The sequence below is a fragment of the Komagataeibacter sp. FNDCR2 genome, assembly GCF_021295395.1.
GTDB lineage: Bacteria > Pseudomonadota > Alphaproteobacteria > Acetobacterales > Acetobacteraceae > Komagataeibacter.
The window spans coordinates 2487844-2545514 of record NZ_JAIWOU010000001.1; the positions used below are offsets into that span (position 1 = coordinate 2487844).

A 57671-nucleotide genomic window follows, 5' to 3' on the forward strand; every position below is an offset into this window, starting at 1 on the left:
CTTGAAAGGCTTGATGATGGCTGTGACAAGCTTCATCTCACCATGTCTCCATATTTCTGTCCGGTCCGGGCTGACCGTGGGTGAAGGATAATGTAACCGCTCCGTCTATACGCCGATTGGGTGATGCATGTCATCCGCCTTCGTATGCGCGGTATGGTAAGCGCGCTTGTGCGCTCCCCGCCGGGGGGAGTAAATCCCATGGGCTTGCCGCCCCGCCGGCGGGGCCAGAACAGGAAACGAAATGACCGCGAACACGACCCCCAGCACCGCGCCCGAGGCCCTAGAGGCGGATGTCTGCATTGTCGGCGCCGGGCCGGTCGGGGTGACGCTTGCCTGCCGCCTGGCCCAGCATGGCATGAAAATCGCCATTATCGACCGCGCGGACCTGCCGCCCCTGGAACGCCCCGGCTTTGATGGGCGGGCCTATGCCATAAGTGCTGGTTCGCGCCACCTGCTGGAGGATGCGGGCATCTGGGCCCATCTGCCCATGCAAGCGTGCGATATCCGCGAAATCCGCGTGACCGATGGCCGCCCCGGCCGCCCGCCCTCGCGCCTGTTCCTGGAATTCGGACCGGAGGACGCGGATGAGCCTTTCGGCGCGATGATCGAGGCGCGCGCCCTGCGTGTCGCCCTGAACGCGGCGCTGTACGCCACGCCGGGCGTGCGGGTTTTCGCCCCCGATGAGGCCCGCGTGACCCGCCATGCCGATGGCGCGGTGATCCACACCGCCAGCGGGCGGGTGATCAACGCCCGGCTCGTCATCGCGGCGGAGGGGCGGCGCAGCCCGCTGCGCGAGCAGGCCCGCATTCCCGTAACCCGCCTGCCCTACAACCAGTGCGGGATCATATGCGCCGTGGCCCATGAACGCCCGCATGAAGGGCGGGCGCTGGAACATTTCCTGCCCGCCGGTCCGTTCGCGCAGCTTCCCATGGCCCCCACCCCGGATTATCCCAACCTGTCCGCCGTGGTCTGGACCGAGAGCGAGAAGGTGGCCTACCGGCAGGCCGAGCTGCCGCACGAAGCCTTCGCCCATGAAATCCGCCGCCGCATGGGGGATGACTGGCTGGGTGCGCTCACGCCCGTGGGGCGGCGGTGGGTCTATCCGCTTTCAGCGCAGTATGCGCAGCGTTATGTTGATACGCGGCTGGCGCTGGTGGGGGATTCGGCCCACGGGATGCATCCCATCGCGGGGCAGGGGCTTAACCTGGGTTTTCGGGATATCATGGCGCTGGTCGATATCCTGGGTGACGTGCATGCCCGTGGCGGGGATGTGGGCGCGCCCGACGTGCTGCGGGCCTATCAGGCGCGCTGCCGGCCCGCCAACCTGCTGATGCTGGCGGCGACCGACATGCTCGAACGCGTGTTCGGCAACGACAACCCCGTGCTGCGGGTGGCACGCGATGTGGGGCTGGCGGCGATAAATCGCATAACGCCGCTGCGTCGCGGCTTTGCCCGGCAGGCCATGGGGTTGTAACCTGCGCGCGGATACACACGCTAACAAGGCCGCATGGCCGGAACGGAACCGTCATGTCTCACAAGCAGTCTGCTGCCATTCCCGCGAACCGGCGCGTAAAGGCCGCCCGCCCGTCAACCCTGGGTCCGGTTGACCCGGTCAGGCTGTGGGAAGAAATCGTGGATGGCGCATGCGGCTGCTGCGACCCGCTGGTCAAGGGACTGCTGGCCACGGGCATCCGCAACCATTCGTCCTTTCGCGGCGCGCTCGCCGCCCTGATCGGGCGCAAGCTGGGCGACCGTTCGGTGGCGGATGACGCGCTGGCCGAACTGGTGATGGAAGTGTTCGAGGCCGACCCCGACATCGTGCGCGCGGCGGCGGCCGATCTGGTCGCCATACGCGAACGCGACCCGGCCACGGCGGATTACGTGACGCCCTTCCTGTTCTTCAAGGGCTACCACGCCGTGCAGGGGCACCGCGTGGCCCACTGGCTGTGGCATAACCGGCGCGGCTATCTCGCGCTGCACCTGCAAAGCCGCTGCTCCGAACTGTTCGCGGTCGATATCCATCCCGCCGCCCGGCTGGGGCGGCGCATCCTGCTCGATCATGGCACCGGCATCGTCATTGGCGAGACTTCGGTGCTCGAGGATGACGTCTCGCTGCTACAGGGCGTGACCCTTGGCGGCACGGGCAAGAACATCGGCAACCGCCACCCCAAGGTGCGCCGTGGCGTGCTGATCGGGGCGGGGGCCAAGATTCTGGGTAATATCGAGATCGGGGAAGGGGCCAAGGTCGGCGCCGGATCCATTGTTCTGGAATCCGTGCCCCCCTATACCACCGTTGTCGGCAACCCGGCGCGCGTGGTGGGCACGCGACATTCCAGCCTGCCCGCCTTCACCATGGACCAGACCCTGCCCCCGATTGATTACATCATCTGATGATCGAATTCGTTTCCAGACCACATGTTGCCGTTATTGGTGGCGGCCCCGCGGGGCTGGCGGCGGCCGAGATCCTGTCCGCGCGGGGCTGTGCCGTCAGCGTGGCCGAACAGATGCCCACCATGGGCCGCAAGCTGCTCATGGCCGGGCGCGGCGGCCTCAACCTGACCCATTCCGAAACGGCCGATCTGTTCGCCGCGCGCTACGGCGCGGCGCGCCCGATGATGGAAACCGCGCTGTCCGCCTTTTCCCCGCGCGACATGGTGGAATGGGCGCAGGGGCTGGGGCAGGCCTGCTTTACCGGCAGCAGTGGCCGCGTCTTTCCCCGTGCGATGAAGGCGTCCCCCCTGCTGCGCGCGTGGCTTGCCCGGCTTGCGGGGCGCGGCGTGCGGCTGCTGACCCGTCACCGCTGGGACGGATGGGAAGAAGACGGCAGGCTGCGCGTGTCCGGCCCCGGTGGCAGCGTGTGCTGGCGGGTTGACGCCACCGTGCTGGCGCTGGGGGGCGCAAGCTGGGCGCGGCTGGGGTCCAATGGCGTATGGCGTGAACGGCTGCTGGCCTCGGGCATTGACGTCACACCCTTCGCCCCCGCCAATTGCGGGTTCGTGGCGGGATGGGGCGAAGGCTTTCGCGCGCGTTTCGCGGGCACGCCCCTGCGTGGCATCGCGGTTACGCTGGAAGATGGGGAATCGGTGCGCGGCGAGGCGATGGTGACGGATGCGGGAATCGAGGGTGGGGCGATCTACGCCCTGTCCGCCGCCATCCGCGAACGGATTGCCCGCACGGGGCGCGCGCGGATCCTGCTCGACCTGCGTCCATCACTTGGTGAAGCGGAAATCACGACCCGTATCGCCCGCGTCCGCTCGCGGGAGAGCCTGTCGAACACATTGCGCAAGGGGCTGCGACTTGCCCCCGTCGCCGCCGCCCTGCTGCGTGAAGGGGCGGGAGGGTCCCCGCCACGCGATCCGGCGGCCCTGGCCCGGCTGGTCAAGGCGGTGCCGGTGGAACTGCATGCGCCCGCCGCGCTGGATCGCGCCATTTCGGTGGCGGGGGGAATCGCGTGGTCGGCGCTGGACCGCAATTTCATGCTGCGTGCGCTGCCCGGCGTTTTCGCGGCGGGTGAGATGCTGGACTGGGAGGCCCCGACAGGCGGTTTCCTGCTGCAGGGCTGCATGGCGACGGGCCGCATGGCGGGCGAAGGCGCGTGGGAGTGGTTGCGGGACTCGCGGCATGGACTGTATCCCTCAGCGCCATGAGTGTTGCGATCACGATCGGGGAACGGCGCGGGGCCATTGCTGGGGATGCCCCGGTAACGATGGATCTGGCTGAACTGCTGTCCACCCGCCTGCTGGTGCAGGGGAATTCCGGCTCGGGCAAGTCCCACCTGCTGCGCCGCCTGCTGGAGCAGTCGGCCCGGACGGTGCAGCAGGCGATCATCGACCCGGAGGGCGATTTCGTCAGCCTGGCCGAGCGGTACGGCCATCTGGTCATTGACGCCGCCGAGCATACCGAAGCCGCGTTGCAGGCGGCGGGGGAGCGCATGCGCGTGCATCGCGCCTCGGTCGTACTGAATCTGGAGGGCGTGGACGCGGATGTGCAGATGCGCCGTGCCGCGGCCTTTCTGGGTGGTATGTTCGAAGTGCAGCGGGATTACTGGTACCCCGTGCTGGTGGTGGTGGATGAGGCCCAGCTTTTCGCCCCCGCCGCCGCGGGCGAGGTGACGGATGAAGCGCGCCGGGCCTCGCTGGGCGCCATGACCAATCTCATGTGCCGGGGGCGCAAGCGTGGCCTGGCGGGTGTGATCGCCACCCAGCGCCTGGCCAAGCTGGCCAAGAATGTCGCCGCCGAGGCCTCGAACTTCCTCATGGGGCGTACCTTTCTCGATATCGACATGCTGCGCGCGGCGGACCTGCTGGGCATGGAACGGCGGCAGGCGGAAAGTTTCCGGGATCTGGAGCGCGGCTATTTCGTGGCCCTTGGCCCGGCGGTATGCCGCAGGCCGCTCACGGTGAAGATCGGCCCGGTCGAGACCGAGAGCCGTTCGGCCGGTCCCAGCCTCATGCCGTTCGAGCCGCTGCCCGCGGGCGACGAGATGCGCGAACTCATCCTGACCCCGGTGCCCGAGCGTGAGATCCCGGCGCGGCCCGTGCGGAATTTCAGCCCGCCGCCCGATATCCTCGCTCAGCTTGCCGCCCATGCCGAAACCACGATGGCGGACCCCGTGGCCGAGGACCCGGAACCGGCCCCCGTGGACGCCGCCGCGCAGAAGCTGCGTTTTGTCGAGATCCTGACCGACATCCTGCGCGATGAAGATGCGGGCTTCCGCCCTGCCCATGTGCTGTATCAGGATTTTCTTGTCCGCTGCCGGATCGAGGGCATGGGCCGGGACGCGCTGGACATGCCGCGTTTCCGCCGCCTGCTTGCCGTGGCCAAGGCGGGGGTGGACACCCAGACGGCACAGAGTGAGCAGTGGCGGCAGGCCGAACAGATGGCCGGGGCGCTGCCCGATGACATGCAGGGTATTTTCCTGCTCATTGCGCATGCGGCGATCCAGGCCCAGCCCTGCCCGCCCGACAGCGTGATCGCCCGGACCTATGGCACCCATTCACTGGGTCGCGCCCGGCGGCAACTGGCCTATCTGGAGGAGCAGAACATGATCGTGCTGCGCCATGACGGGCTGGGGCGACGGAGTGCCGCGATCATCGGCCCCGGCTGGGAAACGGCCCCCGCCATGCCCGATGGCCCCGGAGCCTGACGGTTTTCGCTGTGCAGAAAATCCTAAGCAAATCATAAAGAAGTTTTTGGTGAAGCTTTTTTCAAAAAGCTTCAGGGAACGCCGCCCTTTTGAAAGAAGGCGGCCTCCGTTCCATCCCCTGCCGGCCGGGCTGTAAAAGACCCTCGACCGCATGGTGGCCAATAAAAAACCTGCCTTCTTGCGAAGGCAGGTTTTTTTATTTCAGCCTGTGGGGCGCGTTATCAGCGCTTCCACCAGCCGGTGCGCCGTGGTGTCGCCGGTGCGGCGTCTCCGTCACCTGACTGGGCGGGGGCTTCCGCCGTGCCTTCAGGGGCCGCCGTATCCGCCGCAGGGCTCTCGTCGTCGGCCTTGCGGCGGCGGCGGGTGCGCGTGACAGGCGTGCCGGTTGCGGCGGCGGTGGACGCCTTGCGGGTTGTGGCCCGTTTTCTGGGCGCGGGTTTTTTGGCGGCCACTTCCGGTGTTGCTTCCGGTGCGGCCTCCGCTGTTGCTTCCACAGGCGCGGTTTCGGCCGGTTCAGCCTTCTTGCGGCGCGTGGTGCGGCGCGGCTTGGGGGCTTCCTCCGTAGCAGTTGCTTCCGGTTCGGCGGCCGGAGTCGCCGTTACGGCTTCCTCCGTCGCGGCCGCCTTGCGGGTGGTGCGACGGCGGGGGGTGGCCGTCGTACCCGTTGCACGGCTTGTGGCACGCTTGCGGGCGGGCTTGGCCGGTGCCGCTTCCTCGGGGGGGGCTTCTTCCGCCACGGGGGCCTCGGCTTCAGGGGCCGGAGCTTCTTCCTGCGCGGTTTCGGCTACCTTGCGGCGCGTGGTCGTGCCACGGGTGGCGCGACGGCGGCGCGGCTTGGGCGGCGCCTCCTCGGTGGCTTCTACCACAACCGGTTCGACTTCCGGTTCCGGTGCGGGTTCGGCCACGGGGGCAGGGGCGGCTTCGGCTTCCATGACTTCAGGGGTTTCGGCCACGCTGCCTTCCACCGGCGTACGGGTGCGACGGGTGCGGCGGCGCGGACGGCGCGGTTTCGCCGCCTCTTCCTCCGTAACCTCGACCACGACGGGTTCGGGCTGCGGCACGTCCACCACTTCATCCACCACGACTTCCGCCGGGGCGGTGGTCTGCTCGATCACGTCGAAAATATCGATGATCGCATCGCCATACGGGTCAGCCGGGGTGGGGCCGCGATAGGTCTCGCGCGCGGTGACGGCAGCCGCCGGAACGGCGACTTCCGCCGAGGCCTGTTCCTGCGTCTCGGCTTCGGGCTGCGCGGGCGTGGCCTGAGCCCCGTTTGTCCCGTTGCCACCACGGCGGCGACGGCGGCGGCGACGGCGGCGATGGTCGGTGCCCGATGCGATGTCCTCGTCCTCTTCCGGTGCGCTGGCGGCTTCCGGCGTTACGCCGGCATCGGCCGCGGGCGGTTCGGTCTGGATCTGGATTTCGCGTACATGGCCGTTATCGGCAGGGGCGTGTTCGATGGCCGGGGCCTCGAAACGCGCGGTCTGCGGGCGGACGCGCTCAATGCTGCATTCCTGCGGCTGCAGGGTGGCATCGGGGGCGAAGGCGACCTGCATCCTGTGCCGCGTCTCGATTTCCGACAGCCAGGTCCGCTTGTTGTTGAGGATGTAGAACGCGACTTCCGGCGCGACCTGAACCGAAATCTCGGCGGCCTTGCGCTGCATGCCTTCTTCCTCGATCGCGCGCAGCACGTGCAGCGCCGCGCTTTCGATCCCGCGGATGATGCCGGTGCCCTGACAGTGCGGGCAGGGCATGAAGGAGGATTCGGCAATGGAGGGGCGCAGGCGCTGGCGCGACATTTCCAGCAGGCCGAAATGCGAAATCTGGCCAACCTGGATACGGGCGCGGTCGCTGCGCAGGGCGTCCTTCAGCTTGCGCTCGACCATGGCGTTGTGCTTGCGGCTTTCCATGTCGATGAAGTCGATGACGATCAGCCCGGCCAGATCGCGCAGGCGGAGCTGGCGGGCCACTTCCTCGGCGGCTTCGAGGTTGGTGCGCAGCGCCGTTTCCTCGATATTGCGCTCACGCGTGGCGCGGCCGGAGTTGACGTCGATCGCGACCAGCGCCTCGGTCTGGTTGATGACCAGATAACCACCGGACTTGAGCTGTACGGACGGCGACAGCATGGAATCCAGCAGTCCCTCCACCTGGTAGTGGGAGAACAGCGTCTGTTCGTGATCCTGCCACAGGCGCACCTTCTGCGCGTTCTGCGGCATGAGCATGCGCATGAATTCGCGCGCGGATTTCCAGCCCGGTTCGCCGTCAATCAGGATTTCACCGACCTCACGCGTGTAGATGTCGCGGATCGCGCGCTTGATCAGGCTCGCTTCCTCATAGATCAGCGCGGGGGCGACCGATTCAAGCGTATGCTGGCGGATGTCGTCCCACAGGCGCAGCAGGTATTCGCAATCCCGCATGACCTCGGCGCGGGGGCGCTGGGCGCCCGCGGTGCGCACGATCATGGCCATGCCGCGCGGGATCTGGAGTTCGGTAATGATGTCGCGCAGGCGGCGACGATCCGCGACCGAGGTGATCTTGCGCGAGACCCCGCCGCCACGCAGCGAATTGGGCATGAGCACGCAGTAGCGGCCCGCCAGCGAGATATAGGTGGTCAGCGCCGCGCCCTTGTTGCCGCGCTCTTCCTTGACCACCTGCACCAGCAGGACCTGGCGGCGGCGGATGACCTCCTGAATCTTGTAGTTGCGCAGGAAGCGCGCGATGCGGCGCTGGGCCTGGGCCTCGTCGCCGGTATCGTTCTCGCCGCCCACGGTTTCGGGTTCGTCGCCTTCCTCGTCGGTGGGGGCGTCGCCTTCCTCGGCGCGGGGGGCGGGGGCTTCGTCTTCCTCGTCATCGCGGGCGCGGCGTTCTTCTTCCGCGCGGCGTTCCTCCTCCTGTAGCGCGAGCAGCTTTTCGCGGTCGGCTACGGGGATCTGGTAATAGTCGGGATGGATTTCACTGAAGGCGAGGAAGCCGTGGCGGTTGCCGCCATAATCCACGAACGCGGCCTGAAGGCTGGGTTCAACACGGATAACCTTGGCAAGATAGATATTGCCCTTCAGCTGCTTTTTGGATGCAGCCTCGACATCGTAATCTTCAAGGTGGTTACCATCCATCACGACCACGCGGGTTTCTTCCGCGTGGGTCGTGTCGATCAGCATGCGTTTGCTCATTAATAGGCGCGCTCCGGTATGTCGCGTTCCCGCATCCGGGCTGCGCGCGCGATCCGTGGCGGCAGGAGGGAGCGGAGGAACGGACAGAAACATGATGGAAAAAAGTGCGACCGGACCCGGATGGAACACCCCCGCGCGGCGCGCGGACGGACGGCGCATGCCCACCGGCCCGATGCGGCATGGCGCCGCCCGTGGCCGGGCATGGTGTCATCGCATGTGCGCAAGAAGCCCGCGTGGTGTCCAATCCATCCTCGGTCATGACTGGGGGAGGGCGCGGCCCGGCCTGATTGCCGGGGCGGGGCCTCCGTATCGACTGGTCTGTCATCCGGTTTCCCGTCGATAGGGAACACCGGCGCGGCTGCCACAGGTCGTGCGCCGCAAGAGCCCCCACGCCGTGGCGTGGCCGGAAATGTCCGGTAAGCATCTGCCGCGCATGCATGGTGCATGCCGGATGGAGTAAATCATGCCCGCGGGCATCCCGCCGTTTCGGACATGCCCAAAAGGGGCAGCCGGATGCAGCATGGTCCATCACGGCTGGGCAGCATGACGCAATGCACGCATTCCCGCAAGGGGTCTGTGCGTTTATCCCGCTGACGCGGGTTGCGTACGGTGGTAATGACAGGAAGTTTTTCCCGCAACCGTTCAGCACGGAACCACATGCATGACCCAAGGTCGGCCGGATGGACGTAACCCATGCCCCAGCGCGCCGGTTCTCGCGCGCCGCGCGGTGGTGACGGCGCTTGGGGTCCTGGCCCCTTCCGTGGCGCTGGCCCGGGTGGTGGCGCACGGATCCGCCCCGGCCCACGCGGTGGCGCATCATGCGGCCCCCCACGGCGCGCGCGCGCCGCTGCATGCGCCCGGCATTATCGGGCAGGCCAGGCCGCCCAGGCCGCTGGTCATGCTCGACCCCGGCCATGGCGGCAAGGACCCCGGCGCGATCGGCGTTTCCGGCACGTATGAAAAACATGTGGCGGAGGCGGCGGCTTCCGAACTCCAGCGCCAGCTTGTGGCCAGTGGCCGTTACCGCGTGGCCATGACCCGCGCCGATGACCGCTTCATTCCGCTGGAGGGGCGGGTGGACATCGCCCACAGCCACAAGGCGTCGCTGTTCATATCCATGCATGCCGACGCCCTGCTTGACCGCGCGGTGCGCGGGGCCAGTGTCTATACCCTGGCCGCCAGGGCGTCGGACCGGCAGACGGCCATGCTGGCCCAGACGGAAAACAGCGCCGACCGCTATGGCGGCCCGCAGGTGCACGCGACCTCGCCCGAGGTACAGGAAATCCTCGCCAGCCTCGTAACGGAGGAAACGCGCCACGGCGCGGCCCACATGGCCAGCACCATCGTCAGCGCATTCCGCCCGCGCGTGGGGCTGTTGCAGCATCCCTCCCGCCATGCCTCGTTCGTGGTGCTGAAATCGGCCGATATCCCCTCCGTGCTGGTGGAGATGGGGTTCATGTCCAACCATATGGATGAAGCCGCCCTGCGGCAGGCCGCCCATCGCGCCGTGGTGGCGGGCGCGATGGTGCAGGCGATCGACCATTATTTCGCCACCGACAGCATGGTCACGCATGCGACTGGCTGAAGGCGGGCGGACGCGCGGCATTCATGCGCCCGCGCGTTTTACGGTTGCAATCACTCACCCCCGCTGTATTGTGCGCGCCATGGTAACGACAACGCACATCGCGGGAACCGGGTCGGGCGCATGCGCGCGCCTGTCCGCGCGCGCCTGTGCCGGTGCCGGGCTTCTTCGTCTTCGACTTATCCGCCCCTGAGCGACCACGGCCGGCCTGCGCCGGTGCGCCCAGGGGACTGATCGGACCGGCTGGCCGGTTCACGAACACGAATTGAACAAGATGGGGCACGCCGCCGTGTCACCCGCCCGTTCCACATCCGGATATGTCCGAGGTAGTACCATGAGCATCAATCACCCCTCCTTTGGCCGCATGGACGCGAACCGCGTCATCATTTTCGACACCACCCTGCGTGATGGCGAACAGTCTCCCGGCTTTTCCATGAACCTGGCCGAAAAGCTGCGCATGGCCGAGGCGCTGGAGGAACTGGGCGTCGATGTGATGGAGGCGGGCTTTCCCGTCGCGTCGAAGGGGGATTTCGACAGCGTCCACCAGATCGCGCAGAAGATGAAGGATACGGTGGTGTGCGCGCTGGCGCGCAGCGGTGGCAAAAACGATATCGCCAGCGCGGGCGAGGCGATCCGCCCGGCGAAGCGCGGGCGGATCCACAACTTCATCTCCACCTCGCCGCTGCACATGAAGTACAAGCTGCGCATGGAGCCCGAAACGGTGCTGGAGGTGATCGAGGCGGGCAACCGCGCCGCGCGCCAGTTTACCGATGACGTGGAATGGTCGGCCGAGGACGGCTCCCGCACCGAACCCGATTTCCTGTGCCGCTGTGTCGAGACCGCGATTCGCGCCGGGGCCACGACCATCAACATTCCCGATACCGTCGGCTATTCCACGCCCGAGGACATGGCCCGCATTTTCGCGGATCTGCGCGCCCGCGTGCCCGGCGCGGACGGGGTGATCTTTTCCACGCACAACCATAACGACCTGGGGCTGGGCGTGGCCAACACCATCGCGGCGCTGAAGGCGGGCGCGCGGCAGGTGGAATGCACCATCAACGGCATTGGCGAGCGCGCGGGCAACGCGGCGCTGGAGGAAATCATCATGGTGCTGCGCACGCGCCATGACGTGCTGCCCTATACCACCGGCATCCATACCGAGCGCCTGCTGCGCACCTCGCGCATGCTGGCCACCATCACCGGCTTCGACGTGCAGCCGAACAAGGCCATCGTGGGCCGCAACGCGTTTGCGCATGAAAGCGGCATCCATCAGGACGGAATCCTGAAAAACGCGGCCACCTACGAAATCATGACGCCCGAAAGCGTGGGCTGGACCCGTTCGTCACTGGTGCTGGGCAAGCATTCCGGTCGCGCCGCCTTCCGCGACAAGCTCCAGGCCATGGGGTATGACGGGCTGGAGGAAGCGCAGTTCAACGAGGCGTTCACCCGCTTCAAGGATCTGGCCGACCGCAAGAAGGTCATCTACGACGAGGATCTGGCCGCCCTGGTCGATGACGAGGTGCGCGACCATGCCCGCATCCGCTTCGTCGCGCTGGATGTGACCGCCGGTTCCCGCCGCCCCGCCACCGCCGATCTGGTGCTGGAAGTGGATGGCGAGAAGCGCGAGGCGCAGGCGCAGGGGCAGGGGCCGGTCGATGCCGCCTTCAACGCCATCCGCGCCATCGTGGCCCATGACGCGAGCCTGCAGCTCTATTCCGTCGGCGCGGTGACGGAGGGCAGCGACGCGCAGGCCCGCACCACCGTCCGGCTGGAGGAAGGCGGCAAGCTGGTGGACGGGCAGGGCGCGGATGCCGATACGCTGGTCTCCGCCGTGCGGGCCTATGTCCATGCGCTGAACAAGCTGCTGGTCAAGCGCGATCGCGCCGAACCCGCTGCACTGGATGCCTGAACCAACCCGCCACCCCGCCGCGACGTACTGCGGCGAGGTGGCCCCGTGACCGGGCGCGCCCGGGCGTCAGTAACCGTATCTCAGTAACCGTCTCCCTCACCCTGCGGGTAGTTCTGCTGCCCGTAACCGTAGGGCTGTGAATAGCCACCCTGCTGCGGCTGCGGCTGGCCATAGTAACCGCCCTGTCCGTACCCCTGCTGCGGGTAGCTGGGCTGGGCGTAGCCCTGCTGGGGCATGGGCTGGCCGGCGCCGGGCGCGTTCGGCGGTGGCGCGCCGGGGGGTGGCGGGCAGCTTTGCGGCGGGTAGCCCGGCGGCAGCACGCGCCCGTCAGGGCACATGACGGAGGGCGGTTGCGCCACCGGGTGGCGGCGTGGCGTCGTGGCCGCCCCGATGGCGGCCCCCCCGCCAGCCCCGGCCAGCGCCCCGATGGCCGCCCCGGTCCCCCCCCCGCCAGCCCGCCGATCAGCGCCCCGCCGCCCGCGCCGATCAGCCCGCCGCCAATGGCGCGTTCACCCGGGTCGCGGGTGTTCTCGCATGCGCCAAGCCCCAGACACAGCCCGGCGGCCAGCAGCACGGCGGGGCGGAAGGTCACGGGGCGAGAAGAAATGTTCATATATGTTTTCCCGGTATCGCGCGTCGGGTGGCACGATGACACCCGGACCGCGGTAAGATGTAAATGGTATGCCAGTAATGGTCTGACCATGTCCAAAGCAGGGCGTTTTGTAACAATCAGCGGCGGAGGGGCGGAATTTAACAAATTAAAATCATCTGGCCCCTTGCCCGCGCCTGCCTGCCCCGGTAATCCCTCGTACCGATCCAGACGGTTTTCGACGGAAAGCGCAGGCATGTCGCGATGGCATGGATTGCCAGTCCGGGCGTGGGACGGTCCTGTCTGGTGTGGATGTCGGGAGTTCTGGATGTTTGCTCGTGTACTGGGTCTGCTTTCCGCTGACATGGCGATCGACCTCGGCACGGCGAATACGCTGGTTTACGTCAAGGGGCGGGGTGTCGTCCTGAACGAACCTTCGGTCGTCGCGCTGGCAGAGGTACGGGGCAAGAAACAGGTTCTTGCCGTGGGCGAGGAAGCCAAGCAGATGGTTGGCCGCACGCCCGGCAACATTACCGCCATCCGCCCGCTGCGTGACGGTGTGATCGCGGATTTCGAGGTGGCGGAGGAAATGATCAAGCATTTCATCCGCAAGGTGCATAACCGGCGCATGTTCGCCAGCCCGCTCATTATCGTATGCGTGCCCTCCGGCTCGACCGCCGTCGAGCGCCGCGCGATTCAGGAAAGCGCGGAAAGTGCCGGCGCGCGCAAGGTTTTCCTGATCGAGGAACCGATGGCCGCCGCCATCGGCGCGGGCCTGCCGGTGACCGAGCCTTCGGGCAGCATGATCGTCGATATCGGCGGCGGCACGACCGAAGTGGCCGTGATCTCGCTTGGCGGCATCGTCTATGCCCGTTCCGTGCGGGTGGGCGGCGACAAGATGGATGAGGCGATCATTTCCTACATCCGCCGCAACCATAACCTGCTGATTGGTGAAAGCTCGGCCGAGCAGATCAAGATCCACCTCGGCTCCGCCATGCCGCCCGATGACCCGGATGATCCGGGGCCGTGGCGTGAGGTCAAGGGACGTGACCTGATCAATGGCGTCCCGCGTGAGGTCGTGGTGTCGCAGGCGCAGATTGCCGAGAGCCTGGCCGAGCCTGTCAGCCAGATCGTGGACGCGGTGACCACGGCGCTGGAAAACACGCCGCCCGAACTTGCCGCCGATATCGTGGACAAGGGCATTGTCCTGACCGGCGGCGGCGCGCTGCTCTACCGTCTGGATGAAGTGTTGCGACGCGCGACCGGCCTGCCCGTTACGGTGGGTGAGGATGCGCTGTCCTGCGTGGCGATGGGCACCGGGCGGGCGCTGGAGGAAATGAAGCGCCTGCGCAATGTACTGACAAGCATGTACTGACGAACGGGACGGTACGCCGCCAGCCAGGGTTTGAAGGCCGGCGTGCCGATAGGGGAGACGCAGGACGATGCAGGTCCGGCGATCAGGCACGGTAGGACAACCCGGCAGGCACGACGGCACCGTCGCGCGTGAAGGGGCTGGCTGATGCCCGTCTCCATCCAGTTCCGCCAGGCGCTGGGCAAGCTGGTCCTGCCCGCGCTGATTCTCGTGGCCTGCGGGGTGATCCTGCTGGGCAAGGCGGATCGCGCGCTTGTTGAAAGACTGCGCATGCGCACCGCCGACCTGCTTTCCCCCGCCTATGCGCTGGTGGAGTGGCCGCAGGAAAAGCTGCGCTGGCTTTCGGGCAACCTGCAGGACATCCGGAATCTGGAGGCGGAAAACATCCGCCTGCGCGCCGAAAACGCCTCCCTCCGGCACTGGTACGACGTGGCGGCGGCGCTGGCCGATGAAAACGCGACGCTGAAGGCCAACCTGCACTGGATTCCCGATAACGCGCCCAGCTTCGTCACCGGGCGGGTGGTGCGTGACACCAGCGGGCTGTACGCGCGCGCGGTGCTGCTGGCGGTCAATCCCGAAACCGCGCTGGCCAAGGGGGGCATCGCCCTTGATGGCGCGGGTCTGGTCGGGCGGGTGACGGAAGTGGGCAGGCGCTCGGCGCGGGTGCTGCTGATCACCGATTCGTCCAGCAGGCTCCCGGTCACGCTGGAAGCCAGCCACGCGGCCGCCATCATGGCGGGGGACAATTCGCCCATGCCGCGCATCATCTTCTACCCGCAGGACAATGTCCCGATCGAAGGTGAGCGCGTGGTGACCAATGGCGAAATCGAGAACCTGCCCGCGGGCCTGCCCGTGGGGCATGTGCATTACCTGCGCCCCGGCCTGCCGGTCGTGGTGCCGGCGGCGGCGCTGGACCATGTCGATACGCTGCGCATCTTCAATTATGAAGACAGCATAGCCCCCCCCGACGCGCCGGGTCGCGTGCCGCTGCCCGCCGTTGGCCGCACCATGGTCCTGCCGTCGCAGTTCCAGATCAACCAGGACCGGGGGCTGCACGGATGAAGGCCTTCACCCCCCCGCCGATCCGCCCGGGAATCCACCCCCGTTCCGGCCTGGGCAACAGGGTGGACCAGGGCATGCGGCGCAGCGTGCCCTGCCTCATGGTGTTTTTCGTGACGCTGGTGCTGTCCGCGCCGCTGAACCTGCCGGGGCAGGTGGAACTCATGCCCGCCATCGTCATGGCGCTGGTGTTCCTGTGGTCGGTGTTCATGCCCGCGGTCATGCCCTCGCTGGCGGTGTTCGCGCTGGGCCTTTGGGCGGATATCCTCAGCTTCGGCCCGGTCGGGGTGCTGCTGCTCATGATGCTGATCGTGCACGGGGTGGCGCTGTCGGGACGCTACACGCTGGCACGGACCAATTTTTTTATGCTCTGGCTTGTGTTTGGCGTGGTGATGGCGGGGGTTACGGCGCTACAATGGGTGCTGTGTTCCGCGCTGGCCCTGCATGTTGTGGAGTTTCTGCCTTTTGTTTTCGAGACAGTTCTGTCCTTCGGCAGTTTTCCTGTCCTGTATGCAGGGTTTGTCTGGACTTACCGTTTTGTCGTCAATAACGCGGACCACTCCTGAAACGGGTGGAATGGCCTGTCCGTGCCGGATGAGTGAATGACGTTTCGTAAGAAGAAGTCCGGCAACCGGCTCATGTCCCGCCCCGAGGAAGGCCGCAATCCCTCCCGTGGCGTGTTCACGCGCCGCGCCCTGCTGCTCATGGCCACGCAGGGGGCCATACTGGGCGCATTGGGTGAACGCCTGTACGGGCTTCAGGTTCGCGAGGGAAGTCATTATGCGAAACTTGCGGAAAACAACCGCCTGAGCAAACGCTTCTTCGCCCCGCCGCGCGGGCGCATTACCGACCGCTTCGGCATTGCGGTCGCGTCCAACCGCATCAACTGGCGCGCCCTGCTTCTGGCCGAGGAAACCAGTGACATTCCCGGCACGCTGGCGCGTTTTGCCCAGATCGTGCCGCTGGAGCAGCGCGACACGGTGCGCATCGAGCATGAACTGCGTCACAAGCGGCGGTTCATCCCGATCATGCTGCGTGATTTCCTGTCGTGGGATGACATGGCGCGGCTGGAACTCAACATGCCCTCGCTGCCCGGTGTGCTGATTGATGTGGGCACCACGCGCGTCTACCCGTTCGGGCCGCTTCTGGCGCATGTGGTGGGCTATGTCGCGCCCCCGGCGGAAAAGGACGTGGTGCATAACGCCGAACTCGCGCTGCCCGGCATGCGCGTGGGGCGCGCCGGCATCGAGCAGACGCAGGATCTGAACCTGCGCGGGCAGGTCGGCTCGGTGGAGATGGAGGTCAACGCCGTGGGCCGCGTGATGGCCGAGCTTGACCGTGACGAGGGACTGACGGGCGACGAGATCGCCCTTACGATCGACAGCGGCCTCCAGCAGCAGGTGCTTGCCCGCATTGGCGAACAGTCGGCCAGTGCCGTGGTCATGGACTGTCGCAATGGTGAGGTGCTGGCCATGGTCAGCAACCCGTCCTTCGATCCCTCCCTGTTCGATAGCGGGGTGACGCAGGCGCAGTGGATCGAGTGGACCAACAACAGCCAGACCCCGCTTATCAACAAGGCGGTGTCGGGGCTGTATCCGCCCGGTTCCACCTTCAAGCCCGCCGTGGCCATGGCGGCGCTGCGCGCGGGCACGCTCTCGCCGTCCGACCGGATCAACTGCCCCGGATACATCGATGTGGGCGGCACGCGCTTTCACTGCTGGTCGCGCTATGGCCATGGTTCGATCAACCTGCGGCAGGGACTGAAATATTCCTGCGACGTCTTTTTTTACGAAGTCGCCCGCCGCACCGGCATGGACACCATCGCCGCGACATCCGAACTGTTCGGGCTGGGTGCGAAACTGTCCGAAATCGAGCTGCCGCATGTGCGTCAGGGCCTGATCCCCACGCCCACATGGCGGCGCGCGCATGGCCATCACTGGAACGGGGGCGATACGATCGTGAGCGGCATCGGGCAGGGCTTCGTGCAGGTGACGCCGCTGCAACTGGCCACCTATGCCTCGCGCATCGCCACGGGGCGCAACGTGCAGCCGCACCTGATCCGCTCGGTTGCCGGGCGCATGGGGCAACTGACCGATCTGGGCCATGCGCCCGACATGACCATGCCCGAACATTTCTTCGAGGACATCCGCGCGGGCATGTTCGCCGTGGTGAACGAGGAAGGCGGCACCGCGCCCAAGGCCCGGCTGGATATTCCCGGTGTACAGATGGCGGGCAAGACCGGCTCGGCGCAGGTGCGGCGCGTCTCACGCGCGATGCGTGAAAGCGGGCATTTCAATTCCGCCAGCCTGCCGTGGGAGTACCGGCCCCATGCGCTGTTCATATGCTATGCCCCCTATGACGCGCCGCGCTATGCTACGGCGGTGGTGATCGAGCATGGCAATGCGGGCGCGGACGTCGCGGCCCCCCTTGCGCGTGACATCATGACCGATACCCTGCACCGCGATCCGGTCAATCACCGCGAACCGCCGGGGCAGGAAGTGGCGCAGGCCGACGTGGACTGATCCACGCGCCTGTCCCCTTGTCGGGGGTGCGCCATGCCCTGCCTGTTGTGGAGGACGCCATGAAATTCCAGAAGCGCCTGCTGCGCGCCGAACCCAATTTCCAGATCCTGACCAAGCTGTGGCAGGTCAACTGGCTGTATGTGCTGCTGATCTGCGCGCTGGCCGTGGTGGGGTATGGGGCGCTTTATTCCGCGGGTGGGGGCACGCCGCGCCCGTTCGCGGGGCCGCAATCCATCCGCTTCTGCTTCGGGCTGGTCATGATGCTGGGCCTTGCGCTGATGAGCCCGGGCATTCTGGTGCGCATGGCATGGCCGCTCTATATTTTCTCGATCATGCTGCTGGTGGCCGTGCTGCGCATGGGGCATGTGGGCAAGGGGGCGGAGCGGTGGATCATGCTGGGCGGCATACAGGTCCAGCCCTCGGAACTGGCCAAGATCGCGCTGGTGCTCATGCTGGCAAGCTGGTTTCACAAGATCAGCTACCGCAGGATGGGCAATCCGCTGCTGCTTCTCCCGCCAGCACTCATGGTGCTGCTGCCCGTCGCCCTGGTGCTGAAGGAGCCCAACCTGGGCACCGCCGTCATCATCGGCACGGTGGGGGCGAGCATGTTCTTCGGCGCGGGCATGCGGCTGTGGCAGATCGCCCTTGTGGTGCTGCCGGTGCCTTTTCTGGCCCGCATCGCCTACGGCCACCTCCATGATTACCAGAAGGCGCGGGTCACCACTTTCCTCCATCCCGAAAGCGACCCGCTGGGGGCGGGCTACAACATCATCCAGTCAAAGATCGCGCTGGGGTCGGGCGGCATGTGGGGGCAGGGCTACCTGCAGGGCACGCAGGGGCAGCTCAACTTCCTGCCGGAAAAGCAGACCGACTTCATCTTCACCATGATTGCCGAGGAATGGGGCTTTGTCGGCGGGATCATCGTCATCGGCATGCTGCTGCTGCTGGTGTTCGGCGGCATGCTGATCGCCATGCGCAGCCGCAACCAGTTCGGGCGGCTGCTGGGGCTGGGCATTTCCATGAACTTCTTCCTCTACTGCGCGGTCAACCTGTCCATGGTGATGGGCGCGATCCCGGTGGGGGGCGTGCCGCTGCCGCTCATTTCCTATGGGGGGTCGGCCATGCTTATGGTGATGTTCGGCTTCGGGCTGCTCATGTCCGCATGGGTGCACCGCAACGCGACCTTTGGCGAGACGGTGGGGGAAGACGCCTGATGGCGGGCATCGTGCCGCCCACGCCCGCCGTGCACCGTTCCTACCGGCTCAGCACCTATCATGCGCCGGGGCTGCCGGTTATCCGCATCGGGCACCGGCCGCGCTGGCATGGCCGCGCGCCGAAGGGCGACATCGTGCTGCTGAGCGCGTGCAACCCCGGTGGCAGGCTGTACGCACCGGGCTGGAACCGGCGGATGATGCCGCATCTGGCGCGGCGTCTGCGCGGTCTGGATCATACCCTGGGGGAGGGGCGGCTGGGCCGCTGGTCCGAGCCACTTTATGCGGTGCGGGTGCCGCTTGCGCGCGGGCTGGTGCTTGCGCGCGCGTTCCGGCAGAACGCGGTGGTGGTCGTGCATGGCGACCGGCCCGCGCGGCTGGTCTATCTGGCCTGACACCTGTCGGGGTATCAGGCCAGCGCCGGGATCAGCCCTCGATCTGGCTGAAATCGGCAATCAGCACCGTCATGCGGCGCAGTTCGGACAGCAGGCGCAGGCGGTTGGCGCGTACGGCGGGGTCATCGTCATTGACCGTCACGGCTTCGAAAAAGCGGTCAAGGGCGGGACGCAGGCTGGCCACGTCGCGCATGGCGTCCGCATAGCGTTCCTGTCCGATGGCCTGTTCCACGGCGGGAATGGTTTTTTCCAGTTCGCCCGCCAGCGCCGTCTCCTCCGGCTGGGTATAGAGCGCCGGATTGGGCGCGCCCTCATGCGGGCCGTCCCTGCGGTCCTCGATGCGCAGGATGTTGGCCGCGCGCTTGGTGGCGGCCAGCATGTTGCGTCCGTCCTCGGTCGCCAGCATGTCGGCTATGGCGGTGGCGCGGGCCAGCAGGCGCACGATGTCGGTATCGGTATTGCCAACCGACACGGCGGCCAGAATGTCATGCCGCGCCCCTTCGCCGCGCAACTGCACGCGCAGGCGGTCCGCCACGAATTCCGGCAGCGTGTCCAGATCGGGGGCCAGCCGCAGTTCCTCCGGCAGGCCCTGCGCCGCTTCCCAGAACACGCGGGCCAGATCGAGCCGCAGCCCGTTTTCACGGATGATGCGGATCACGCCCAGCGCCGCCCGGCGCAGCGCGTACGGATCGCCCGAGCCACCGGGTTTTTCACCCACGGCAAAGAAGGCCACCAGCATGTCGATCTTGTCAGCCAGCGCGACAGCGACCGATACCGGGGCGCGCGGCACGTCATCCTGCGGGCCACGCGGCATGTAATGCGCGCCGATGGCTTCGGCCACGGCATCATCTTCATGGTCATGGCGGGCGTAATAGGCGCCCATGATGCCCTGCAACTCGGGGAATTCACCAACCATGCCGGTGGTCAGGTCCGCCTTGCACAGCAGGGCCGCGCGTTCGGCCTGCGCCGTGTCCGCGCCCGTAAGCCCGGCCAGGATACCGGCCAGGCGCACGATACGCCGCACCCGCGCGCCCTGGCTGCCCAGCGCCGCGTGGAACACGATCCGCTCCAGCGCGGGCACCCGGCTTTCCAGCGTATGGGCGCGGTCCAGATCCCAGAAATGGCGGGCATCGGCAAAGCGGGCGCGCAGGACGCGCTCGTTACCGGCAATGGTCAGCGCGCCGCCATCGCGCGGCAGGAGATTGGCCACAAAGGCGAAGCGGGGCGCTGCCGACCCATCCGCGTTGCGCAGTGCGAAATAGCGCTGGTTCACGCGCATGGAAACCTGCATCACCTCGGGCGGCAGGTCCATGAATTCGTCATCGATGCGGCCAAGGAAGGGAACAGGCCATTCGGTCAGGCCCGCCACTTCATCGATCAGGCCGGGATCGGCCACGACATTCAGCCCTTCCTCACCAGCCAGGCGGGCCACGCCTTCGGCGATGAGGGTGCGGCGGGCGGCGGCGTCGGGCTCCACCTCATGCGCGCGCAATCCGTCCAGCCATGTCTGGACGCTGGTGACGGCGAACGCGCCGGGCGCGGTAAAGCGGTGGCCTTCGGTCAGGTTGCCCGAGCGCAGGCCGTGACCATCATCATCGCCTTCCGCCAGCGTGAAATCGACGGTCTTTCCATCAAGGATACAGACAATCCGGCGCAGCGGGCGCACCCATGTAAAGGCGCTGCCTTCGCCCCAGCGCATGGATTTCGGCCATGGGAAGCGGCGCAGCAGGCCGGGCAGCACGGTCGCGACCTGCTGGGCCGCGGCAACGGGCGGCACGCTGCGGCGCAGCAGCCAGAATCCGTTTTCCAGCACCAGCGCGTCACGTTCCACCCCATGCTTGCGCATGAAACCGGCCAGCGCCTTTTCGGGCGCGCTTTCACGCGGGCCGCGTTCCTCCACCATGGCGCCGGGCACGGTGCCCTCCACGGCAAGAGACAGGGCGATGCGGCGCGGCCCGGCGAAGGACGTGGCCGCGCGCGGCTTCAGCGCGGCCAGCGCCTCGCACACGAGACGTTCGAGATCCTGCGCCGCACGCGCCTGCATGCGGGCGGGGATTTCCTCGGAAAAGAGTTCGATCAGAAGTTCGGGCATGATCTCTTATTCCTCGCCCGCCAGCCACGCTTCACAGCAGCGCCTGGCCAGCGTGCGTACGCGGCCAATATAGGATGCGCGCTCGCTCACGCTAATGACGCCGCGCGCATCGAGCAGGTTGAACAGGTGGCTGGCCTTCAGGCACTGGTCATAGGCGGGCTGGGCCAGCCCGGCTTCGGCCAGCGTGGTGGACTCACGTTCCGCGTCGATGAAGTGGCGGTGCAGCATCTCCACATCCGCCAGTTCGAAATTATGGCGCGAGTAATCGCGCTCGGCGCGCAGGAACACATCGCCATATTTCAGGCCCTGGCCGTTGAAGTCGAGGTCATAGACATTCTCGACCCCCTGCACGTACATCGCCAGCCGTTCCAGCCCGTAGGTCAGTTCGGTCGAGGGGACGACGGTGGGAATCCCCCCCACCTGCTGGAAATAGGTGAACTGCGTCACCTCCATCCCGTCGCACCAGACTTCCCACCCAAGGCCCCATGCGCCGATGGTGGGGTTTTCCCAGTCATCCTCGACAAAGCGGATGTCGTGCTCCAGCGGGTCGATGCCGATGGCGCGGTAGCTGTCGAGCAGCAGCTTCTGGCTTTCATCGGGCGTGGGCTTGAGCAGCACCTGGTACTGGTAATAGTGCTGGAGACGATTCGGGTTCTCGCCATAGCGCCCGTCCGACGGGCGGCGGCAGGGCTGCACGTAGGCCGCTTTCCACGGGCGCGATCCCAGCGCGCGCAGGGTCGTGTGGGGTGACAGCGTGCCGGCGCCCACCTCCGTATCATAGGGCTGGAGGATGGCGCAGCCCTGTTCAGACCAGAACTGGTGCAGCTTCAGGATCAGCCCCTGGAACGACAGCGGGCGGGAAGACGTGGGTGATCGGGGCACTGGGGCCGGGTCCATGAACGAGATGCTCCGGTAAACGGGGACAGGTATGCACCATCTGGCGCAAAAACGCGGGGCAGCATACCGTCATGCCGCCCGTACCGGAAGGTCGCGCGTGCCCCCGGCCCAGACGCGCCGCGCATGGCGGCCCCGGTCTTGCACATTGCATCGGTACGGACCACATCTGCGCAGTACGGTTTCCCAGCCCAAGGCAGGACAGACAGGATGAATGACCAGGAACGTGATCTGATCACACAGTTTTTCGCCCGCATAGGTGGCGCCACGACAGGCAGCGTGCCGCAGACGACATCGTCCCTCCCACCGATCGACCCGCAGGCCGATCAGTATATCGGGCAGATGTTCCAGAAATATCCTGAAGCGCCCTACCGCGTGACCCAGATGGCCGTGGTGCAGGAAGCGGCGCTGGCCGAGGCGCAGAACCGGATTCGCCAGCTCCAGTGGCAGCTCCAGCAGGCGCAGCAGCAGCTCCAGCAGCAGCAGGCCGCGCCCCCGCCCTCGGGTGGCGGCGGGTTCCTCAGCGGTATGTTCGGGGGTGGGCAGCGCGCGCAGGCCGCCCCGCCGCCGGGCTGGGGGAATGCGCCTTCCGCCCCCCCGCCGCAGCCGGTTTACCCGCCGGGCATGCAGCCGGGCATGTTCCCTTCGCGCGGTTCGGGCTTTCTGGGTTCGGCGCTGACCACGGCCGCTGGCGTGGCGGGCGGCATGATGGTGGGCAATGCGCTGACCGACCTGTTCAGCGGGCATCATGACGCGGGCGGCTTCGCCGGTGGCATGCCGCAGCCGGGCGAGACCATCATCAACAATAATTATGGTGACAATGGCGCTGGCGCGGATCCGTTTGCCGGTGGTGGCGCGAGCGCCGATTCGGGCTTTGACGCCGGGGGTGATTCCGGTGGATTCGACGATGGCGGTTTTGACGCGGGCGACGATAACAGTTTCTGACACGCGGCAGGCCAGTGCAGGAAAGGGGCATCCGGTTCGGGTGCCCTTTTTCGTTCGGGGGAGGGGAGCGTGACGCAGCAGCGTGAACTGGCGCTTGATCCATGCCCGCCCATGGCCATGCGCCCCGAATGGCTTGATGACGGAGCCGTGATCCTGCGCGGCCATGCGACGGCCCATGCGGCGCGGATGATCGCGGAGATACGGCGGATCGCCTGTCTCGCGCCCTTCCGGCGCATGACGACACCGGGCGGTGGCGTGATGTCCGTCGCCATGACCTGCTGTGGCGCGCGGGGCTGGTGCAGCGATGCGCGCGGCTATCGTTACGTGGCGGTGGACCCGCGTACGGGCCAGCCATGGCCCGCCATGCCCGAAACATGGCGGGGGCTGGCCATCACTGCCGCGCGGGCGGCGGGGTATGACGGGTTTGAACCCGATTCGTGCCTGATCAACGGCTACAGGCCCGGCGCGCGCATGGGGCTGCATCAGGACCGTGACGAACGCTCCGACGCGCCGGTGGTCTCCGTATCCTTCGGCCTGCCCGCCATTTTCCAGTGGGGTGGGGTACGGCGTACGGACCCGTTACGACGCATCCCCCTGCTGCATGGGGATGTGGTGATATGGGGCGGGGCGTCGCGTTACGTCTTTCACGGCATTGCCCCGCTGCGCGCGGGCGCGCATGCGGTGACGGGTTCGTGCCGCTATAATCTTACATTCCGGCGCACGTTGTAAGCATTTGATGGAACACAATAAAAGTTTTTGGGTGCCGCCTTTTTTCCAAAAGGCGGCGTTCCCTGAAGCCTTTTGAAAAAAGCGTCACCCAAAACCTTTTTGAGGATTTACGGAATGTCCTGTCAGCCCTTCAGGGCCGCGGCCTGCCGGGCGCGCTGGGTAATCGCGGCCTGATCCGGCGTGCCAGCCGGGACCAGCCATGATCCACCCACGCACAGCACGGAGGGCAGGGCCAGCCACTCGGGCGCCGTTTCCTGCTTGATGCCGCCGGTGGGGCAGAAGCGTACCTGACCGAACGGGGCGGACAGCGCCTTGAGCGCGGGGATGCCGCCCGCCGCCGTGGCGGGAAAGAACTTGAAATGTGTCAGCCCAAGGTCGAGCCCGCGCATGATGTCGCTGGCGTTCGCCGTGCCGGGCAGCAGCGGCACTTCGGCGGCGCGCGCGGCCTGCACCACGCCCGTCGTCAGGCCGGGGCTGACAATAAAGCGCGCGCCCACATCGACCGCGCTTTTCAGGTCATCGCCATTCAGCACGGTTCCGGCACCGACAACGGCCCCTTCCACCTTGGCCATTTCCGCAATCACCTCCAGCGCGCATTCGGTGCGCAGCGTCACCTCCAGCGCGCGCAGGCCACCGGCCACCAGCGCTTCCGCTATGGGGCGCGCCTGCGCGGGGTCGTGAATGACCAGAACCGGAATAACCGGGGCGATTGTCATGATGTCCTGAATCTGGGCCATGGGCTGGCCTCCTTTCATATCGGTTCGCGACCGGACAGGCCGCGCTTACGCGTTCTCTTGTGCGGCCATGCGGTCCATGGAGGCAAGGATGGCGGACGCCCCGCGTTCGGGGCTGTCCACGTTCCCGCGCATGAGCGCGAACAGTTCCCGCCCGGTGCCGGACTGCGGCGCGGGGGGGCGTGCGGGCGTGCGGTCGCTCCATTGCGCTTCGGGCACCAGCATTTCAATGCGGCCCGTGCGGGCGCAGACGCGCACCATGTCCCCATCGCGCAGCAGCGACAGCGGGCCGCCGACATAGGCTTCCGGCCCGATATGGATGGCGGCGGGCACCTTGCCGCTGGCGCCCGACATGCGGCCATCGGTCACAAGGGCGACCTTGTGCCCCCGGTCCTGCAATACGGCAAGCGTGGGGGTCAGCTTGTGCAGTTCGGGCATGCCGTTGGCCGCCGGCCCCTGGAAGCGCACCACGACGACCACATCACGGTCCAGTTTCCCGTCACGGAAGGCGCGCAGCACGTCTTCCTGATGGTCGAAAACCGCCGCCGGGGCCTCGATCGTCCAGCGTTCGGGGGCGACGGAGCTGGTCTTGTAAATGCCACGCCCCAGGTTGCCCTCCATCAGCCGCATGCCGCCATCGGCGCGGAAGGGGTTGGCGGGCGCGCGCAGGATGCTCTCATCGGTCGAGGGACCGGCCTCTTCCCATACCAGCGTGTCATCGCGCATGCGCGGCGTGGTGCGGTAGGCGGCAAAGCCCCCGTTCGCCACGCTCAGGATATCGGGATGCAGCAGGCCCGCATCCAGCAGGGAGCCGATCAGGCTGGGCATGCCGCCCACCGCGTGGAAGGCGTTCACATCTTCCGACCCGTTGGGATAGACGCGGGTAAGCTGCGGCACGATGGAGGAAAGCCGGTCCAGATCGCTCCAGTCGATCACGATTCCCGCCGCCCGCGCGATGGCGGGCAGGTGGATGGCGAGGTTGGTGGACCCGCCCGTGGCCAGCAGCCCGACAGCCGCGTTGACAATGGCGCGTTCATCCACGCACAGGCCCAGCGGGCGGTAATCATTGCCACGCGCGCCGATCTCGCTCAGGCGGTGGATGGCGGCGCGGGTCAGTTCCTGCCGCAGCCTGGTGTTGGGCGGCACGAAGGACGAACCGGGCAGGTGCAGCCCCATGACCTCCATGAGCATCTGGTTGGTGTTGGCCGTGCCGTAGAAGGTGCAGGTGCCGGCGGCGTGATAGGATCCCGATTCCGCATCCATCAGGCGGTCCTTGCCCACCTTGCCTTCGGCATAAAGCTGGCGAATGCGCTGCTTCTCGCTGTTGGGCAGGCCCGATGGCATGGGGCCGGAGGGGATCAGGATGGCGGGCAGGTGGCCAAAGCGCAGCGCGCCGATCAGCAGGCCGGGAACGATCTTGTCGCAGATGCCCAGCATCGCGACCCCTTCATACATGCCATGGCTCAGCCCCACCGCCGTCGAAAGGGCGATGACATCGCGGCTGAACAGCGAGATTTCCATGCCCGGCAGGCCCTGCGTCACGCCATCGCACATGGCGGGCGTGCCACCGGCCACCTGCGCGGTGCCCCCCACCTCACGCGCGAACAGCTTGATCTGTTCGGGGTAGCGGCCATAGGGCTGATGGGCGGAAAGCATGTCGTTATACGACGTGATGATGCCCACATTCATGCCCTGCGCCGCGCGCAGGCCCGATTTGTCATCTCCCGCCGCGGCAATGGCATGGGCCAGGTTGCCACAGGCCAGGCGGGGGCGGCTTATGCCGTTCTCACGCTCACGCGCGATCAGATCCAGATAGGCGCGGCGGGTGCCAGCCGAACGGGCGATGACCCGTTCGGTCACGGCGGTCAGGACAGGGTGCAGGCTCATGGATACTCACAGACATTGATGGACCTGCCCGCGCATGCATGGGCAGGTTCGCCATCCATTGCACCAGCAACGATAGCGGGTTTGAAAGCGACCGGAATGTGCGAATATCCCATGGCCGCGTAGCATGAGGTCATCTATTTTAAAAAACACCCCTAGATCAAGACATAAAATTATAAAATACATCATAAAATGACAACTTAATTATGAAAGCGAATGAAACAGGGTCTGAAAGCGAACATCTGGCCCGGTGAAAATGTTGCCTTTCGGGCAGGCCGCATCACGCCCATGCCATGACGGGACAGGCATGGCTTCTATAAAACCGTTATATTTCAGTATATTGAGGCTTAATCTCCCGTTCGTTCCCGCCCGCTGGAGCGAACATGCGTATTGATCCGCATGGGCGCGCGAAACGACAGGCCCGGCAGCGGGCCATGACACGATCCGGAAAGGGGAAGGGGGCAGGGAATGGTGAGCCGGGTGGGATTCGAACCCACGACCATTCGATTAAAAGTCGAATGCTCTACCGACTGAGCTACCGGCTCACAGCGCCTGCGTGGCAGGCGGATACACGGTAAAAACCGCGATAAGCTGCCTTGCGCAGGTCTCTAAACATCCTGGGCGGGGGTGTCAACCTGTGCATGTCCGCCAACGGGCGGCGTGAACAGGGAAAATACCGTTGCGCGTGACTGTACGGGCCAGCTTCCGTCAATCCGGCGGGTAATGGCCACTCCGGCCACGCCGCCGGGGGCTGTTCGCCCCCCGCCAGCGCGTGTTTTTCACCGCCAGCCGCCAAAAGTGGTCGCTCCGGCTGGCGGCGGTTCACCGGGCGTGGATGGCCCGGTGGGCCGGATCAGCCTTCGGCGTCGGCGGGACGCATGCGGATGATGCGGTCAGGATCCTGCACCATGCCGCTCTGGCCCGCGCCGCGCTTGATCTGGTCGATATGGTCCATGCCTTCGATCACCTGCCCCACGATGGTGTACTGGCCATCGAGATGCGGGGAAGGCTCAAACATGATGAAGAACTGGCTGTTGGCGCTGTCCGGGTTCATGGTGCGGGCCATGCCCACCGTGCCGCGCTCGAACTTCGCCTCCCGCGTGAACTCGGCCTTCAGGTCCGGCAGCTTGCTGCCCGACGTGCCGGTGCCCGTCGGGTCGCCGCCCTGCGCCATGAAGCCATGGATCACGCGGTGGAAGGGGGTGTTGTCGTAAAAACCTTCCGCCGCCAGCGTGCGGATACGCTCGGCCGCAAGCGGGGCGATATCGGGGCGCAGGCGGATCACCACCGGCCCTGTCTTGAGTTCGACGTTGATCAGGTCGGACTTGTTTTCTGTAGCAGACATCGTGATCCGTTTCGTAAATGAAGATGTGGGAAAGCCGGGCCACGCCTGCGACCCGGCCTCTGTCAGCCGCGCAGGCGGGTGAGGATGTGCCTGCGCGTAAAGGGTGGGACGAAGGCGGAAATGTCCCCATCCAGCCGGGCTATTTCCTTCACCAGCCGGGAGGAGATGTACTGGTGCCCCTCCCGCGCCATAAGGAACACCGTGTCAATGTCGGGCGCGAGATGCTGGTTCATACCAAACATCTGGTTCTCGTATTCGAAATCCGCAACCGCCCGCAGCCCGCGAATGATTGCATGCGCCCCATGCGTACGCGCCGCATGCACCACCAGCCCGGTAAAACCCACCACGGTAATGGGCGTGGCGCGCCCGGCATTGAGGGGGGCGATATCGGTGCGCAGGCACAAAAGCCGCTCCTCCAGCGGGAGGAGGGGGTGCTTGTCGCGGTTTTCCGCCACGCCGACCACCAGCCGGTCCATCAGTCCCGCCGCACGTTCGATAATATCCATATGCCCGCTGGTGACGGGATCGAACGTGCCGGGATAGAAGCCGGTACGCGAAGCCGGGGCCTCAGTCATCCTGTCGCGCATCGGCCACGGGTGGGGTGCTGTCACCGTCGGTCGGGGCGTCATCCTCCCCTTCCTCATCACCGTCATCCATGACGGGGAAGACGCTGGTGACTTCCTCGGTATCGTTCAGGCGGAACAGGGTCACGCCGCTGGCCTGGCGCGACATGACGCGCACCTGGTCTATGGGCAGGCGGATCAGGCGGCCCGCATCCGTCACCAGCATGACATCCGTGCCGTCCAGTACCGGCAGCGTCGCCACCACGGCGTTGCCGCGCTTGTTGGCGGAGAAGGTCATGTTGTTGATGCCCTGCCCGCCGCGTCCGCTCACCCGGTAGTCATAGGCGGAGGACCGGCGGCCAAAGCCCGCGTTGCTGACGATGAGCAGCACTTCCTCCGCCGCTTCCAGTTCAGTGAAGCGTTCGGGGGACAGGGGCAGGTCTTCGGCGGTTTCGCTGTCGTCATGCGCCATGACCTCCTCGGCGTCCTCCTCACCGGCGGCGGCTTCGGCGCGGCGGCGGGCGTTGGCCATGCGCAGGTAGGCGGCGCGTTCCTCCACCGATGCCTCGACGTGGTTCAGCACGCACAGGCTGTTCACGCTGTCGCCTTCCGCCAGCTTGATGCCGCGCACGCCCGAACTGCCGCGCCCGGCAAAGACACGCAGCGTATCGTCCGTGATCTGGAAGCGGATGCAGCGCGCGTTGCGCGTGCCTAGGAACACGTCCTGCCCCTCGCGGCAGGTGGCGACGCCGATCAGCCGGTCATTGTCATCAAGCTTCATCGCGATCAGGCCCGATGAGCGGATGTTGCGGAAATCGCTCAGCCGGTTGCGGCGCACGCTGCCCGATGCCGTGGCGAAGACAAGGTGCAGGTTCTCCCACAGCTCTTCATCCTGCGGCAGGGGCAGTACGGCGGTGATCGTGTCGCTGCCCAGGTCGGGCAGCAGGTTGACCAGCGCGCGGCCCTTGGCGGTGGGGCTGGCCTCGGGCAGGCGCCACACCTTTTCCCGATACGCCTTCCCGCCCGAGGAGAAGAACAGCACCCACTGGTGCGTATGCGCGTTGAAGGAACGCACGATGATGTCGTCGCCCCGGCGGCCCGCCGCCGTGCGGCCACGCCCGCCCCGGTTCTGCGCGCGGAAGATGTCCAGCGGCGTACGCTTGATGAAGCCTTCACGCGTGATGGTGACAACCATCTGCCCCGGCTCGATCAGGCTTTCATCGGTCTGGTCGCCCGCGTAATCCGCGATGTCGGTCGCGCGCGGGGTGGCCAGTTCGGCGCGGATGGTGGCCAGTTCCGTGCACATGACCTCCATGCGGCGCGGGCGGCTGGCGATGATGTCCAGCAGGTCGTTGATGCGGACCGCGACTTCGGAGAGTTCCTGCTGGATCTTGTCGCGCTCCAGCCCGGTCAGGCGTTGCAGGCGCAGCTCAAGGATGCCGCGCGCCTGTGCCTCCGTCAGGTGGACCGTGCCATCGACGATGACGTTGCCTTCGTCATGGATCAGTTCCAGCAGCGGGGCCACGTCGGCTGCGTCCCATGCCCGCGCCATGAGTGCAGCGCGCGCGGCGGCCGTGTCCGGGGCCGCGCGGATCAGGGCGATCACCGCGTCGATATTGGCCACCGCGATGACCAGGCCCACCAGCAGGTGCGCCCGGTCACGCGCCTTGTTCAGGTCAAAGCGCGCGCGGCGCAGGATGACTTCCTCACGGAAGCGGATGAACGCCTCCAGCACGTCCTTCAGCCCCATGAGGCGCGGCTGGCCACCATCGAGCGCCAGCATGTTCACGCCGAACGAGGTCTGGAGCTGCGTGAAGCGGTAGAGCTGGTTCAGCACCACTTCCGGCGTGGCCTCGCGCTTGATCTCGATGACGATGCGCATGCCCGAACGGTCGCTCTCGTCACGGATGTCGGAAATGCCTTCGACCTGCTTGGTGCGCACCAGATCCGCGATGCGCTCCTGCAGCGTGGCCTTGTTCACCTGGTACGGGATTTCGGTGACGATGATGGCCTTGCGGTCCTTGCGGATCTCCTCGATCTCGGCCTTGGCGCGGATGATGACCGAGCCGCGCCCCGTCTCGAACGCGCTGCGGATGCCCGCGCGGCCAAGGATGGTGCCGCCGGTGGGAAAGTCCGGGCCGGGCACGTAGTCCAGCAGGTCGTCCAGCGTCATGTCCGGGCGCGCGATCAGCGCCAGCGTGGCGTCGATGATCTCACCGGGGTTGTGCGGCGGGATGTTGGTGGCCATGCCGACGGCGATGCCCGAGGCGCCGTTGACCAGCAGGTTGGGGAAGGCGGCGGGCAGGATCTGGGGTTCCTGCTCGCTTTCATCGTAGTTGGGCTGGAAATCGACCGTATCGCGGTCGATGTCGTCCAGCAGGAAGGACGCGGCCTTGGCCAGGCGGGCTTCGGTATAACGCATGGCGGCGGGGGAATCGCCATCCACCGAGCCGAAATTGCCCTGCCCGTCGATCAGTTTCACCCGCATCGACCATGACTGCGCCATACGCACCATGGCGTCGTAGATGGAGGAGTCGCCATGCGGGTGGTACTTACCCATCACGTCACCGACCGCGCGGGCCGACTTGCGATAGGGCTTGTCGTGGGTGAACCCGCTTTCGCGCATGGAATACAGGATGCGGCGATGGACCGGCTTCAGCCCGTCACGCACGTCCGGCAGGGCGCGGCTGACGATGACGGACATCGCATAGGCCAGATAGGAGGAACGCATTTCCTCCTCGATCGTGACCGGCAGCATGGCGGACGGGGGCAGGGGATCGTCGGGTATCTCGGTCAAGGCAGTTCCGTCATGTCAGGGTTATCCCGCCCGTCGCGGCCGCGCGGGCGCAAGGGCGGGACAGAAGGCAGGCATGGCCCACCGCGCGGCGGCCATCATGTCCCTGCGTGCATATAGCATGGCCAGCGGCCCGGCGCGAAGCGCCGCGCGGGGCCTAGAACGGGATTTCATCATCCAGGTCGCTGCCGCCGGCGGGCGCGTCCCAGCCACCACCGCCACCGCCGCCACCCGCCGGGCGGTCGTTGTTCCGCTGGGGCTGGCTGCGGGCTGGCGCGCTATAGCCACCGCCACCGCCGCCATAGCTTCCGCCGCCGTAACCGCCGCCCGCGTCATCGCCGCCGCCTTCGCCGCCACGGTTGCTGTCCAGCAGCACCAGGTCGCCACGGAAGCGGTCCACCACCACTTCGGTCGTGTAACGGTCCTGCCCGCTCTGGTCGGTCCATTTGCGGGTCTGGAGCGAGCCTTCCAGATAGACCTTGCGGCCCTTGCGCAGGAAGCGCTCGGCCACGTCGCCGATGCGTTCGTTGAATATGACCACCCGGTGCCATTCGGTCCGCTCGCGGCGTTCGCCCGATGCGCGGTCATTCCATGTGTCGCTGGTCGCCAGTGTGAGCGAGACGATCTTCGCCCCGTTCTGGCTGGTGCGGACCTCCGGGTCCTTGCCCAGATTGCCCACGAGAATGACCTTGTTGACGCTGCCCGCCATATGCTGTCCTGCTGCAGTTCGAGTATCGGGACCGGCAGATACGGGCCGGAGCCCCTGCCGGGAGCCGCCCGGGCCGCCTGCTGGCGACCGTCGCGGAATATGCGCGGCGATCCTACAGGAAACTCCCGCTCATTGCGAGTGCGCGCGCGGGGTATGGCCCACGGGCCTTGTCGCGGCGGGCGGGGGAAGCCAGATATGGGACCAGCCGGCATGCGATGCCGGGCGGCATCCGGTTCCCCGCGGGGAGCGGAACAGGGAGAGTTCATGAGCATTTCTTCACGCCCGGCGCGGGTTCCGGCGGGCCAGCATGTCAGCCAGCAGTCAATCCGCGTGCGCGGCGCGCGGGCGCATAACCTGAAAAACGTGGATGTCGACATTCCCCGTGACGCGCTGACGGTCATGACCGGGCTTTCGGGGTCGGGCAAGTCCTCGCTCGCCTTCGACACCATCTATGCCGAGGGGCAGCGCCGTTACGTGGAAAGCCTCTCGGCCTATGCGCGGCAGTTCCTTGAGCTCATGGGCAAGCCCGATGTCGATTCGATCGAGGGCCTGTCCCCCGCCATTTCCATCGAGCAGAAGACCACATCCAAGAATCCCCGCTCCACCGTCGGCACGGTGACGGAGGTGCATGACTACATGCGCCTGCTCTGGGCGCGCGCGGGCGTACCCTATTCCCCCGCCACCGGCCTGCCGATCGAGGCGCAGACGATCAGCCAGATGGTGGACCGTGTCATGGCCATGGCGGAGGGCACGCGCCTCATGCTGCTGGCCCCGGTGCTGCGCGACCGCAAGGGCGAGTGCAGGAAGGAACTGGCGGAACTCCAGCGCAAGGGCTTCACGCGCGTCAAGGTGGACGGCACGCTGTACACCATCGAGGAGGTGCCGGATCTCAACCGCCGCCTGCGCCACACGGTGGAGGCCGTGGTGGACCGCGTGGTGGTGAAGGAAGGAATCGAAAGCCGCCTGGCCGACAGTTTCGAGACCGCGCTCGGCCTGTCCGACGGGCTGGTCTATGCCGAGGAGGTGGTGAAGAACGCGCCCGAGGGCAGCGAACCCCCGCGCACGGTCTTCTCCTCCCGCTTCGCCTGCCCCGTCAGCGGTTTCACGCTGGAGGAGGTCGAGCCCCGCCTGTTCTCCTTCAACGCGCCGCAGGGGGCCTGCCCCGCCTGTGACGGAATCGGGCAGGAAACATTCTTCGATCCCCGCCTGATCGTGCCCGACGAATCGCTCTCGCTCGGCGCGGGGGCGATCGCCCCGTGGCGCAACAGCCAGAGCCCGTACTACACCCAGACCCTGGCCGCCATCGCCGCGCATTACGGGGTGTCGATGGAGACCCCGTGGGAAGACCTGCCCGAAGGCGTGCGCGATGTGATCCTTGAGGGCGGGAAAGACCCGATCGAGTTCACTTACCGTGATGAACGGCGCAGCTACAGCCTGACCAAGCCATTCGAGGGCGTCGTGACCAACCTGCGCCGCCGCATGGCGGAGACCGACAGCGCATGGGTGCGTGAGGAACTGTCGCGCTACCAGTCCGAAAAGCCCTGCCATGTCTGTGACGGCGCGCGCCTGCGGCCCGAGGCCCTGTCCGTGCGGGTAGCGGGCATGAACATCGCGCAGGCGTCGGATATGCCGATCAGCCGGGCGCTGGAATGGTTCGGCACGGTGGAGGCCACGCTCACGCCCCAGCGCGCCGAGATCGCGCACCGCATATTGCGCGAAATCCTCGACCGCCTGCGTTTTCTGGATGATGTGGGGCTGGATTACCTGACACTTTCACGCGGCTCGGCCACGCTTTCGGGCGGGGAGAGCCAGCGCATCCGGCTGGCCAGCCAGATCGGCTCCGGGCTGACCGGGGTGCTGTACGTGCTGGATGAACCCTCCATCGGCCTGCACCAGCGCGATAACGAGCGCCTGCTGGGCACGCTGGACCGGCTCAAGAAACTGGGCAACACGCTCATCGTGGTCGAGCATGACGAGGATGCGATCCGTGCCGCCGACTGGCTGATCGACATGGGGCCGGGGGCCGGGGTGAATGGCGGCCATATCGTGGCTGCGGGCACCCCGGCGGAAGTCGCGGCCAACCCCGCCAGCCTGACGGGGGATTACCTGTCGGGCCGCCGGTGCATTCCCGTGCCCGCCCGGCGCCGCACGGCGGCCGAAGGGCGCGAACTGGTGCTGCGCGGGGCCACGGGCAACAACCTCAAGGACGTGACGGCGCATTTCCCGCTGGGCACGTTTACATGCGTGACCGGCGTGTCCGGCGGCGGCAAGTCCACGCTGGTGATCGATACGCTGTACAAGGCCCTGTCGCGGCGGCTGATGGGATCGGGCCAGAACCCGGCCCCCTATGAAGCCATCGACGGGCTGGACCAGCTCGACAAGATCATCGACATCGACCAGTCCCCCATCGGGCGCACGCCGCGCTCGAACCCGGCCACCTATACCGACCTGTTCGGCCCGATCCGTGACTGGTTTGCCGAACTGCCTGAAAGCAAGGCGCGCGGCTACAAGGCGGGCCGCTTCTCCTTCAACGTCAAGGGCGGGCGGTGCGAGGCCTGCCAGGGCGACGGCGTGCTCAAGATCGAGATGCACTTCCTGCCCGACGTGTTCGTCACCTGCGATACCTGCAAGGGCGCGCGCTACAACCGCGAGACGCTGGAGGTGAAATTCCGGGGCAAGTCCATTGCCGATGTGCTGGCCATGTCGGTGGATGAGGCGCTGCCCTATTTCTCCGCCGTGCCACGCATCCATGACCGGCTGGCCATATTGCAGAAGGTGGGGCTGGGCTACGTCGCCCTGGGCCAGCAGGCCACCACGCTTTCGGGGGGGGAGGCGCAGCGCGTCAAGCTGTCCAAGGAACTGGCGCGCAGGGCCACGGGGCGCACGCTCTACATCCTTGATGAACCGACCACCGGCCTGCATACGGAAGATGTGCGCAAGCTGCTCGAAGTGCTGCACGCGCTGGTCGATCAGGGCAATACGGTGGTGGTGATCGAGCATAACCTCGAAGTCATCAAGACAGCCGACTGGGTGATCGACATGGGCCCGGAGGGCGGTGACGGGGGCGGCCGGATCGTGGCCAGCGGCACGCCCGAACAGATCGCGGCCTGCGCCGCCAGCCATACCGGGCGATTCCTCAAGCCCCTGCTGGGTGACAGGCCGGAGGCGCCGGTCGCGCCGCCGCCCGCCACAAAGGGGCGCGGCAAAAAAGCCACACTGGCCAAAGCGCCCGAGAATGTAAAAAAGAAGGCAAAACCGGCAAAAGCCGGGCGCAAAACGGCAAAGTAAGCCCGGCTCCGCGCCATGGATGGGGCGGTGGAGATAAAAAAACCGGGCCGATGGTGCGAAAAACACTTGCATCGCACCATCGGCTGGCCCTATCAGCGCCTCTCTTGGCCCAAGGGGGCAATCTTGCCCAACAGGCTATCTACTGGTTTTGGGGTACGTGATGAACGCACTTGCTCAACTGGGGATGGTCTCGGAACACCCGAGCGATAACCAGATTTCTTCAGCGCCGTTTTCGTCCGAGGACGACCGGAAGGACTATTTCGTCGAGAAAGACGGAATGAAGTTTGCGGGAACGCACCTTCTTGTTGATCTTTGGGACGCCCGGAATCTAGACGATCCGGAGCAGATCGACCGTACCCTGTGCGAGGCCGCCGTAACGGCCGGGGCCACGATCCTGCACAGCCACTTCCACCACTTCACGCCCAATGGCGGCGTGTCGGGCGTGGTGGTCCTGGCGGAAAGCCACATCTCCATCCACACATGGCCCGAGCGGAATTTCGCCGCCGTGGATATTTTCATGTGTGGGGCGTGCGATCCGCACCTTGCCATTCCGGTCATGCAGCGCCTGTTCCAGGCCGGCCGGATCGAGGTGGACGAGCAGCGCCGTGGGCGCGTCTCGCTCTAGCGCCTGGGGCCGGGGTGGTCTTGCCATGCCCGGCCTGCCTTCAGCAAAAATCAGGTATCGGGCCGGATGCATGTCCGGCCCGTGCTTTTTCATGTGTATTGATTAGGACGGAAGGGGAACCGCAATGTCCCGTGAGTGGATCAGCGAGGGCCTGTACGAAGGCTGGCGGCAGGAACTGCGTGTGGACCGGCTGCTGGCGCGGACAAAAAGCGCGTTTCAGGATATCGTCGTGTTCGAGAATGTCGATCTCGGCCGCGTCCTGATGCTTGACGGCGTGGTCCAGATCACCGAGCGGGATGAGTTCGTCTATCAGGAAATGCTGACCCACGTTCCCCTGCTGGAACATGGTGATGCGAAGCGCGTGCTGATCATCGGCGCGGGTGACGGCGGGGTGCTGCGCCGCGTGCTTGAGCACGGCACGGTGGAAAAGGCCGTGATGGTCGAGATCGATGGCGACGTGATCGAGCTGTCCAAGACGTTCCTGCCCTCCATCGCGGGTGATGCCTGGACCGATCCGCGCGCCGAGGTGATCGTGGGCGACGGGATCGAATACGTCACCAACGCCGCCGATGGCGCGTTTGACGTCATCATCGTGGACAGCACCGACCCGATCGGCGTGGGCGAGGTGCTGTTTACCGATTCGTTCTACAGACACTGCGCGCGTATCCTCAGCGCCAACGGCATTATCGTGAACCAGTGCGGCGTGCCGTTCATGCAGGCCGATGAACTGCGGGACACCAGCGCGCGGCGGGCGCAGTTCTTCGCCCATGTCTCGGCCTATGTGGCGGCGGTGCCGACCTATGTGGGCGGGTTCATGACGCTGGGTGTCGCGGCCAAGGGCGCCGTTCCGGGCCAGCATTCAGCCGATGTGATCCGCGCGCGCGCGCAAAAGGCCGGGATCGGCGCGGACTGCCGTTACTGGACGCCGGAGATGCATGCCGCCTCCTTCATCCTGCCGCCCTATATCGCGAAGAACCTGCCGCGCTGAACGGATCGCGTCCCCCCGGGTTTTCCCTGGGGGATGGACGTTTCCGGGTGCCGCCTTTTTTGAAAAAAAGGCGGCATAAGGGCCCGTTCAGGCCCTTGGCGCATGGCGCGCGGCCTTGCGCACGCTGATTTCCTTTACACCAAGTTCCTTCACCCCATCGGCGAAGACCTTGAAATGCGGCGTGGCGAGATGGGTCTCGAAGGCGGCTTCATCGTCATAGACCTCAAGCAGGATGACGGTCCGCGGGTCATCGAGGGGGGTTACGGCCTCAAAGCGCAGGCAACCCTTCTCATCCGCGACCGAGCGTTCGCTGTCATAGGCGCAGAGTTCGAGAAACCGCGCGCGGCTTTCGGCGGGAACGTCGAATTCCGCCACGATGGTCAACGGGCTTGTGGTCATGGCCGGGCTCTCCTTATTCATGTCTCGGTTCCACGATATACGCATGGGCGCGCAGGTGGTGGCCACCCGTATCATGCCGATTTTCATGGATTGACTTGGCGCATCCTGTCATGTCAAGTCAGTGCTGTCGACACGGGAGAGACCGGCCATGCGCCGGCGCCGAAGGAGCAACCGCCCCGGAAACTCTCAGGCCAAAGGACCGGTCGGCCGAGACTTCTGGAAAGAGGTATCCCCTGGTGGATACCCGCCGACGGGATAGCGATCTCAGGCACATGCGACAGAAGGGGCACGTAGAATCCACCCGGATTCGACAGGAGTGCCGCCATGTCCATCCCGTTGCCCGCCCGTGTTCCCGCCCGTTCCCCGTTTTCCATTTTCCGTTCCGCTGGCGCGTATCGTGCCGCCCTGCCCGCATGCGCGCGTGGGCGGGCCCGCGCGCATGCGGATATGCACAAGGCCCAGCCCGCATGAACCAGCCCCTGCTGCGCACCCCGCTTTACGATCTTCATCTTGAACTCGGTGCCCGCATGGTGCCGTTCGCCGGTTACGAAATGCCGGTGCAGTATCCCGCGGGCGTCATGGCCGAACACCTGCATACCCGTGGGCAGGCCGGGCTGTTCGATGTCTCCCATATGGGGCAGGTGCGGATCCGCCCCCATTCCGGGCAGGTGGCGGACGCCGCTCGCGCGCTGGAAGCACTGGTGCCCGCCGATCTCGTGGCGCTGCGCCCCGGCCGCCAGCGTTACGCCCTGTTCATGACGCCCGATGGCGGCATCAGCGACGATCTCATGGTCACGAATATGGGGGAGTGGCTGCTGCTGGTGGTCAACGCGGCGTGCAAGGCGGCGGATTTCGCGCATGTGCATAAAGCTCTGGGCGATACCTGCACGGTCGAGATGCTGTCCACGCGCGCGCTGCTTGCCGTGCAGGGGCCTGCGGCGGAGGCGGCGCTGGCCAGCCTGAACCCGGCGGCGGCCGGGATGCGCTTCATGGATGTGGCGGAGATGGACCTGGCGGGCGTGCCCTGCATCGTTTCGCGCTCCGGCTATACGGGTGAGGACGGATATGAAATCGGCATGGCGGACGGGGATGCGCTTACGGTGGCGCGCGCCCTGCTGGCGCAGCCGGGCGTGGCCCCCGCCGGTCTGGGCGCGCGTGACAGCCTGCGGCTTGAAGCCGGGCTGTGCCTGTACGGAACCGATATCGACCTGACCACCACGCCGGTCGAGGCCGCGCTGGAATGGTCCATCCAGAAAAGCCGCAGGCCCGGCGGCGCGCGCGCGGGTGGCTATCCGGGGGCGAAGATCGTGGCGGACCAGTTGGCCGATGGCGCGTCGCGCCGCCGCGTGGGCCTGCGTGCCGAAGGGCGCGCGCCGGTGCGCGGCGGCGCCGAACTGTTTGCCGATGCGGCAGGCGCCACCCCGGCGGGCCGCGTCACCTCCGGCGCGTTCGGCCCCAGCGTCAATGCCCCCGTGGCCATGGGTTACGTGGCGAATGACCTGTCAGCCCCCGGCACGCGTCTTTTCGCCGCGGTGCGCGGGCGGCTGCTGCCGGTGCAGGTTACGGCGCTGCCTTTTGTCGCGCCGACATTCCGCCGCTAGGTCCCGCGTATTTTCACAGAACTTCCAGATCAATGGAGCATGAGCATGACGGTCTATTACACGAAAGAGCATGAATGGCTGCGCGTTGAGGGCAATGTCGCGGTGATCGGCATCACGCCCCATGCGGCGAACGAACTGGGCGAACTGGTCTTTGCCGAGGCGCGCGACCCCGGCACCACCGTCGAGCAGGGTGACAGCGTGGCCGTCGTGGAATCGGTCAAGGCGGCATCGGACATCTATGCCCCGATCACGGGGGATGTGCTGTCGTTCAACGATGCGCTGACCGATGACGCCTCCCTCGTCAACCGCGACCCGGAGGGGGAAGGCTGGATCGTGCGCATGAACATGGCCGACCCCGCCCAGCTTGACGGCCTGCTGGACGCCGCCGCCTACGCCGCGCTGGTTGGCTGATCTCATCCCCCCTTTCATCTGACGGAGTATGCTGGCCGTGACGTCTCCCTCCTGCGGTTCTTCTTCCCTGTGGCATGGTCTGGGCGATGACACCGGTGCGTTCTGCGCCCGGCATGTCGGCCCGGACGCGCAAGACGTGGCCGGGATGCTGCGCGTGGTGGGGGCTGACACGCTTGACAGCCTGATGGCGCAGACCGTGCCGGACAGCATCCGCCTCCATGGCGGGATGGGTCTGGGCGCAGGCGTGTCCGAGCCCGTGGCGCTGGCCCGCCTGCGCGCCATCGCGGCGGAAAACCGGGTCCTGACATCGCTGATCGGCCAAGGCTATTACGATACGTTCCTGCCCGGTGTGATCCAGCGCAACGTGCTGGAAAACCCGGCCTGGTACACGGCCTATACCCCCTACCAGCCCGAAATCAGCCAGGGTCGTCTCGAAGCACTGCTCAATTTCCAGACGCTGGTCATCGAACTGACCGGTCTGGACGTGGCCAATGCGTCCCTGCTGGATGAAGGCACGGCGGCGGCCGAGGCCATGGCCATGGCCCGCCGCGTGGCCAAGAGCAGGGCCACGGCCTTTTTTGTCGATGCCGACTGCCACCCGCAGACCATCGCCGTGCTGCGCACCCGTGCCGAGCCGATGGGCTGGCAGCTCGTGCTGGGCGATCCCGCAACCGATCTGGACCCCCAGGCGGTGTTCGGCGCGCTGTTCCAGTATCCCGGCTCGACTGGTGAACTGCGCGACCCGCGCCCGTGGATCGAGGGCCTGCATGCGGCGGGCGCCATCGCCGCGGTCTGCGCGGACCCGATGGCGCTCATGCTGGTGGAAAGCCCCGGCGCGCTGGGGGCGGACATCGCGGTGGGAACCATGCAGCGTTATGGCATGCCGATGGGGGCCGGTGGCCCGCACGCGGCCTACATGGCGGTGCGTGACGCGTTGCGCCGGAACATTCCGGGGCGGATCGTGGGTGTGTCCATCGATGCGCGCGGCAAGCCCGCCTACCGTCTGGCGCTCCAGACGCGCGAACAGCACATCCGCCGTGAAAAGGCGACATCCAACATCTGCACGGCGCAGGCGCTGCCCGCCATCATCTCGTCCATGTATGCGCTGTATCATGGGCCGGCGGGGCTTAGGGCCATTGCCGGGCGCATCCACCGCCTGACCGCCATCGCGGCGGCGGGGCTGCGCGCGCTGGGCTGCACGGTCGTCACGCAGGCGTTCTTTGACACGCTGAAGGTGAAAACCGGCGCACAGACCGATGCGGTCATCGCCCGCGCGCTGGATGCGGGCATGAACCTGCGCCGCGTGGATGACGCCCATATCGCTCTCAGCCTTGATGAAACCTCAACCCCCGGGACCGTGCGCGCCGTATGGCGCAGCGTGGGCGGGGACGGCGGGCCGGTGGCGGAGATCGAAGCCGGTCTGGGCGCGGTGGGCGACACCATCCCGGCGGGTCTTGCGCGCGGGGGTGAATTCCTGACCCAGCCGATCTTCTCCGCCTGCCGCTCGGAAACCGACATGCTGCGCTACCTGCGCCGTCTGGCGGACCGTGATCTCGCGCTTGACCGTTCCATGATCCCGCTTGGCTCATGCACCATGAAGCTGAACGCCACGGCGGAAATGCTGCCCATCACCTGGCCGGAATTCTGCAATATCCATCCCTTCGCCCCGGCCGATCAGATGCGGGGTTACGCGCGCCTGTTCACCGACCTTGAGCGCATGCTGTGCCAGATCAGTGGCTACAGCGCGGTGTCGCTCCAGCCCAATTCCGGCGCGCAGGGCGAATTCGCGGGGCTCATGGCCATTCGCGGCTACCACCATGCCCGTGGTGACGCGGGGCGTGACGTATGCCTGATCCCGGCATCTGCCCATGGGACCAACCCCGCCTCCGCCCAGATGGCGGGCATGCGGGTCGTGGTGGTGGCGTGCGACGGGCAGGGCAATGTCGATATCGCGGACCTGAAGGCAAGGATCGCGCAACATGCGGACCAACTGGCCGCCATCATGATCACCTATCCCTCCACCCATGGGGTGTTTGAGGAAAACGTGCGCGAGATCTGTGATCAGGTGCATGCGGCGGGTGGTCAGGTCTATGTGGATGGCGCGAACCTGAACGCGCAGGTGGGACTGGCGCAGCCGGGTGTGTATGGCGGTGATGTCAGCCATTTCAACCTGCACAAGACCTTCTGCATTCCCCATGGCGGGGGTGGTCCCGGCATGGGGCCGATTGGCGTGGGCGCGCATCTGGCCCCCTACCTGCCCGGCGCGCCGCAACGGGGGGAGGCCAATGCCATTTCGGCCGCGCCGTTCGGCTCGGCCGATGTGCTGCCCATTTCATGGATGTACATGGTCATGATGGGTGATGCGGGGCTGAAGCGCGCGACCGGGGTCGCGATCCTGAATTCCAACTACATCGCGACCCGCCTGTCCGGGCATTACCCAGTGCTGTACCGGGGCGCGCAGGGGCGGGTTGCGCATGAATGCATCATCGACCTGCGTCCGCTCAAGGATGAGACCGGCGTTACGGTGGATGACATCGCCAAACGCCTGATCGACCATGGTTTCCATGCGCCCACGGTCAGCTTTCCCGTGGCGGGCACGTTCATGATCGAACCGACCGAATCCGAAAGCCGGGCGGAGCTGGACCGTTTCTGTGACGCGATGATCGCCATCCGCGCGGAAATCAGCGCCGTGGCGGATGGAAAGCTGACGATTGAACACAGCCCCCTGCGCCACGCCCCGCATACCGTGCGCGACCTGACCGACCCGGAGTGGAACCGCCCGTACGACCGCGCCGCCGCCTGCCTGCCCGGCGCGGTGGCGGCCGCGAGCAAATACTGGTCGCCCGTCAACCGGCTGGATAATGCCTATGGCGACCGTAACCTGGTGTGTTCCTGCCCCGATACGGGAAGCTACATGGACTAGGAACGGATTGCGTCGTTCCGGTTCGGGTATATATTCGCAAGAATATAATTCTCGCGACCGGATCGGGGGCAGGGGCATGAACTGGGGCAGAAGGGGTATGATCGCCGGGGTGGTGGCGGGGAGCATGGTGCTTGGCGCATCCGTTCCGCCGCCCGCCATGGCGCGCGACATTACGGATATGGCGGGCAACGCCGTGTCCGTGCCCGATCACCCCACCCGCATTGCCGACCTGTGGTTCGCCCATAATGAACTGGTGCTGATGCTTGGCGGCGCGCGACAGGTGGTCATGACCGTGGACCGCCCGCAGGCGCGGCCATGGATGTACCGGGTCTTCCCCGCCCTGTATGACGCGCAGGCGGTCAATGGCCCGCAGGTCAATGCCGAGACCCTGCTGCGTGAGCGGATCGATCTCGTATTCGTGCCGGAGGCGTCGGCCACCATCGCGGCGTTCCGCGCGGTGGGGGTGCCTGTTCTCGTCTCCTCCTTTCAGGACACGGACGGGCTTTTGCGCGCGGTGGACATGACGGCCACCGCACTGGGCACGGACGATGCGCGTGCGACGGCGGCCCAGTACCGCACCATGATGCGGCAGACCGTAAATGATGTGCGTGCGCACCTGTCCGGCCTGACCGATGCCGCGCGCCCGCGTGTCCTGCATGTGCAGTCGCTGCATCCGTTGCGGGTGGATGGGGGGCACAGTATCGTTGATGAATGGATCACCCTTGCGGGCGGCCGCAATGCGGCCACGGAGCTGGCAGGCAACCTGAAAGCAGTCTCGGCCGAGCAGGTCGCGGCGTGGGATCCCGATGTGGTGATCCTCGGCCCCGGTAGCGGCCCGCTGGATCTGGGGGCGGATGGCGGCATGTGGAGCAGGCTGCGCGCGGTGCGCACGGGCCGCGTCTATCAGAATCCCGATGGTGTTTTCCCCTGGGACCGATATGGCAGCGAACTGCCACTCCAGATCCGCTGGGCCGCGAAGACCCTGCATCCCGACCGCTTTGCCGATACGGACCCCGTGGGCATGACGCGCGATTTCTACCGTACCTATTTCCACTATGACCTCAGCACTGCCGATGCGCAGCGTATCCTCGCGGGGCAGCCCCCCCAGCCCGCCACGGATCAGGCGCAGTGAGCCTGCCGCGCCTGCGCGCGCCGGTTGTGGGGTTCGTGTGTATCGCAGCGCTGGTGGTTCTGGCGGGGGGGTCGGCCTGTGTCGGCCGGTTTCCGCTCCGGCCGGAGCAGGTGCTCGGGGCGCTGCTTGCGGCAGCGGGCCTGACGCCCCGCGTGCCGCCGGTGGATGCGGATCTGGTGCATACCATCCTGTTTGGCGCGCGCCTGCCGCGTATTGGCGGGGCGATGTGCGTGGGGGCGGCACTTTCGGTCGCGGGCGCGGCGTATCAGGCCGTGTTCCGTAATCCGCTGGTCTCACCCGGCCTGCTGGGGGTGCTGGCGGGGGCGGGAACCGGGGCCGCGCTGGGCATTGTATGGGGGCTGGGTACGCCGGGTGTCGCGGCGCTGTCCTTTGTGGGCGGTCTCGCGGCGGTGGGTTTCGGGGTGGGGGTGGCGCATATGTTCGATGCGGCTTCCATGATGATGCTGGTCTTTGGCGGCCTGATCAGTTCGGCGCTGTTCACCGCGCTGCTTTCATTGCTGAAATATATCGCGGATCCGCAGAACCAGTTGCCGGACATCGTATTCTGGCTGCTGGGCAGCCTGACGCAGGTGAGTGCGCAGGCGCTGGGCGTGCTGGTGCTGCCGGTTGTGGTCGGCATCGTGCTGCTTTCGGCCTGCGGGCGCATGCTCGATGGTCTGGCGATGGGGGATGAGGAAGCCCGCACGCTCGGCATTCCCGTCATGGCGCTGCGCTATGGGGTGATTGGCGCGGCGACGGTGCTGGCGGCGATGACGGTATCGGTCGCGGGCATGATCGGCTGGGTCGGGCTGGTGGTGCCGCATGTGGCGCGGCTGCTGGTGGGGCCGTGCAATATGCGGGTGCTGCCGGTCAGCGCATGTATCGGGGCCATGTTCCTGCTGGTCTGTGATGATCTGGCGCGCACCCTTTCGGTGGAGGAAATACCCGTTGGCCTGATTGCCGACCTGCTGGGGGTTGTGGTGTTCGTGGCGGTGCTGCCGCTGCTGCGGCGCGGGTGGCGGGCATGAGCAACGATATGCCCGTCCTGTGCATGGACCATGTGGGGTTCCGCCGCGGCAGGCGCATGGTGCTGCATGACCTTTCCTTCGGCATAAGGGCGGGAGAGACCACGGCGCTGCTGGGGCCCAATGGCGCGGGCAAGACCACGCTGCTGCGGCTGCTGCTTGGTCTTGTACAACCCCATACGGGGCAGGTCCTGCTGGACGGGCGGCCCATGTCGCACTGGTCACGGCGCGAGGTGGCCCGGCGCATCGCCTATGTGCCGCAGGGGCATGTGCCGCTGTTTCCCTATAGCGTGCGTGATATCGTCGGCATGGGGCGGCTGGCGGAAACGCCTTTCGCACCCGCCCTGCGCGCAACGGATAAGGACGCGGTCGATCGCGCCCTTGCGGAACTGGCCATTACCCGTCTGGCCAGCCGCCCCTATACCGACCTTTCCGGGGGGGAGCGGCAGGCGGTGCTGCTGGCGCGCGCGCTGGCGCAGGGCGCGCGCACCCTTATTCTGGATGAGCCGGAAACGGGGCTGGACCATGGCCAGAAGCAGCGCCTGTACGCCCTGCTGCGCCGGCTGGCGGCACAGGGGCATGCCGTGGTGGCCACGACGCATGACCCGCTTCAGGCGGCGTGCATGTTTGATCGCGCGGTGCTGTTGCGCCATGGGCGGATCGTGGGTGATGGCATGGCCGCCGATGTACTCTCCGCCGATATGGTGGAGCAGCTTTATGCGCCAGCCGACACTCTGGAGACTGTTTGAAAATAACTGTCTGATAAATAAGGGAAGTTTTTGGATACTACCTTTTTTCAAAAAGGTGGCGTTTCCAGAAACCGCTTCCTGGCCGCACAGGGGGGATGTCAGCGGGGCGGATTGGTATCCACGCGCACGGCCTTGCCGGTGCGGTCGTAATACAGGATGGCGCCCCCGCGCCGTTCGGCATAGCCATCGGGTTCGCCGCTTTTGGTCCAGAACAGCAGGCGGTTCATGTCCGGCTGTTCCTTTATCTTGTCACCATCGGGGATGTAGCGGTACTGGCCATAATCCATATGCAGCCGGGGCAGGGGCGGCTTCTTGGAGAGCTGGTGCATGGAAAAATGGCGCTGCGAGGCCTCACCGGGGTCTTCGTTACCGGCATCGGTATGTCCGCTTTCCGCCATGGCCAGCCCCGGTGCGAGAGCCGCGCAAAGCCATGCTGAAAGCACCACGTGCCGTAACCTGATTGACATGAATGCTGGCCCTTCCACCCTGTGCCGGTCGGGGGCAACATCCTCCTTTTCCATGGCGGACGCAATATCCGCCACGAAAGCGGCCGTTACTGGAAGGGCAGGTAGCGGAAATCGAAGAAGATTTCGCTCAGGCTTGTGGTTGGCGCGCCGCCCATGCCCGCCCATGTATGCACGCGCGAATAGGCAAGCTGCGTGCCCGCCTGCACGGTGCCGTACTTGCCATGGATGAAGCGGTACCACGCCCCGATGGTAAATTCCTCCACCGAGCGGATGTTCGCGGTGCAGCCGCCAAGGCCGGTATTGATGTCCGAGCCCTCAACGCCGCAGCCGGTATTGTCGGACATGGGGTTGCCATAGCCATAGGCCTGTCCGTTATCGTCAAAGTAGCTGCGGCCCGCGCGCTGCATGCCAAAATAGCCGTACACATCCAGCAGCTTGTTGGGGTGGGAGATGATGCCCGCCGTCGCCTGCGCGCTGGACAGCAGGGCGGGCGCGCCATTGGCCCGCAATGTGGCATCAGGCAGCAGCACGGAGCCGTAGCGCCCGATTCCCTTGCCCGCCAGCCCCGCCAGCCGCACTTCCAGCCGGTGGGGAATGACCGGCAGGATCATCGACCCACCCGCGCCCCATGCAATGGCGGTATGGTTCTCGCCCACGCCGTTTATGACCGAGCGGTCATGCGGGAAGTGCAGCAGGCCCTCGATTTCGTAATGGCCCCAGGTGGGATCCCACGCGACCTTGCCGATGATGTCGGGTGCGATTTCGTTGGAATAGTTGGTGGTGGCGCTGCTCAGCCCCACGCCGTTGGATCCCACCTTGGCGTAATTGCTGTTGCTGCCGGGCAGGCGGTACTCCCCGTTGCCCACGTCATCACCAAAGCCGGTGGTGTCATAGATCGTGGCCGGGTTCTCGATCGAAAAGCCGGTCCACAGCCGGTGCTTGAGGAAGTCCTTGACGATCCGCACCTGCCATTGCCGTGACCATGTCTGCCCCGCGAGGATGGAGGATTCGATCGTTTCCGGCAGGCTCTCCTGCCGGGGGACGATACCCACGCGGTCCGGGGTCAGCATGGTCCATGCCTGACCGATCAGGAAATGCATGTTGGCGCGCGAATCGTCCAGCGTCAGGTAAGCCTGCCGCAGGCGGGGCACGTAGGAATTGCTCTCGTACGGATTGGTGGTTTCGGCGCTGGCGCCAAAATCCGTTTCCACGAACCCCGCCACCGTCAGGTGCGGATTGAGCTGCCCCCGCGCCATGAGCGAGAAACGCGAATAGCGGGCGTCGCCATTGAAGTTGGTGGTGTGGAAATTCGAGCTGTCGCGAAACGGAATGGCGTTCCAGTAATTGAAGATGCCCGATGAAACCTGGCGGTTCTCCACCAGCGCCGCCGCATCGAAGAAGCCACCCAGAATGATCGAGACCGGGCCAAGATGGAACACCTTGTTACCCAGCGCGCCAGCGGACTGCGCGCCCGCCGTTTCACGGTTATGCGGGCCGACATTGTTGTTGGCCATATGGGCGATCAGGTCTTCTTCCCGGTGCGCCACGACGGATTCATAGGTCGGCTGGTCGCCCAGCGCGCTCAGCGGGTCGGAATGGCCGCCAATATGCGGCTGGCCCGCGATCTCCGCCCCCGTCGCCATGCGGGTTGCCGCGCCGCCGGCTTCCACCGGTGTCCATCCGCCATGGACATGCCCGCCCGATCCGGTCACCTGCAGGGGGTGGGCGCCATTGCCCGCCGACCCGCCGGCATGCACGCGGTGCTGCGCGATCTGCTGGCGCATGGCCGCAAGCTCGTTCTGGAGGGACATCTGCTGCTGTTGCAGATGTTCCATCTGGCGTTCCATGATATCCAGTGATTCAGGGTCGTCATCACCCCACGCGAGCGGGATCGGGGCCAGAACTGAACACAGCATCAGCAGCCCGGTAAAGCGGGCATGCCGGTTTCTGGAAAAGGACGGAATCCGCATTTCGCGTCAGGAGGCCCCGGGTCAGGTTTCAGATAATATTTTTCAAAACATTTCCAGCTACGCAGGTAAATGATAATTTCTTTTAACATGCACCAAAACTGGCGGGCCGTGCGTTTTTTGCCACCCGTCCGCGCCGGGCAAGCCCGTATTACCGGCCAATGTTACAAATTGTCAGGACGCCGCGCGGTCATGGCGTGCACGGCGTCATGCCAGAACATATCCTCCGGCGCGGGGGTGACGTTGCCATTGTCAACCGGCCCGAACCCCGCGCGCTGGAGTATGATGCCCAGCATGCGGCGGCGGTCGCCTTCATCAAGGGCCTGCCACAGGGCCGTGGCCTTCTGGGGGATGAAGCGTGAGCCAAAGGTCATGATGATCAGGCCACCGGGTTGCAGCACCCGCGCGATTTCCCGGAAGACGCGCACCGGCTGGCGTAGATAGGGCACCACGTCGCACAGGCAGGCGGCGTCCATGCTTTCATCGGCCAGCGGCAGGTCCGGGGTTTCGTTTATGTCCTCGACCACGCGGTCCGTCAGGCGCGGGTTGGCGTCAAGCGCCTGCGCGTTGACGCCAATGCCGATCACGCTGTCAAACGCCATGTCCGGCGGCAGGTGGCTGTCGGGCCCGGCCATGAGGTCGAGGATATTGCCATCTTCAGGCAGGAGCGTGCGGTACAGCGCGGTCACCGCCCTCTGCGCGCCCTGGTCCAGCAGGGGGCCGGCGGGGCGGCGGGAATAGAAGACCGCATCGGACTGGTCGGATGCGGTAGTAAAGGAATGCGGGTGGAACCCGTGCAGGTCGTTCATGAATATGCCAGACAGTACGGAAGTAACAATGCCATATGCGGCGGTCGTATCATGCGCCATGCCGCGTGGAACAGGAGAACAGCATGATGGCCCGTATGATCCATTCCATGATCCGTGTGCGCGATGAGGCCGCGAGCATTGCGTTTTATGACACGGCTTTCGGCCTGAAGGTAGCCGACCGGCTTGTTTTTGACAGTTTCACCCTTATCTACCTGTCCAATGCCGAACAGACGTTCGAACTGGAACTGACCGTCAACCACGACCGCGCGCGGCCCTATGACCTTGGGGACGGGTACGGTCACCTTGCCGTGTCGGTCGCGGATGTGGACGCGGAACATGCCCGCCTTGCGGCCGCGGGCCTGTCGCCGCTGGCGGTCAAGGACATGGCGTGCGGGGCGCGGTTCGTTGGTAGGTTCTTTTTCATCACCGACCCCGATGGGTACCGGATCGAGGTGCTGCAGCGCGGCGCGCCGGGGCGTTTTGTCTGATCGGGCTTGCAACGGAGCGCGCGCGGTGCCATCCCGCTCGGCAGGGTGGCGGGTAGCCTCTATACAGGGTGGATGATGACCGGTTTTTTCAAGATGCACGGGTTGGGCAACGATTTCGTGGTGGTGGATGAACGCGCCCACCGTCACGATCTGACCCCCGCGCGGATCGCGGCCCTGTGTGACCGGCACAAGGGCATCGGCTGCGACCAGTTCGTCATCCTGCGCCCCGCCTGCGTGGACGGGGCGGATGTGTTCGTACGCTTTTTCAACGCGGATGGCACGGAATCCGGCGCGTGCGGCAATGCCTCGCGCTGCGTGGCCGATCTGCTGGCGCGTGAGACGGGGCGGGACAGTATCGGGTTGCAGACCCGCGCGGGCGTGCTGCGTGCGACCATCGTGCGGCCCGGCCTGGTCACGGTGGATATGGGCATACCCCGGCAGGGCTGGGCGGAGGTGCCGCTGGCCCATGCGTGCGATACGCTGCGCCTGCCCATGGCGGGCGACCCGGCGGCGGTCTCCATGGGCAACCCGCACGCCACGTTTTTCCTGTCCACGCCCGACGCCATGGCGCCGGAGGCGGCCGGGCCGGAACTGGAACATCACCCCCTGTTTCCCGAACGCGCGAATATCGGCTTCGCCCATGTCACGGCGCGTGATGCGATGCGGCTGCGGGTATGGGAACGTGGCAGCGGGCTGACGCTGGCCTGTGGTTCGGGCGCATGCGCCGCCGTGGTCAACGCCGTGCGGCGCGGGCTGGTGGAGCGCACCTGCACGGTCGTAATGGATGGTGGCGAACTGGGCATTACGTGGCGTGAAAGCGATGGGCATGTGCTCATGACCGGCCCGGCGGTCACCAGCTTCACGGGCACGTTCAACCCGGAAGATTACCCCCGATGAAGAAGCCGGAAATCCTGACCTTCGGCTGTCGCCTCAATACCTATGAGAGCGAGGTCATGCGCACCCACGCCGCGGGGCTGGACAACGTGGTGATCGTCAATACCTGCGCGGTCACCGGCGAGGCCGAACGGCAGGCCCGCCAGGCGGTGCGCCGCGCCCATCGCGAGCGGCCCGACGCGCGCATCGTGGTGACGGGCTGCGCCGCGCAGATCGACCCCGAACGCTGGGCGGCCCTGCCGGGCGTGACCCGCGTGCTGGGCAACCGCGAAAAGCTGGAGGCCGCAAGCTGGAGCGAGATGGCGCTGGGTGAAGGCGACGCCGTGTCCGACATCATGGCGGCGAAGGAGACCGTGCCGCATCTGGTGACCGAATTCGCGGGCCGCACCCGCGCGTTTGTGGAGGTGCAGCAGGGCTGCGATCACCGTTGCACCTTCTGCATCATTCCCTTCGGGCGCGGGCCGTCGCGTTCCGTGCCGGTAGGGGCCGTGGTGGAGCAGGTGCGCGCACTGGTGGGCGCGGGCTACCGGGAAGTGGTGCTGACGGGGGTGGACATTACCTCATGGGGCGGGGATCTGCCGGGCAGGCCGTTACTGGGGCAGTTGTGCCGCAGGCTGCTCGCGCTGGTGCCCGAACTGGAGCGGCTGCGCCTGTCCTCGGTCGATCCGGTCGAGATCGATGCGGATATATGGAAGCTGCTGGAAAGCGAGCCACGCTTCATGCCCTATCTGCACCTTTCGCTTCAGGCGGGGTGTGATGTCATCCTCAAGCGCATGAAGCGCCGGCATCTGGCGGCGGATGTCGCCGCCGTGGTGGCGCGCGCGCGCGCGTTGCGGCCCGACATCGGCATCGGGGCGGACATCATCGCCGGTTTCCCGACCGAGGATGAAGAACTGTTTGCCCAGACACTCGAATTCGTGCGTGCGAATGCGCTGCCCTATCTGCATGTTTTCCCCTATAGTGAGCGCCCCGGCACGCCCGCCGCGCGCATGCCCGCCGTCGCGGTGGCGGAACGCAAGGCCCGCGCGCTCCGGCTGCGCGGGGCGGGCGCACAGGCGGCGCATGATTTCCATACCCGCCTGATCGGGAAGCCCCTGCGGGTCCTAATGGAAACGGACACGGCCGGACATTCCGAGGAATTCGCCCCGGTAAGGCTGGTGGACGGCGCGGTATCCACGGCGGGGCGGATCGAGACGGTGCGCCCGGTGGCGGTTGACGATAACGGACTGGTTGCGGAAATTCTCTGATATGGCTCTTGGTTTCTTCTCACGCCTCAAAGCGGGGCTGTCGCGCTCCACGCAGAAACTCAGCGGTGGCATCGCCGCCGTGTTCACCCGGCGCAAACTCGATGACCAGGCGCTGGAGGAACTGGAGGATCTGCTGATCTCCGCCGATCTGGGCCCCAGCGTGGCGGAAAAGGTGATTGAGTCCTTCCGCCGCTCCAAATTCGGCAAGGAAGTGACGGATGAGGAAGTGCGCGCCGCACTGGCGGAAGAAATCGCGACCATCCTGCAACCCGTCGCCATTCCCTTCGAACCCGACCCCGCGCACAAGCCGCATGTGGTGCTGGTGGTGGGGGTGAACGGCACCGGCAAGACCACGACCATCGGCAAGATGGCCCGCTTTTATGGTGAGCAGGGCAAGAAGATCATGATGGTGGCGGGCGATACCTTCCGCGCCGCCGCCGTGGAGCAGTTGCAGGTCTGGGGGGAGCGCGTGGGCGCCCCCGTCATTTCCGGCAAGCCCAACGCGGATGCGGCGGGACTGGCGTTCGAGGCGCTCAAGCGGGGCCGGGCGGAAGGGGTTGACCTGCTGCTGGTCGATACGGCGGGCCGCCTGCACAACAAGAGCGCGCTGATGGAGGAACTGGCCAAGATCATCCGCGTCATGCGCAAGTTCGATGAGACGGCGCCCCATTCCGTCCTGCTGGTGCTGGACGCCACCACCGGGCAGAACGCGATGGAACAGGTGCGCGTGTTCAAGGAACTGGTCAATGTGACGGGGCTGGTCGTGACCAAGCTTGATGGTTCGGCGCGCGGCGGCATCGTGGTGGCGCTGGCCGATGCGTTCGGCCTGCCGGTGCATCTGGTGGGCGTGGGCGAACAGGCGGAAGACCTGCGCCCCTTCTCGGCGGAAGCCTTCGCCAGGGGACTGGTGGGTGATTCGATCAAGGTCATCGACCGCGAGGAAGAAACGCCGGAAGGCGAAACCGAAAAGGATCAGGCCCCCCAGCCGGAACATGACGCGCAGGCGGGCTGACCCCAAAAGTAAAGCTTCAGGTGCCGACATGGGGCGCGGCCATGAAAAAAAGGGACCATCCCGCGATGGTCCCTTTTTTCAGGTCAACGCCCGGTCCCGATCAGATCGGCATGGCGCGTTCAAACACGTTTTCCAGCGCCATGATGCCGGGCAGCGTCTTGCCTTCCAGCCATTCAAGGAACGCGCCACCCGCGCTTGAGATGTAGGAGATATGCTTCTCCACCCCCGCGTGGCGCAGGGCGGATACCGTATCCCCACCCCCGGCGATGCTTTTCAGCACGCCCGCATCGGTCAGCCTGGCCACTTCCGCCGCCACCGCGTTGGTCGCGGCGTCGAAGGGCGGGATCTCGAACGCGCCCAGCGGGCCGTTCCAGACCAGGGTTTTCAGCGTTGCGATCTTCTGGCTGATCAGCTTCACCGTTTCCGGCCCCACATCCAGCATCATCGCATCCGCCGGGATGGCGTCGATGGGCACCGTGCGGGTGGGCACGTTGGCCTGGAAGTCGGTCGCGGTCACGGCATCGACCGGCAGCACGATCTCGCAGCCCTTTTCCTTCGCCTTGTCCATGATCGCGCGCGCGGTGTCGTGCATCTCCGCTTCCTGCAACGACCGGCCCACGTTCACGCCCCGCGCGGCCAGGAACGTGTTGGCCATGGCCCCGCCGATGATCAGCATTTCCACCTTTTCAAGCAGGTTGCCGATCAGGTCGAGCTTGGTGGAGATCTTGGCCCCCCCCACGATCGCGCCAACCGGGCGTTCGGGGTTTTCCAGCGCGATGTTCAGCGCGTTGAGTTCCGTCTCCATAAGCCGCCCGGCAAAGGAGGGCAGCAGGCGCGCCACCCCTTCGGTCGAGGCATGGGCGCGGTGCGCGGCCGAGAACGCGTCATTGACGTAGTAATCGGCCAGCGCCGCGAACGCCTTGGCCAGTTCGGGGTCGTTCTGTTCCTCGCCGGGGTAGAAGCGGGTGTTTTCCAGCACCACCACGTCGCCATCCTGCATGGCGTCAACGGCCTGCTGCGCCACCGGGCCGATACAGTCTTCCACGAACGTGACCGGGCGGCCCAGCGCGTCACCCAGCGCATCGGCGATCGGGCCGAGCGACATGGCGGCCACGCGCTGGCCCTTGGGGCGGTCGAAGTGACTGACCACAATCACCCTGGCCCCTTTCTGCGCCAGTTCCTCGATGGTGGGCAGCAGGCGCAGGATGCGCGTTGCATCGGTAATCTGCCTGTCCCGCACCGGGACGTTCAGATCGGCACGCAGGAGCACCTTTTTGCCCTTGGCATCAAGCTGGTCCAGCGTCTTGAAATTGGCAGCGGCCATTTACAATGCTCCGAATACGGCAGCGGTGTCAGCCATGCGGTTGGAGAAGCCCCATTCATTGTCATACCAGCTACAGATGCGCACCAGCTTGCCGCCGTCGATCACGGCGGTCTGGGTCGCGTCGAAGGTGGATGAGGCGGGGGAGTGGTTGAAATCCGTGCTGACCAGCGGCGCGGTGTTGTAGGCGAGGATACCCTTCAGCGGGCCGCACTCGGCGGCCTTGCGCATGGCCTCGTTCACTTCCTCGACCGAGGCCGGGGCCTTTTTGGGCACGAAGTCCAGCGATACGAGCGAGACATTGGGGGTCGGCACGCGAATCGCGGTGCCGTCGAGCCGGCCCTTCAGGTGCGGCAGCACCAGCCCCACGGCGCGCGCCGCCCCGGTGGAGGTCGGGATCATGTTGAGTGCCGCGCCACGCGCGCGGCGCAGGTCCTTGTGCAGGGTATCCACCGTGCGCTGGTCGCCGGTGTAGGAATGGATGGTGACCATGTAGCCACATTCGATCCCGAACGTGTCATCGAGCACCTTGGCCACCGGGGCCAGGCAGTTGGTGGTGCATGACGCGTTGGAGATGACCGTCATGTCGTGGGTCAGGATGTTCTGGTTCACGCCGAACACGATGGTGGCGTCCACGCCCGACGCCGGGGCGGAGACGATCACCTTGCGCGCGCCCGCGGTGATGAGCTGGGCGGCCTTGGTCTTGTCGGTAAAGCGGCCGGTGCATTCCAGCGCCACGTCCACGCCGTGGAAGGGGACCTTGGTCGGGTCGGCCTCGGCCGAGACGGTGATCGGGTCGTAGGTGCGGCCATTGGCGGTGATGATGATCTTGTCGTCATCCACCTTCACCTCAGCGGGGAAGCGGCCATGTACGCTGTCATAGGACAGCAGGTGCGCGTTGTCCGCCACGCTGCCAAGGTCATTGATGGCAACCGGCACGACATCGGTACGGCCACTTTCGATAATGCCGCGCAGAACCAGGCGACCGATGCGACCGAAACCGTTTATTGCGACTTTGACAGCCATTTTCTTATTTTCTCCGTAAGGGGTCAGACATGTTCATACGCTGGCATCGACCGATGCCATTCCGGGCGGGGCCGCTTCAGTGTTCCCTCCCGCGGTCTGGATCGGGGCGCCAGCCAAAACAGGGCGGAGCAGCCGCATCGCATCGCGGCAGATCCGCTCCGGCGTGATGTCAGCCGGGCTGTCGGGCCGGTCCGGGCCGGTTGCGGCCCCAAATCCGTCTATACCAACAAACAGCCCGTCCGGCCCAAGCCAGCGTTCCCATCCGAAACCCGATGCGGCCTCTATCCCGATCCGGGGTGCCGTTCCCAGCACGCCATCACGATACGTCATTTTTTGCGCGGCGAACAGTTCCCAGCATGGCAGGGACACCACGGCCGCCGCAATTCCCTCGTCCCTGAGCAGCCTGCGGGCGGCCAGCGCCACGATCGCTTCCTGCCCCGTGGCGACCAGCGTGACCTGCCGGGGGCCTTCGGCCTCGGCCAGCACATAGCCGCCACGCGCGCACAGGTTGGTGAGGCCGTGCTGCTCGCGCTCGGGCAGGGGGGTGGACAGGGAGAAGGTGGATTCCAGCGTCAGCAGGCTGGGCCCGTCGGTGCGCCGCAGGGCCAGTTCCATGCACTCCATGGTTTCCCGGTGGTCGGCGGGGCGGAACACCACCATGTTGGGCATGGCGCGCAGGCTGGCCAGCTGTTCCACCGGCTGCCACCCGCCAGCGCTTTCGCCCCGGTGCATGTCATCATCGGTCAGGAGATAGATGACCTGCTGGCCGGTCATGGCGGCGTAGCGCAGGGCGGGACGCATGCGGTCCACCGCGATGATGGTCGAAGCCCCGCAGGCCAGCAGCCCGCCATGGATCGCGATGCCGTTGAGCAGCGCCCCCATGCCATTGACCTGCGTGCCACAGGACAGGTCCTGCTCGCCGCCCGCGCGGCGGATGGTGGAAAGATCGGCCATCATCCCCTGGCGCGAGCGCAGGCAGGTCAGTTCGGGCAGCAGTTCATGCAGGGTCTCGAGTCCCAGCCGCGCCGCGAACGGCGGCGCGGCCCGGCTGGCCGTGGCCCCGTGCTCACGCCATGACCGCTGCCAGTCCGGCTGCCAGAAGGCGGGGCGCTGGTTGCGCGCCATGCGTTCGAAATCGGCTTTCTGCCGGTCCTTGAGCAGCCTGCGCAGCCACGAACGCCGCGCGCTGGCCCCACGCCGCGCGGCCCCCGCCCACAGGCCGGGATCATCGACCACGGGGGGGGCTGGCGTGGTGTCGGGCGTGGCGATGCAGGCGATCAGGCAGGGTTTGTGTGTGCGTTGCAGCGATGCGATGGCGGTTGCGATCTGTTCGGCATTCCCGGCGTCCACCTTGCGCACCGACCAGCCCGATGCGCTGTAGCGCGGCAGGATGGCGTCCACCTGCGCGCGTTCGCCCTGCCACAGCCCGACCACCAGCGTTACGCGGTCGAGCCCCATCTCGCCCGCCAGCGCGGCGCTTTCCAGCGCCACCCCGGTGGAGAGTTCCGTCCAGCAGCCCAGCGCCCAGACGCGATGGTTGACGAGCGAGCGGCCAAAGCGGGCCGCCAGCGTCTGTTCCGCCAGCGCCATGCCGATGGCCGCCCCCAGCCCCTGTCCGCTGGGGCCATAGGCCTGCCGCCCGGTCCCGGCGGCGCGCGCATCGGGGGTGGGGGGCGGGGGAAGCTGCCCCGACAGTTCGGCCATGATGCGGGGAAGGACGCGGTAGAGCGGTGATGACACGATGAAGCGGTCCCGGTCCGGCCAGTCCGGGCTGGCGGGGTCGAAGCGCAGGAAGCGACTCCACAGCACCGCGCAGAACCCGGCCATGACGCGCGCCTGAAGCGCGTGGCGGCTGTCGGGTTCATGAATGCCGATGGCGTGGCGGATCGCCGTCGCCAGCCGTTCAGGCATGCTTGGCGCGGGTGGCCCGGCATCGGCCCGGGTGATGGAAACCTGGTCTTCTGGCATTCGGCGTCGTCCATGTGCGCGGCAGGAACGGTGGGTGCCGCGGTCCCATGACTACCGTCGCATGCCCGTGGCGGCAATATTGCGCGCCCGTGGCCCCTATGCCGCGCGGGGGGGATCCTGTATCGGTTGGGGGCCATGTTCGCTCTGTCACGCCCCTTTGTCCGCCGTGCCGCCCTTGTCGCCGCCATGTGCCTGCCGGTGGTGACGGGGTGCAGGCTGGTCAGCCAGAAAACGTTCGACCGCCATGCGGGCGACCCGCCAATCCTGCCTGAAACCCCGCCGCCGCCCGTTCCCGGCAGTGACCTGCCCGCCCTTGTCACGATCGTGGCGGGAACGCCGGAGGCACAGTGGAAACCGGCCGTCAGGGCCGCCGTGGCGCAGGCGCTTGCCCGTCGGCCCAATGCGCTGTTCACGGTGGTGGTGGAAGTCCCCTCCGGCCCTGATGGCGCGGAGCCGGACATGCGCCACGCCGTGGAGGCGAATGGCCAGCCCGTGCTGCAGGCCGTGATGGACGCGGGCGCCGGCGCCGCCCAGACGGAACTGGACGCCCACACCGTCTCCCCCACAGGCGCAACCCAGACCTGCATTTACGTGCAGTAGCCCAATGCGGTTTTGCAATTCCTGCTTCCGTCATGCCATAAAGGGTACCGCGATGGTGGTTAACCGCCAGCAATGACGCCGTAAGCCCGAACGCAGCGCGCCCCGCATGGGCCACCCGGACGGTGATCGTAATAAATTAAAGGCCCCGGAATGCAGCAAGCCGGGCTGTGCATGGAGAAAAGCAGCAGTGTCCAGTAAGCATGTGGATGGACATCCGTTCTTCCGGTTCTGCCGGACGGCGCTGGAGGGCATCCGCGCACAGGGTCGATACCGGCAGTTCACGCCACTGGCGCGCCAGGCCGAGCGTTATCCCCTGTATGACCAGCCGGAAACCGTCGCCACGCCTTCAACCCCCGCCTGCCCGCAGGACCGGGAGGTCGTGGTCTGGTCATCCAACGACTATCTGGGCATGGGTGTGGACCCCGTGGTGGTGGAGGCCGCCATCCAGGCCATTCATGAACATGGCGCGGGCGCGGGCGGCACGCGCAACATCGCGGGCACCAGCCCCCTGCATACGGCCATCGAGGCCGAACTGGCCGACCTGCATGGCAAGGAAGCGGGGCTTCTGTTCGTGTCCGGCTACGTGTCCAACCAGGCCACGCTCCAGACCATCCTGACCTCCATGCCCGGCTGGATCTGCTTTTCCGACCGGCTGAACCATGCCTCCATGATCGCGGGGATCAAGGGCGCGCGTGGCTCCAGCACCGTCATTTTCGAACATAACGACCTGGCCGACCTCGAAGCCAAGCTGGCCGCCGCCCCCAAGGACGCGCCCAAGCTGATCGCGTTCGAGAGCGTGTATTCCATGGATGGCGATGTGTCGGACATCGCGGGCACCTGCGCGCTGGCGCGCAAATACGGCGCCATGACCTATCTGGACGAAGTCCACGCCGTGGGCCTGTATGGCGAGGAAGGCGGCGGCGTATCGCAGCGCGATGGCGTGGCCGACCAGGTCGATATCATCGAAGGGACGCTGGCCAAGGGTTTTGGCGTGCATGGCGGCTACATCACCGCGTCGAGCGATATTGTGGAATACCTGCGGCTTTCGGCCTCGGGCTTCATCTTCACCACCTCGCTGCCGCCCGCG

48 protein-coding genes, 1 tRNA gene and 1 riboswitch (2 of these 50 only partly in view) are annotated in these 57671 nt (G+C 66.3%); of the genes, 30 read left to right on the plus strand and 19 right to left on the minus strand.

What is annotated here, in order from left to right; translation table 11 throughout:
- Positions 1-36 carry the start of a P-II family nitrogen regulator gene (locus tag LDL28_RS11890; protein WP_025814180.1) on the minus strand. 303 nt of this gene lie to the left of the window's left edge, so 36 of the gene's 339 nt are visible here — the first part of the coding sequence; the start codon lies at positions 34-36; the stop codon falls past the left edge of the window.
- 205 nt (positions 37-241) lie between these two features.
- Here LDL28_RS11890 and LDL28_RS11895 point away from each other — a divergent pair, with 205 nt between their 5' ends.
- The 4 genes from LDL28_RS11895 to LDL28_RS11910 are packed head-to-tail and all read left to right on the plus strand — an operon-like array spanning position 242 to position 5146.
- Positions 242-1474 carry a UbiH/UbiF/VisC/COQ6 family ubiquinone biosynthesis hydroxylase gene (locus tag LDL28_RS11895; protein ID WP_233058734.1) on the plus strand — a complete coding sequence of 411 codons (1233 nt, stop codon included), beginning with the start codon at positions 242-244 and terminating at the stop codon, positions 1472-1474.
- 53 nt (positions 1475-1527) lie between these two features.
- Positions 1528-2391: a serine O-acetyltransferase gene (cysE, locus tag LDL28_RS11900; RefSeq protein ID WP_233058735.1), complete on the plus strand. Its 864-nt coding sequence runs from the start codon at positions 1528-1530 to the stop codon at positions 2389-2391.
- A complete protein-coding gene (locus LDL28_RS11905; protein ID WP_233058736.1) occupies positions 2391-3647 on the plus strand; it encodes a TIGR03862 family flavoprotein in 1257 nt (418 codons plus the stop codon). Before cysE ends, LDL28_RS11905 begins: the two co-directional genes overlap by 1 nt.
- Positions 3644-5146, plus strand: a complete 1503-nt coding sequence (locus tag LDL28_RS11910; RefSeq protein WP_233058737.1) for an ATP-binding protein — start codon at positions 3644-3646, stop codon at positions 5144-5146. The genes LDL28_RS11905 and LDL28_RS11910 overlap by 4 nt, the downstream gene beginning before the upstream one ends.
- 221 nt (positions 5147-5367) lie before the next feature.
- On the opposite strand, the gene LDL28_RS11915 is transcribed toward LDL28_RS11910, so the two are convergent.
- Positions 5368-8316: an Rne/Rng family ribonuclease gene (locus tag LDL28_RS11915; protein WP_233058738.1), complete on the minus strand. Its 2949-nt coding sequence runs from the start codon at positions 8314-8316 to the stop codon at positions 5368-5370.
- A gap of 661 nt (positions 8317-8977) precedes the next feature.
- On the opposite strand from LDL28_RS11915, the gene LDL28_RS11920 reads away from it, so the two are divergent.
- Entirely contained in the window at positions 8978-9901 is a 924-nt protein-coding gene (locus LDL28_RS11920; RefSeq protein WP_233058739.1) for an N-acetylmuramoyl-L-alanine amidase, read from the plus strand.
- A 331-nt stretch (positions 9902-10232) separates the two neighbouring features.
- Positions 10233-11807 carry a 2-isopropylmalate synthase gene (locus tag LDL28_RS11925; RefSeq protein WP_233058740.1) on the plus strand — a complete coding sequence of 525 codons (1575 nt, stop codon included), beginning with the start codon at positions 10233-10235 and terminating at the stop codon, positions 11805-11807.
- 80 nt (positions 11808-11887) lie between these two features.
- Here LDL28_RS11925 and LDL28_RS11930 read toward each other — a convergent pair whose 3' ends face one another.
- Positions 11888-12145 carry a hypothetical protein gene (locus LDL28_RS11930; RefSeq protein WP_233058741.1) on the minus strand — a complete coding sequence of 86 codons (258 nt, stop codon included), beginning with the start codon at positions 12143-12145 and terminating at the stop codon, positions 11888-11890.
- Positions 12146-12724: 579 nt separating this feature from the next.
- Between LDL28_RS11930 and LDL28_RS11935 the strand changes: the two genes are divergently transcribed.
- From LDL28_RS11935 to LDL28_RS11960, 6 genes are all read left to right on the plus strand, one after another.
- Positions 12725-13771 carry a rod shape-determining protein gene (locus tag LDL28_RS11935; protein WP_233058742.1) on the plus strand — a complete coding sequence of 349 codons (1047 nt, stop codon included), beginning with the start codon at positions 12725-12727 and terminating at the stop codon, positions 13769-13771.
- A gap of 144 nt (positions 13772-13915) precedes the next feature.
- On the plus strand, positions 13916-14830 hold the full coding sequence (mreC, locus tag LDL28_RS11940; RefSeq protein WP_233058743.1) for a rod shape-determining protein MreC: 915 nt from the start codon (positions 13916-13918) through the stop codon (positions 14828-14830).
- Entirely contained in the window at positions 14827-15393 is a 567-nt protein-coding gene (locus LDL28_RS11945) for a rod shape-determining protein (RefSeq protein WP_233058744.1), read from the plus strand. The genes mreC and LDL28_RS11945 overlap by 4 nt, the downstream gene beginning before the upstream one ends.
- A 36-nt stretch (positions 15394-15429) precedes the next feature.
- Positions 15430-17349, plus strand: coding sequence for a penicillin-binding protein 2 (gene mrdA, locus LDL28_RS11950; RefSeq protein WP_233058745.1), 1920 nt, complete (start codon positions 15430-15432; stop codon positions 17347-17349).
- Between the two features lie 59 nt (positions 17350-17408).
- A complete protein-coding gene (rodA, locus tag LDL28_RS11955; RefSeq protein WP_233058746.1) occupies positions 17409-18563 on the plus strand; it encodes a rod shape-determining protein RodA in 1155 nt (384 codons plus the stop codon).
- Complete coding sequence (locus LDL28_RS11960; protein WP_233058747.1) at positions 18563-18955, plus strand: DUF3293 domain-containing protein; 393 nt, start codon at positions 18563-18565, stop codon at positions 18953-18955. The genes rodA and LDL28_RS11960 overlap by 1 nt, the downstream gene beginning before the upstream one ends.
- 31 nt (positions 18956-18986) lie before the next feature.
- Here LDL28_RS11960 and glyS read toward each other — a convergent pair whose 3' ends face one another.
- Together glyS and LDL28_RS11970 are read right to left on the minus strand one after the other, a co-directional pair.
- On the minus strand, positions 18987-21047 hold the full coding sequence (gene glyS / locus LDL28_RS11965; protein WP_233058748.1) for a glycine--tRNA ligase subunit beta: 2061 nt from the start codon (positions 21045-21047) through the stop codon (positions 18987-18989).
- 6 nt (positions 21048-21053) lie between these two features.
- Positions 21054-21944, minus strand: a complete 891-nt coding sequence (locus tag LDL28_RS11970) for a glycine--tRNA ligase subunit alpha (RefSeq protein WP_233058749.1) — start codon at positions 21942-21944, stop codon at positions 21054-21056.
- A gap of 207 nt (positions 21945-22151) precedes the next feature.
- Between LDL28_RS11970 and LDL28_RS11975 the strand changes: the two genes are divergently transcribed.
- Positions 22152-22886, plus strand: a complete 735-nt coding sequence (locus LDL28_RS11975) for a DUF2076 domain-containing protein (RefSeq protein WP_233058750.1) — start codon at positions 22152-22154, stop codon at positions 22884-22886.
- Positions 22887-22997: 111 nt separating this feature from the next.
- The gene (alkB, locus tag LDL28_RS11980) at positions 22998-23615 is read left to right on the plus strand and encodes a DNA oxidative demethylase AlkB (protein WP_233059291.1); all 618 of its coding nucleotides are present in this window, start codon (positions 22998-23000) and stop codon (positions 23613-23615) included.
- 122 nt (positions 23616-23737) lie between these two features.
- On the opposite strand, the gene eda is transcribed toward alkB, so the two are convergent.
- The 7 genes from eda to ssb all read right to left on the minus strand — a co-directional run bounded on the left by eda (position 23738) and on the right by ssb (position 31644).
- Entirely contained in the window at positions 23738-24352 is a 615-nt protein-coding gene (eda, locus tag LDL28_RS11985) for a bifunctional 4-hydroxy-2-oxoglutarate aldolase/2-dehydro-3-deoxy-phosphogluconate aldolase (protein ID WP_233058751.1), read from the minus strand.
- 45 nt (positions 24353-24397) lie between these two features.
- Positions 24398-26236: a phosphogluconate dehydratase gene (gene edd, locus LDL28_RS11990; protein WP_233058752.1), complete on the minus strand. Its 1839-nt coding sequence runs from the start codon at positions 26234-26236 to the stop codon at positions 24398-24400.
- Positions 26237-26702: 466 nt separating this feature from the next.
- Positions 26703-26778, minus strand: a tRNA-Lys gene (locus LDL28_RS11995).
- A 308-nt stretch (positions 26779-27086) separates the two neighbouring features.
- Positions 27087-27578 carry a peptidylprolyl isomerase gene (locus LDL28_RS12000; protein ID WP_233058753.1) on the minus strand — a complete coding sequence of 164 codons (492 nt, stop codon included), beginning with the start codon at positions 27576-27578 and terminating at the stop codon, positions 27087-27089.
- Between the two features lie 62 nt (positions 27579-27640).
- Positions 27641-28153, minus strand: coding sequence for a pantetheine-phosphate adenylyltransferase (gene coaD / locus LDL28_RS12005; protein ID WP_233058754.1), 513 nt, complete (start codon positions 28151-28153; stop codon positions 27641-27643).
- Positions 28146-30938, minus strand: a complete 2793-nt coding sequence (gene gyrA / locus LDL28_RS12010; RefSeq protein WP_233058755.1) for a DNA gyrase subunit A — start codon at positions 30936-30938, stop codon at positions 28146-28148. Before gyrA ends, coaD begins: the two co-directional genes overlap by 8 nt.
- A 154-nt stretch (positions 30939-31092) precedes the next feature.
- Positions 31093-31644 (minus strand): single-stranded DNA-binding protein, encoded by a 552-nt coding sequence (gene ssb, locus LDL28_RS12015; RefSeq protein ID WP_233058756.1) that lies wholly within the window; start codon positions 31642-31644, stop codon positions 31093-31095.
- Between the two features lie 264 nt (positions 31645-31908).
- Between ssb and uvrA the strand changes: the two genes are divergently transcribed.
- The 3 genes from uvrA to speE all read left to right on the plus strand — a co-directional run bounded on the left by uvrA (position 31909) and on the right by speE (position 36545).
- Positions 31909-34932 (plus strand): excinuclease ABC subunit UvrA, encoded by a 3024-nt coding sequence (gene uvrA, locus LDL28_RS12020; RefSeq protein ID WP_233058757.1) that lies wholly within the window; start codon positions 31909-31911, stop codon positions 34930-34932.
- 160 nt (positions 34933-35092) lie between these two features.
- Positions 35093-35557 (plus strand): adenosylmethionine decarboxylase, encoded by a 465-nt coding sequence (gene speD / locus LDL28_RS12025; RefSeq protein WP_025813068.1) that lies wholly within the window; start codon positions 35093-35095, stop codon positions 35555-35557.
- A 124-nt stretch (positions 35558-35681) separates the two neighbouring features.
- Positions 35682-36545: a polyamine aminopropyltransferase gene (speE, locus tag LDL28_RS12030; RefSeq protein ID WP_233058758.1), complete on the plus strand. Its 864-nt coding sequence runs from the start codon at positions 35682-35684 to the stop codon at positions 36543-36545.
- Between the two features lie 87 nt (positions 36546-36632).
- On the opposite strand, the gene LDL28_RS12035 is transcribed toward speE, so the two are convergent.
- Complete coding sequence (locus tag LDL28_RS12035; protein WP_233058759.1) at positions 36633-36944, minus strand: putative quinol monooxygenase; 312 nt, start codon at positions 36942-36944, stop codon at positions 36633-36635.
- A 122-nt stretch (positions 36945-37066) separates the two neighbouring features.
- Positions 37067-37156: riboswitch (glycine riboswitch) on the plus strand.
- A 112-nt stretch (positions 37157-37268) separates the two neighbouring features.
- Between LDL28_RS12035 and LDL28_RS12040 the strand changes: the two genes are divergently transcribed.
- The 7 genes from LDL28_RS12040 (at position 37269) to LDL28_RS12070 (ending at position 44785) form a co-directional block, all read left to right on the plus strand.
- Positions 37269-37415 (plus strand): hypothetical protein, encoded by a 147-nt coding sequence (locus tag LDL28_RS12040; RefSeq protein ID WP_233058760.1) that lies wholly within the window; start codon positions 37269-37271, stop codon positions 37413-37415.
- Entirely contained in the window at positions 37412-38545 is a 1134-nt protein-coding gene (gcvT, locus tag LDL28_RS12045) for a glycine cleavage system aminomethyltransferase GcvT (RefSeq protein ID WP_233058761.1), read from the plus strand. Before LDL28_RS12040 ends, gcvT begins: the two co-directional genes overlap by 4 nt.
- Before the next feature lie 45 nt (positions 38546-38590).
- The gene (gene gcvH, locus LDL28_RS12050) at positions 38591-38956 is read left to right on the plus strand and encodes a glycine cleavage system protein GcvH (RefSeq protein ID WP_233059292.1); all 366 of its coding nucleotides are present in this window, start codon (positions 38591-38593) and stop codon (positions 38954-38956) included.
- Between the two features lie 28 nt (positions 38957-38984).
- Positions 38985-41879 carry an aminomethyl-transferring glycine dehydrogenase gene (gene gcvP / locus LDL28_RS12055; protein ID WP_233058762.1) on the plus strand — a complete coding sequence of 965 codons (2895 nt, stop codon included), beginning with the start codon at positions 38985-38987 and terminating at the stop codon, positions 41877-41879.
- Positions 41880-41955: 76 nt separating this feature from the next.
- Positions 41956-43011, plus strand: coding sequence for an ABC transporter substrate-binding protein (locus tag LDL28_RS12060; protein ID WP_370636333.1), 1056 nt, complete (start codon positions 41956-41958; stop codon positions 43009-43011).
- A complete protein-coding gene (locus tag LDL28_RS12065; RefSeq protein WP_233058763.1) occupies positions 43008-44039 on the plus strand; it encodes an iron ABC transporter permease in 1032 nt (343 codons plus the stop codon). Before LDL28_RS12060 ends, LDL28_RS12065 begins: the two co-directional genes overlap by 4 nt.
- Complete coding sequence (locus LDL28_RS12070; protein WP_233058764.1) at positions 44036-44785, plus strand: ABC transporter ATP-binding protein; 750 nt, start codon at positions 44036-44038, stop codon at positions 44783-44785. The genes LDL28_RS12065 and LDL28_RS12070 overlap by 4 nt, the downstream gene beginning before the upstream one ends.
- Before the next feature lie 98 nt (positions 44786-44883).
- Here LDL28_RS12070 and LDL28_RS12075 read toward each other — a convergent pair whose 3' ends face one another.
- The 3 genes from LDL28_RS12075 to LDL28_RS12085 all read right to left on the minus strand — a co-directional run bounded on the left by LDL28_RS12075 (position 44884) and on the right by LDL28_RS12085 (position 48028).
- On the minus strand, positions 44884-45183 hold the full coding sequence (locus LDL28_RS12075; RefSeq protein WP_233059294.1) for a hypothetical protein: 300 nt from the start codon (positions 45181-45183) through the stop codon (positions 44884-44886).
- 155 nt (positions 45184-45338) lie between these two features.
- Entirely contained in the window at positions 45339-47222 is a 1884-nt protein-coding gene (locus LDL28_RS12080) for a hypothetical protein (protein ID WP_233058765.1), read from the minus strand.
- Positions 47223-47383: 161 nt separating this feature from the next.
- A complete protein-coding gene (locus LDL28_RS12085) occupies positions 47384-48028 on the minus strand; it encodes a class I SAM-dependent methyltransferase (RefSeq protein WP_233058766.1) in 645 nt (214 codons plus the stop codon).
- 86 nt (positions 48029-48114) lie between these two features.
- Between LDL28_RS12085 and LDL28_RS12090 the strand changes: the two genes are divergently transcribed.
- The 4 genes from LDL28_RS12090 (at position 48115) to ftsY (ending at position 51669) form a co-directional block, all read left to right on the plus strand.
- On the plus strand, positions 48115-48516 hold the full coding sequence (locus tag LDL28_RS12090) for a VOC family protein (protein ID WP_233059295.1): 402 nt from the start codon (positions 48115-48117) through the stop codon (positions 48514-48516).
- A 72-nt stretch (positions 48517-48588) separates the two neighbouring features.
- Complete coding sequence (dapF, locus tag LDL28_RS12095) at positions 48589-49413, plus strand: diaminopimelate epimerase (protein WP_233058767.1); 825 nt, start codon at positions 48589-48591, stop codon at positions 49411-49413.
- On the plus strand, positions 49410-50657 hold the full coding sequence (gene mtaB, locus LDL28_RS12100; protein WP_233058768.1) for a tRNA (N(6)-L-threonylcarbamoyladenosine(37)-C(2))-methylthiotransferase MtaB: 1248 nt from the start codon (positions 49410-49412) through the stop codon (positions 50655-50657). The genes dapF and mtaB overlap by 4 nt, the downstream gene beginning before the upstream one ends.
- Before the next feature lies 1 nt (position 50658).
- Positions 50659-51669 carry a signal recognition particle-docking protein FtsY gene (gene ftsY / locus LDL28_RS12105; RefSeq protein WP_233058769.1) on the plus strand — a complete coding sequence of 337 codons (1011 nt, stop codon included), beginning with the start codon at positions 50659-50661 and terminating at the stop codon, positions 51667-51669.
- A 100-nt stretch (positions 51670-51769) separates the two neighbouring features.
- Here the strand turns inward: ftsY and LDL28_RS12110 are convergent, their stop codons facing one another.
- The 3 genes from LDL28_RS12110 to LDL28_RS12120 are packed head-to-tail and all read right to left on the minus strand — an operon-like array spanning position 51770 to position 55984.
- Positions 51770-52993, minus strand: a complete 1224-nt coding sequence (locus LDL28_RS12110) for a phosphoglycerate kinase (RefSeq protein WP_233058770.1) — start codon at positions 52991-52993, stop codon at positions 51770-51772.
- Entirely contained in the window at positions 52994-54016 is a 1023-nt protein-coding gene (gene gap / locus LDL28_RS12115; protein WP_233058771.1) for a type I glyceraldehyde-3-phosphate dehydrogenase, read from the minus strand.
- A 33-nt stretch (positions 54017-54049) separates the two neighbouring features.
- Positions 54050-55984, minus strand: coding sequence for a transketolase-like TK C-terminal-containing protein (locus LDL28_RS12120; protein WP_233058772.1), 1935 nt, complete (start codon positions 55982-55984; stop codon positions 54050-54052).
- Positions 55985-56119: 135 nt separating this feature from the next.
- Here LDL28_RS12120 and LDL28_RS12125 point away from each other — a divergent pair, with 135 nt between their 5' ends.
- Together LDL28_RS12125 and hemA are read left to right on the plus strand one after the other, a co-directional pair.
- Positions 56120-56584, plus strand: a complete 465-nt coding sequence (locus tag LDL28_RS12125) for a hypothetical protein (RefSeq protein WP_233058773.1) — start codon at positions 56120-56122, stop codon at positions 56582-56584.
- Between the two features lie 202 nt (positions 56585-56786).
- Positions 56787-57671, plus strand: partial view of a 5-aminolevulinate synthase gene (gene hemA, locus LDL28_RS12130; protein ID WP_370636390.1) — the 5' portion only. 381 nt of this gene lie beyond the right edge of the window; only the first 885 of its 1266 coding nucleotides appear in the window; it begins with the start codon at positions 56787-56789; its stop codon lies off the right edge, out of view.

Coding starts and splice junctions, on each gene's coding strand:
- LDL28_RS11895 (WP_233058734.1), top strand. CDS start 242: ATGACCGCGAACACGACCCCCAGCACCGCGCCCGAGGCCCTAGAGGCG.
- cysE (WP_233058735.1), top strand. CDS start 1,528: ATGTCTCACAAGCAGTCTGCTGCCATTCCCGCGAACCGGCGCGTAAAG.
- LDL28_RS11905 (WP_233058736.1), top strand. CDS start 2,391: ATGATCGAATTCGTTTCCAGACCACATGTTGCCGTTATTGGTGGCGGC.
- LDL28_RS11910 (WP_233058737.1), top strand. CDS start 3,644: ATGAGTGTTGCGATCACGATCGGGGAACGGCGCGGGGCCATTGCTGGG.
- LDL28_RS11915 (WP_233058738.1), bottom strand. CDS start 8,316: ATGAGCAAACGCATGCTGATCGACACGACCCACGCGGAAGAAACCCGC.
- LDL28_RS11920 (WP_233058739.1), top strand. CDS start 8,978: ATGACCCAAGGTCGGCCGGATGGACGTAACCCATGCCCCAGCGCGCCG.
- LDL28_RS11925 (WP_233058740.1), top strand. CDS start 10,233: ATGAGCATCAATCACCCCTCCTTTGGCCGCATGGACGCGAACCGCGTC.
- LDL28_RS11930 (WP_233058741.1), bottom strand. CDS start 12,145: ATGTGCCCTGACGGGCGCGTGCTGCCGCCGGGCTACCCGCCGCAAAGC.
- LDL28_RS11935 (WP_233058742.1), top strand. CDS start 12,725: ATGTTTGCTCGTGTACTGGGTCTGCTTTCCGCTGACATGGCGATCGAC.
- mreC (WP_233058743.1), top strand. CDS start 13,916: ATGCCCGTCTCCATCCAGTTCCGCCAGGCGCTGGGCAAGCTGGTCCTG.
- LDL28_RS11945 (WP_233058744.1), top strand. CDS start 14,827: ATGAAGGCCTTCACCCCCCCGCCGATCCGCCCGGGAATCCACCCCCGT.
- mrdA (WP_233058745.1), top strand. CDS start 15,430: ATGACGTTTCGTAAGAAGAAGTCCGGCAACCGGCTCATGTCCCGCCCC.
- rodA (WP_233058746.1), top strand. CDS start 17,409: ATGAAATTCCAGAAGCGCCTGCTGCGCGCCGAACCCAATTTCCAGATC.
- LDL28_RS11960 (WP_233058747.1), top strand. CDS start 18,563: ATGGCGGGCATCGTGCCGCCCACGCCCGCCGTGCACCGTTCCTACCGG.
- glyS (WP_233058748.1), bottom strand. CDS start 21,047: ATGCCCGAACTTCTGATCGAACTCTTTTCCGAGGAAATCCCCGCCCGC.
- LDL28_RS11970 (WP_233058749.1), bottom strand. CDS start 21,944: ATGGACCCGGCCCCAGTGCCCCGATCACCCACGTCTTCCCGCCCGCTG.
- LDL28_RS11975 (WP_233058750.1), top strand. CDS start 22,152: ATGAATGACCAGGAACGTGATCTGATCACACAGTTTTTCGCCCGCATA.
- alkB (WP_233059291.1), top strand. CDS start 22,998: ATGGCCATGCGCCCCGAATGGCTTGATGACGGAGCCGTGATCCTGCGC.
- eda (WP_233058751.1), bottom strand. CDS start 24,352: ATGGCCCAGATTCAGGACATCATGACAATCGCCCCGGTTATTCCGGTT.
- edd (WP_233058752.1), bottom strand. CDS start 26,236: ATGAGCCTGCACCCTGTCCTGACCGCCGTGACCGAACGGGTCATCGCC.
- LDL28_RS12000 (WP_233058753.1), bottom strand. CDS start 27,578: ATGTCTGCTACAGAAAACAAGTCCGACCTGATCAACGTCGAACTCAAG.
- coaD (WP_233058754.1), bottom strand. CDS start 28,153: ATGACTGAGGCCCCGGCTTCGCGTACCGGCTTCTATCCCGGCACGTTC.
- ssb (WP_233058756.1), bottom strand. CDS start 31,644: ATGGCGGGCAGCGTCAACAAGGTCATTCTCGTGGGCAATCTGGGCAAG.
- uvrA (WP_233058757.1), top strand. CDS start 31,909: ATGAGCATTTCTTCACGCCCGGCGCGGGTTCCGGCGGGCCAGCATGTC.
- speD (WP_025813068.1), top strand. CDS start 35,093: ATGAACGCACTTGCTCAACTGGGGATGGTCTCGGAACACCCGAGCGAT.
- speE (WP_233058758.1), top strand. CDS start 35,682: ATGTCCCGTGAGTGGATCAGCGAGGGCCTGTACGAAGGCTGGCGGCAG.
- LDL28_RS12035 (WP_233058759.1), bottom strand. CDS start 36,944: ATGACCACAAGCCCGTTGACCATCGTGGCGGAATTCGACGTTCCCGCC.
- LDL28_RS12040 (WP_233058760.1), top strand. CDS start 37,269: ATGTCCATCCCGTTGCCCGCCCGTGTTCCCGCCCGTTCCCCGTTTTCC.
- gcvT (WP_233058761.1), top strand. CDS start 37,412: ATGAACCAGCCCCTGCTGCGCACCCCGCTTTACGATCTTCATCTTGAA.
- gcvH (WP_233059292.1), top strand. CDS start 38,591: ATGACGGTCTATTACACGAAAGAGCATGAATGGCTGCGCGTTGAGGGC.
- gcvP (WP_233058762.1), top strand. CDS start 38,985: ATGCTGGCCGTGACGTCTCCCTCCTGCGGTTCTTCTTCCCTGTGGCAT.
- LDL28_RS12060 (WP_370636333.1), top strand. CDS start 41,956: ATGAACTGGGGCAGAAGGGGTATGATCGCCGGGGTGGTGGCGGGGAGC.
- LDL28_RS12070 (WP_233058764.1), top strand. CDS start 44,036: ATGAGCAACGATATGCCCGTCCTGTGCATGGACCATGTGGGGTTCCGC.
- LDL28_RS12075 (WP_233059294.1), bottom strand. CDS start 45,183: ATGGCGGAAAGCGGACATACCGATGCCGGTAACGAAGACCCCGGTGAG.
- LDL28_RS12080 (WP_233058765.1), bottom strand. CDS start 47,222: ATGCGGATTCCGTCCTTTTCCAGAAACCGGCATGCCCGCTTTACCGGG.
- LDL28_RS12085 (WP_233058766.1), bottom strand. CDS start 48,028: ATGAACGACCTGCACGGGTTCCACCCGCATTCCTTTACTACCGCATCC.
- LDL28_RS12090 (WP_233059295.1), top strand. CDS start 48,115: ATGGCCCGTATGATCCATTCCATGATCCGTGTGCGCGATGAGGCCGCG.
- dapF (WP_233058767.1), top strand. CDS start 48,589: ATGATGACCGGTTTTTTCAAGATGCACGGGTTGGGCAACGATTTCGTG.
- mtaB (WP_233058768.1), top strand. CDS start 49,410: ATGAAGAAGCCGGAAATCCTGACCTTCGGCTGTCGCCTCAATACCTAT.
- ftsY (WP_233058769.1), top strand. CDS start 50,659: ATGGCTCTTGGTTTCTTCTCACGCCTCAAAGCGGGGCTGTCGCGCTCC.
- LDL28_RS12110 (WP_233058770.1), bottom strand. CDS start 52,993: ATGGCCGCTGCCAATTTCAAGACGCTGGACCAGCTTGATGCCAAGGGC.
- gap (WP_233058771.1), bottom strand. CDS start 54,016: ATGGCTGTCAAAGTCGCAATAAACGGTTTCGGTCGCATCGGTCGCCTG.
- LDL28_RS12120 (WP_233058772.1), bottom strand. CDS start 55,984: ATGCCAGAAGACCAGGTTTCCATCACCCGGGCCGATGCCGGGCCACCC.
- LDL28_RS12125 (WP_233058773.1), top strand. CDS start 56,120: ATGTTCGCTCTGTCACGCCCCTTTGTCCGCCGTGCCGCCCTTGTCGCC.